This window comes from Nocardioides sp. Leaf307 (assembly GCF_001423135.1).
Taxonomy (GTDB): Bacteria; Actinomycetota; Actinomycetes; order Propionibacteriales; family Nocardioidaceae; genus Nocardioides; species Nocardioides kribbensis.
Genome location: NZ_LMNY01000001.1, coordinates 510,536 through 565,400, shown reverse-complemented (window position 1 = coordinate 565,400; position 54,865 = coordinate 510,536). Strand labels below are relative to the sequence as shown.

The following is a 54,865-nucleotide window of genomic DNA, read 5'->3' as shown; positions in this document are numbered from 1 at the left end:
GCACGAACCAGGTCAGCGACGAGCGCTCACCGATGCGGCACAGGGCGATGGTGTCCTTGGAGTCGTCGATGCCGGCCTCGGCGTAGAGGGCCTTGAGGTCCTCGTCGGACTTGAAGGTGCCGTCGTCGTTGCAGTTCTTGCTCCACGGCACGTTGATCGAGGTCGGCACGTGGCCGGCGCGCTGGGCCTGCTCCTGCGGGAGGTGGGCCGGGGCGAGGAGGCGCCCGGCGTACTCGTCGGGGCTGCGCACGTCGACGAGGTTCTGCGCGCCGATGGCGGCCACGGTGTCGTCGCGGAAGGCGCGGATGGAGCGGTCCTGCTCCGAGGCGGTGTAGCTGGCCTTGTCGCGGGTGGGCAGCTCGTCGGTGAGCTCACGGGAGTCGAGCTCCCACTTCTTGCGACCGCCGTCCATGAGCTTGACGTCGTCGTGGCCGTAGAGCGTGAAGTACCAGTAGGCGTAGGCCGCGAACCAGTTGTTGTTGCCGCCGTAGAGGATCACGGTGTCGTCGTTGGAGACGCCGCGCTCGGAGAGCAGCGCCGAGAACTGGTCCTTGGCGACGAAGTCGCGGCGCACCTGGTCCTGGAGGTCGGTGGTCCAGTCGAGCTTGATGGCGCCCTTGATGTGGCCCTTGTCGTAGGACGTGGTGTCCTCGTCGACCTCGATGACGACGACCTTCGGGTCGTCGAGGTGGTCCTCGACCCACTGGGTCGAGACGAGGGAGTTCTCGCGGCTCATGTCATTACCTTTCTGTTGCGCCCTGCGGCGCGGGGGTCTGGTGTGTGCTTCGTCGGAGGGACGGCGCTCAGGCGGTGGCGCGCTTGATCAGGAGGTACATCTCGCAGCCCAGGCAGAACCGGAAGACGGCGTTGAGCAGGGCGGCGACGAGGGCGAGGCCGATCGCGACCTGCGCGAGCAGCACGACGCCGGTCAGGTAGCCGACCAGGGCGACCAGGGTGAAGACGAGACCCACCGTCTGCGCGAAGCGCGGCGGGGCCGGGTCCTCGAGGTCGTCGGGCGGCGAGAGCCGCGGGCGCACGACGGTGCGGAACAGCCAGGCGTGGGGCGTGTGCTGCACGCCGCGCGCCGCTCCGAGGGCGAAGAACGCGGCCTGCACCGCCGTGAGCACGGCTGCCGGGGTCGGCGGCAGCACCAGCACGACCAGGAGGACGACCGCGGTGAGCGTGGCGGTGAACTGCGGCCCGCGGGGGTCGATGCCGGCGCCGGTCGGGGCGGACGGGCGAGTGCTGGTGGTGGACATGTCTCTCCTGCTCGGACGAGGGCGGCGGCGCTGGAGCGCCCCGCTGGCGGGTCGAGGGACGACCGCACCGAGATTACTGCACTGGACCAGTCGACTTACGAGTCGAGACGCGGCAGCTCGGTCAGGGCATGCGACACAGCGAGGAGCGCACGCGGCAGTGGTCCACTGCGCGCCGCTTCGTCAGCCAGGTCGAGGACATGCGTCCAGGGTACGGCGACCCGTCGCTCACCGACGACACGACATCTCGCCTCGTGAGACGACGGTCCGCATGGCGGACATCGGATCGGACGCTCACGCCCGGCCGAGCGCCTGCAGCACCTGCTCCTTGCGTGGGGCGCCCGCGGCACGGGCGATCTCCACGCCGGCGGCGTCGAGGACGAGGGTGGTCGGGGTGCGGAGGACGTCGAGGCGCCGGACCAGGTCGAGGTGGTGCTCGGCGTCGACCTCGAGGTGCACCACGCCGGGCACGACGTCGGCGACCTCGCTCAGGGTGCGCTTCGTGGCCCGGCAGGGCGCGCAGAAGGCGCTGGAGAACTGCAGCAGGGTCGCCTGCCGGCCGAGCCGGGCGGAGGGGACGGCCTCGAGGACCGCCTGCCAGGTCGCCGGAGCGCCGGCGACCGGCGCCGCCGCGCGCTGCCCGTCCGTCGGCGGGGCGTCGTCAGCGGACGGCTGCGCGGCCGCCGTCTCGGCGCGCGCCGAGGAGAAGCGACCGTCGGTGCGCAGACGGTGGAGACCGAAGGCGAGGGCGACGACGACCGCGGCCAGGGCGATGACGATTCCGGAGGACACGGGTGGTCAACCGCACGGTGCCGGCCGTTGTTCCGGTCACTGCCCCGGCCGCCGTCCCGGTCGCCGTCCCGGTCGCCGCGCCTAGCCGCCCGCGAACGGCGGCAGGAACTCCACCGAGCCGCCCGGCTCCACGAGGACGGTGTCGGGGTCGCGACTGCCGACCGGCTGCTCGCCGACCAGCGTGGAGCACACCGCCAGCACCGCGGGCAGGTTGGTGCCCGGATGGAGCGCGGTCGCCCGGCGTACGACCTCGGCGAGCGAGATCGGGCCGCTCACGTCGATCCGGTCGCCGCCGACGCCGGCCGCCGCCTTGGCGCCGGCCCAGTAACGAACGTGGATGATTTCGGTCTCATTCACTTTGGAACCTTCCAATGTGTCCCCGGAGTTTCCTAGTGTGTCCTGCGTAGCACCTCGCCGGAGCCCAGCGTTGCGTTTCGGTCGCCTGCCCCATCCTCTGGGAGGAGACCACCGTGAGCACTCTTCTACTGCTGACCAGTGCCCTGCAGCCGTCCGCCGAGGTGCTGCCCGGGCTCTCGCTGCTGGGACACCAGGTCAAGATCCTGCCCTCCGAGGGGAGCGCACTGCTCGAGGCCCCCGACTCCGACCTCCTCCTGGTCGACGGACGACAGGACCTCGCCCACGCCCGCGACCTGTGCCGGCTCATCCGCACCACCGGCACCGACGTGCCTGTGCTGCTCGTGGTGACCGAGGGCGGCCTGGCCGTGGTCAACCACGACTGGGGCATGGACGACGTCGTGCTGCACACCTGCGGGCCCGCCGAGCTGGAGGCGCGGATCAAGCTGGCCATCGGCCGGCTCAACGCCCGTCGCGAGGCCGCCGACCCCGACGCCCACGTCATCCGCTCCGGCGAGGTCGTCGTGGACGACGCCACCTACACCGCCAAGATCGGCGGCCGGTCGCTCGACCTCACGTTCAAGGAGTTCGAGCTGCTGAAGTTCCTCGCCCAGCACCCGGGCCGGGTCTTCAGCCGCCAGCAGCTGCTGCAGGAGGTCTGGGGCTACGACTACTTCGGCGGCACCCGCACCGTCGACGTGCACGTGCGACGGCTGCGCGCCAAGCTCGGCCCCGAGAACGAGACCCTCATCGGCACCGTGCGCAACGTCGGCTACCGCTTCGTGCTGCCGACCAAGGAGAAGGGCGCCGTCGACGCCGACGCGCGCACCGGGCGGTCGGTCGACGCCTGACCGGGGCCGCTCGCTCCGTCAGCCGCCCTCCGCCGTGCGGAGCCGGCGGCGCAGGGCGGCGACCTCGTGCTCGAGGGCGAGGACCCGGGCGATGCCGGCGAGGTTGAGCCCCTCGGCCAGCAGCTCTCGGATGCGGTGCAGGGTGGCGATGTCGCCCTCGGAGTAGAGGCGGTTGCCGCCGTCGGTGCGCTCGGGCGTCAGCAGTCCGCGGCGCTCGTAGACGCGCAGGTTCTGCACCTCCATGCGCACCATCCGGGCGGCCACCGAGATGGCGAAGACGCCCTCCTGGGTCGTGCTGTGCTGCGTGGTGCGCTGCTGTGTCGACACGGTCCACCTCCGCGCTTGAACGTACGTCATCTCTGCGGTACAACAAACCTATAACCGCCGATACACATGACGGGCTCACGCAGACCGTCACCACCGGATCAACCACCAGAGACGACCAGGAGGAAACGCCATGCTGCTGCGCACCACCGACCCGTTCCGCGACTTCGACCGCCTGACCCAGCAGCTGCTGGGCACCACCAACCGCCCGGCCGCCATGCCGATGGACGCCTGGCGCGAGGGTGACCGCTTCGTCATCGAGTTCGACCTGCCCGGCGTGGCGCGCGACAGCATCGACCTCGATGTCGAGCGCAACGTCCTGACCGTGCGCGCCGAGCGCGTGCGACGTAACGGCGACTGGGAGCGCCTCGCCTCGGAGCGCACGACCGGCAGCTTCAGCCGCCAGCTCGTGCTGGGCGACAACCTCGACCTCGAGCGCATCGAGGCGACCTACGACGACGGCGTGCTGCGCCTGGTCGTGCCGGTGGCCGAGAAGGCCAAGCCGCGCAAGATCGAGGTCGGCTCCGCTGCTCCGCAGGAGACCGCCGCGCTCGAGGCGTGAGCACCCCGCCGGGGTGAGTGGGAGGAGGGCCCGGGCGAGTCCGCCCGGGCCCTCGCTCGTGTCAGCCGTCCTCGCCCCGCGACGTGCGCAGCCGGCGGCCCCTCTCGACGTCCTCGCGGCGCTTCTCCTCGGCCTTCTCCAAGCCCTTGGTCATGCGCGGAGGCAGCTGGAGCTCCTCCTCGGCGGGCAGTCCCGCCTGCAGCTCGCGGCCCCGCTCGAGCTCGGAGTCGAGCTCGGCGCCGAAGAGGAGCGCGAGGTTGGTCAGCCACAGCCACAGCAGGAACACGATGACGCCGGCCAGCGAGCCGTAGGTCTTGTTGTAGCTGGAGAAGTGGGCGACGTAGAAGCCGAACGCCGCCGAGACGAGCACCCAGGTGAGGATGGCCAGGACGGCACCCATCGAGACCCAGCGGAACTTCGGCTGCTTGATGTTGGGCGTCACGTAGTAGAGCAGCGCCACGATCAGCACGACTACGGCGAGCATGACCGGCCACTTGGCGATGCTCCACACCAGCACCGCGGTGTCACCGAGACCGATCGCGTCGCCGACGGCCTGCGCGGCGGGACCCGTGACCACGAGCCCCACGGCCACCAGGGCCACGAGCACCACCAGCACGGCGGTCAGCGCCAGCATCACGGGGCGCAGGACGTAGAACGGGCGCCCCTCGCCGGTCTCGTGGATGCGGTTCATCGCACGGCCGAAGGAGCCGACGTAGCCACTCGCGGACCACAGGGCGGTGGCGAGACCGATGACCAGCGCGAGGCCGGCCCCGGGCGCCGCGGCCAGCTCCAGCAACGTGGGCTCGACCGTGTCGGCGGCCGACCCGGCGCCGACGTCGCGCAGGATCTGCAGCAGCGTGTCGACCGTCTCCGGGCCGCGCCCCACCAGGCTGACCAGCGACAGCAGCGCGATCATCGCCGGGAAGAGGGCGAGGACGGCGTAGTAGGTCAGCGACGCCGCGACGTCGGTGCACTGGTCCTTGGAGAACTCGCGCATCGTCTTGCGCGCGACGTAGAGCCAGGAGCGCCTGGTGAGGTCGGTCGGCGAGTCGGGCTTGCCGTCGTCGTCGGGGTCGCGGTGCTCGCGCGCACGCGTCGTGGCTGCGGGCTCGGCGCTCGTCTCGGGGTGGGGGCTCATCCCTCCACCGTCCTCGCCCGCGCCCCGGGCCCGCGCCACCCTGCGGGGTGGACGCCCGACGCCACCTAGGGTGGCCGGCGTGGACGTGATGGAGCAGATCGAGCGGATCGCTGCGGCGGCCGAGGCGCACGACGGGGCGGCACCGCTCGACGAGGCCACCTGGCGCACGCTGCGGCGCCACCCCGAGCGCGCCCGTCACCGGGTCGTCGACGGTGGCTTCGCGCTGGTGGTCGGGCGCGAGCTCACCGTCGTGGTGGACCCGCCCGCGCGGGGCGCCGGCGTCGCGTCGGGGCTGGTGTCGGCGGAGCTGGCCGAGGCCGGCGAGGGCGAGCTGCTGGCGTGGTCGCACGGCAACCACCCCGCGGCGGCGGCGCTGGCCGCGGCGCACGGGTTCGAGCGGGTGCGTGACCTGTGGGTGATGCGGCGGGCCATGGCCGAGCCGCTGCCCGGTCTCGTCGTGCCCGACGGCGTCACGGTGCGCTCCTACGTCGACACCGACGCCGACGAGGTCGTGCGCGTCAACGCCGCGGCCTTCGCCCACCACCCGGAGCAGGGGGCGATGGACCGGGCCGAGCTGGCCGAGCGGATGGCGGAGGCGTGGTTCGACCCCGCGGGCCTCGTCGTGGCGGAGCGCGACGGCTCGCTGGTCGGCTTCCACTGGACCAAGCAGCACTCCCCCGACCTCGGTGAGGTCTACGTCGTCGGCGTCGACCCGGTGGCCCAGGGCCAGGGCCTGGGCCGGGTGGTCACGCTGGCGGGGCTGCACCACCTGGCCGGGCTCGGGGTCGGCGAGGTGCTGCTCTACGTCGAGTCCGACAACGAGGCCGCGGTCGCGACGTACTCGCGGCTGGGGTTCGGGCACGCTGCGCCCGACACCCACGTGCAGTACCGCCGGGACTGACGAGCCCGGGAGCGCCTCGGCTCCGCCTCAGCGCAGCGGGCGCACGTGCAGGCCGACCTCGGGGTCGACGACGACCTCCTGGGCGGCGGGCATGCCCTCGACGTCGAGGGTCGCGTCGAGGGGCACGTTGCGCTTGACCATGGCCAGGGCGATGGGGCCGAGCTCGTGGTGGCGTGCGGAGGTGCCGACGAAGCCGATGACCTTCTCGCCGTGGCGCAGCTCGGCGCCGCGGGTGGGCAGCCGGTTCTCGGTGCCGTCGAGGTGGAGCAGGGTGAGACGCCGCGGCGGACGGCCCAGGGTGTGCACGCGCGCGACGGTCTCCTGGCCGCGGTAGCAGCCCTTGTCGAGGTGCACCGCGGGGCCGACCCAGCCGGCCTCGTTGGGGATGGTGCGCGCGTCGGTGTCGAGACCGTGTCGCGGCTCGCCGCGGGCGATGCGCAGCGCCTCGAAGGCCCACAGGCCCGCGGCCGGGCCGGCGGCGGCGGCGTACGCGTGGAGCTGGTCGCGGGGCACGAGGTCGTAGCCCTGGGTGCTGGCGCGCCAGGTCACCGCGAGGTCGGCGGTGACCTCGGTGAGCTCGACACGGGTCATGAACTTCATCCGCTCCAGGAAGCCCAGCAGCGCCCCGGCGGCGCCCGGCTCGGTGTGGGCCACGAAGGCCTCACCGTCGTCGACGCCGGTGAAGGCGTGCTCGACGTGGCCCTGCGGGCTGAGGATCAGGGCGGAGGTCCAGACACCGGGGGCGAGGCCGGTGAAGTACTGGCTGGTGAGGCTGTGCAGCCAGGTGAGCCGGTCGGGGCCCTCCAGGCGCACGACGTCGCGGTGGGAGAGGTCGACGAAGCCGTTGCCGGCCTCGAGCGCGCGCTGCTCGGTGTTGAAGGAGCCGTAGTGCGCCGCCACCGGGGCGTCCGCACCGTCACCGGCGACCGCGCCGGGCAGGGAGAGCAGCGGGCTGGGCGTCGGGCGGGGGTCGCTCACGGGATGTCCTCACGGTTGGCCGAGCAGTCCTGGCAGTGGCCGAAGACCGTCAGGTGCCCGATGTCGACCACGAACTGCTGCTCGGCGGCCAGGCGTCCGACCAGATCGGCGGCCACGTCAGCATCAACGGAGGTCACCCGCTCGCAATTCCGGCAGACCAGGTGGAAGTGCTCGTGGTCGGTCACGGAGTGGTACGTCGGGGCCCTGTCGGACAGGTGGGCGTGACGGACCAGGCCGAGCTCCTCGAGCACCTCCAGCGTGCGGTAGACGGTCGAGACGTTGACCGCGGTGGAGTGGCGCCGCACCTCGGCCAGCACCTCGTCGGGCGTGGCGTGGCCGAGCCGCTCGACCGCGGCGAGGATGAGCTCGCGCTGCGGGGTCAGCCGGTAGCCGCTGCCGCGCAGCCGGCTGCGCAGGTCGGCCGGGGGCCGGGCGCCCCCGGAGGCGGACGCGTGGTCGTGCTCGTGGTCGGCCATCGGCGGGTCAGGCCCTCTGCAGGCGCGCCCACAGGTGCGGCTGGAGCGCCTGGCCGACCGCGGCCATGTCGTAGGCGTAGAGCAGGTCGCCCTCGACGTTGCCGTAGAGACGGTGGCCGGCGGTGACCTCCTTGGCGGTCTCGGTGCGCGCGACCGCGTCGGTGGCGAGCTCGAGCTTGCCGTCGGCGGCCTCGCCATACCAGATCTCCACGAAGCCGGTGTTGTGCGTGAGCAGCAGCTCCACCTTGCCGGCCTCGGGGCAGCGCAGGAAGCCGGTCTCCTGGGCGGCGTCGCGGACCTTCTCGCCCTGCTCGTCGACGATCCACGAGCGCGCGAAGTAGTGGATGAAGGGGCGACCGTCCTGCTGGAAGATCAGCTCCTGCTGGTAGTCGTAGGGCTCGATCGTCGGGTAGTCGCCCTTGCCGCTGCCGCGCCACGTGCCGAGCATCCAGGCCAGCGGGCCGCAGTGGGGGTGAAGGTTGTCAGGGAGCTGGAAGACCACCGGGTCACTCTAGCGGCGCGCCCTCCCGCCCACCGACGGCCGAACACCTGCTCCGTGGTGGTGCCGCGCTGGCTGACGCCGGGCCCCCACGGCGACCGTGCGCCGCTCCCCCGGTGCCGGTGTGCACGGCGGAGTGACGCCCGAGCAGGGCCGGGCGTCCAGCCCGGGCCACCTCCCTGCGCGCCCTCTACCGTGGGGCCATGCCCCGCTCCCTCGTCGTCAAGGTCACCTGCGCACAGGGCGACCCCGAGCGCGCCAACCAGGCCTTCACCGTGGCCGCGGCCGCCGTGGCCATGGGCGCCGACGTCTCGCTCTGGCTCACCGGCGACGCCGCGTCCTACGCCGTGGCCGGTCGCGGGCCCGACCTCGGGCTCCCCCACGCCACCCCCGTCGCCGACCTGCTCGACACCGTGCGCGAGCTCGGCCGGGTGACCGTGTGCTCGCAGTGCGCCACGCGACGCGGCATCACCGAGGCCGACGTGCTCCCCGGGGTGCGCGTGGCCGGCGCCGCGGTGTTCACCGAGGAGGTCCTCGCCGAGGGCGTCCAGGCGCTCGTCTACTGACCCCGTGCGCTCAGGGCGGGGCGGCCCCGGGGCCGAGAGCGGGCCGGCGCGGCTCCGCCGTACGGGGTGAAGAGCGCGGGCCGCCGCGGCTGACATCGTGGACCGGAGGGCGTGCGCCGGTCCGGCTCCGCGTCCTCGGGCGAGAGGAGTCAACGGTGCCCCCGGACCACGACTCGGTAGTGGTGCAGCAAGCGGTCGGGGTGGTGTGCGGCCTGACGGGGGTCTCGCCCGGGGACGCGGCGCGGGCGATCGAACGGGACGCCGCGACCCTGGGCCAGTCACCGGAGAGATTCGCGGAGTCGCTGTTGAGCCGATGGTCGGCGGCCCTCGAGGGTGATGCCGCCCAGGCTCGTCTCGCGCTGGGTCCGCTCCTCGACGAAGCCATGGCCCGCACGGTGACGCAGCGCCCCGCTCACTCGGCCTCCGAGCACGGTCATGCAGCCGCCGAGGACCTGACACGTCTCGCCGACCAGCCCCGCGACCACCCCGTCGCCGCCACCTCGGCATCTGATGGGGATCCCGGTCTCGACGCCGAGGAGAGCGCCCACCTGGCCGAGGCGCTGGGTCTGCCGCCCTCCTCTGCTGCGCCCCCGCAGGACGACGTCCGACGGGCCCCGCCACCACCGACGGGTGGCGCATCCCCCACCGACCGCTCCGACGACGAGGACTGAGCCGGCTCCGGGCCCGCCGGTGCGGTCGAGGCCGCAGCGGCGTCTCCTGGAGGGCGCCGACTTCAGTAGGGTGCGAGTCCTCATGACTCCCACCGGTGACGCCCCCCTCCCGCCCGAGGAGACCTCGGGCCGGTTCTGGCGCCGCCGTGACCGGGCCGAGGGATCGCCGCTGCCGCCGCTGAGCCTCGAGGAGCTGCAGGCGCGCATCGTCGAGCTCACCGCCGCGGCCGAGCGCGCCGCGTCGCTGCGCAACTCCGCGGAGCTGGCCGCGGCCGAGCAGGCAGCGGAGCGCCTCGTCGCCGAGGAGCACGCCGGCGCCGCCTCCCGGGCCCTGACCGAGGCCGAGCGCAGCGCCGAGGACCACGCACGCGCCGCCGCCGACGCCTGGGCGGCCCGCGAGGCCGCCGACCGCGCCGCCGCCGACCACTCCCGCGCCCGGCGTGACGCCGAGGAGTCCGCCGAGCAGGCCGCCACCGCCCGCGCCCGGGCCGAGGAGTCCGCCCGAGCGGCGGCGGTCGCGGCCGAGGAGCTCGCCGTCGCCCTGCGGGAGGCCCAGGAGGTCGCCGCGACCGCTGCGCGCGAGCGGGCCGCCGCCGAGGAGTCGGCGCGCGACGCGCTCGCCGGCGCGGAGACGGCGTACGCCGGGCGCGCAGCGGCCGAGGCCGCCGCCACCGAGGCGGCCCGCGTGGCCCAGGAGGCGTCGACCGCCCGCCAGGCCGCCGACGACGCCGCCCGCGCCCACGCCGAGGCGGCCACCCACGCCCACTCCGACCGGGAGAACGCCGAGCACGCCGCCGTCGCCGCCCACACCTCGCGCCAGGCCGCCGAGACCGCTGCCCGGGACGCCGCCGAGGCCCGCGCCCGGGCCGAGGAGTCCGCCGCGACGGCGCTCGCGGGCCGCGAGGCCGCCGACCTCGCCGCGGCCGAGGCGGCCCGCGCCGCACAGGAGGCGCTGGCCGGCCGCGTCACCGCCGAGCAGGCCGCCGCGCAGAGCGTCGCGGAGGCCGGGGCGAGCGCGGCACGGTCGATCGCCGGAGCCCAGGAGGCGGCCGCACGGGCGACCGCCGACGCCGAGGCGGCCGCGCTCGCCCGCCGCGAGGCCGAGGAGGCCGCGACCGAGCAGTCCGCTCGCGCCGAGCAGGCCCACACCGAGCGCGCCGCGGCGGAGCAGGGCGCGGCCGCAGCCGCGGTGGCCGCAGCGAGCGCCGCCGCTGCGCAGGAGCACGCCGAGGCCCGGGCCGGGGAGTCGGCCACGGCCCGCGCGGCCGCGGAGGCCACCGCCGCCGAGGCCCTCGCCGGCCGTGAGGCCGCCGACGCCGCCGCCACCGAGGCGGCTCGACGGGCCGAGCAGGCCCTCGAGGCACGCGTGCGGGCCGAGCACGACGCCGCCCGTGCCGTCGAGGAGGCCACCGACGCTGCCGCGCGGTCGGTCGAGGAGGCCGAGGCCACCGCCGCCCGCGCGATCGCCGAGGCGCGGGAGGCCGCCACGCGGGAGGTCGCCGCCTCCAGTGCCGCCGCCGCACGGTCGATCACCGCAGCGCAGGAGGCCGCGACCGCCTCGGTCGCCGAGGCCCGGGAGGTCGCAGACCTCGCGCTGGCCGACGCCGAGGCGGCTGCCGCCGAGCGCGACCGCGCAGAGGTCGCCGCCGCCGAGCAGGCCCGCCTGGCCGAGCAGGCCCTCGCCGACCGCAGCGCCGCCGAGGTCGCCGCGACCGCGGCGGCGGTGGCCGCCGCCGCAGCAGCCGCCGGTCGGGAGGCGGCCGAGCAGGTCGCCGCCGAGGCGGTCACCGCCCGGCAGGCCGCCGAGCGCACCAGCACCGAGGCCCTCGCCGGGCGCGAGCAGGCCGACAGCGCCGCGGCCCGGGCGGCCGGGCAGGCCGCCTCGGCCCTGGAGGGCCGTCGCGAGGCCGAGGCCGCCGCCACCCGGACGGCCGAGCAGGCCCAGGAGGCCGAGCAGGCCCGTCTGGTCGCGGAGGAGGCGGCACAGCGCCAGGCCGAGGCCGCCGCCGCGGCCGCGCAGGCCGAGACCGCCGCCCACACCGCCGCGGCCGAGGCCTCCCAGGCCGCGACCGCAGCCGAGTCGGCCCGTCAGCAGGCCGACGAGCTCGCCGCCGAGCAGGCCGCAGCAGCCTCCGCCGCCGCAGCCGCCCGCGCCGAGGCGGAGGAGGCTGCCAGGCGGGCCGGCGACGCCCAGTCGGCCGCCGCCGCGTCCGCCGCCGCCGCCCTCGCCGAGGCCGAGTCGGCCCACGCCGGGCGTCGCTCCGCCGAGCAGGCTGCCCGGGAGTCGGGCGAGACCGCCGACCGCGCGCAGGCCGAGCGCGCCGCCGCGGAGGAGGCGGCGCGGGCACAGGCCGAGGCCGCTCTCGGCGCGCACGCCGACCGCACCGCCGCCGAGGACGCCGCCGCCGGACAGGCCGAGGCGGCCCGGGCGGCCCACGAGGCACGCGCTGCCGCCGACGCCCTCGCAGCCGAGCACGCTGCTGCTGCCCGTGCGGCGTACGACGCCCGGGAGGCCGCCGACCGCGCCGCCGAGGAGGCCCTGCGCGCCCGCACCGCCGCCGAGGAGGAGGCCGCCCACCAGGTGGCCCTCGCCTCCGCCGCGGTGGCCGACCGCGAGGCCGCGGAGCAGCGCACCATCGAGGCGCTCGAAGAGGTCGCCCTCGCGGCACGGCAGCACGCGGAGGAGCTGCGGGCGGCCCACGACGCCCGGGAGGCCGCCGAGCAGGCCGCCACCGAGCAGGCCCGCCTGCGCGCCGAGGCCGAGTCGCTCGCCGAGCAGCGGGCCATCGACCGCCAGGCCGTCGAGTCGTCGGTGCGTCACCAGGCCGAGCTCGTCGAGGCCGCACTCCAGGATCGTCTCGAGGCCGAGCAGCACGCCGCCGAGCTGGCCCGCGAGCTCGCCGAGGCGCGCGAGCAGCTGCTGCGACGACCGGTCGCCGCCCGCCCCGTCGCCGACTCGCGCCACCGCGGCGACGCCGGCGAGGAGGCGGGCTCCTCCGTGACCACCGGAGAGCCGGCGTCCGGTGCGGCCACCGACGTCACCCGCACCCGCGGCCGCGCGTCGTTGGTCGCCCTGGTCCTCGCCGTGGCCGCCCTCGTGGCCGCCGCCGGTGTGGCGATCGGCGGCAGCCCCACCGACGCCGTCGTGCTGGGCCTGGCGCTGCTCGCCGTGCTGCTGGTCTACGTCGGCGCCCGCGCCCGCACCCCCTCCACCCGGGTGAGCATCGACGCCGCCGGCGTGGTCGACATCCGCACCGCCGACAGCCACCACAGCTTCGACCTCCAGCAGCCCGCCACCGAGGTCGAGGTGGTCGGCGAGCCCGGCAGCCGCGGCTGGGAGGTCAGGTTCGTGCGCCGCAGCCTGCCGCCCGTCGTCATCACCGCCAAGACCGTCGACCCCGAGGCCTTCACCCGCGCCCTGCGCGCGTGGCGCCCCACCGCCTGACCCACGACGACGGGCACACGCTCGTCCTTGCTCGGCGGGTGCCGCAAGGCCTGGCTCGACGTCCGGTCGGGACCCGCCGGCCGTCCAGGCAGGAGCCCACCAGGTCGGCCTCCCAGAAGTGGCGGCAAACGACAGCCTCAGGGCCCATCGACGCGTCATTTCCCGCCACTTCTGCGGCCCACCGACAGGGCAGCCGAGCGTGGCGCTCCGCAGTGCCGGGTCACGGGCCGAGTGGAGTCGCGCGATCCCGACTGGCCCGTGGCCGTCCCGCCGACTTGTCCACAGGACGGCGGCACACCAGTGGTTTCGACGCGCCGATTCGGGTTAATTTCACCGTACGGTCCCCTCGGTCCTGGGGCCGGTCCCCTCGGGAAGGACCCCTTCGTGAAGCCCTCTGCTCTCGTCGCCGCAGCCATGACCGTGTCACTGCTGAGCATCGCCGGTTGCTCGGACGATCCGGAGCCACGAATCGCAGATCCCAGCCCGTCACTCGCGCCGTCTGCTAGTGAGGCACCGACGACAACCCCCGTGCCAGAACTCCCCCGTGCGGCGGAAGGAACGAACGCCGCGGCCGCTAAGTCGCTCGTTCGCTTCTACTTCGATCTCGTCAACTACGCACAGACCTCTGGTAAAGCGGAAGTGACAACGCAGATAGTGAATCCAAATTGCTCGGCGTGTGCGGGCGGAACCGAAGCCCTAGCCGCGATCTTTGATGCAGGGGGGCAGATCGAAGGCGGCGATGTGCGCGTCGTCGGCTTAGATGCTGCCTCGGTCCGAGGCGGTCTGATTCGAGGATTCACCGTTACCGCGACGACCGAGACGTCGCCGCAAGTAATCAGGATCCCGGGGGATGGCCCGACGCGCTACGAGGGTGGGCCTGGGAAGTACGAGTTCATCGTTGAACGATTCCAAGGATCTCTGCGAGTGCTGCGTTGGCAGCGGGCAGACGCATGAACCTGTCACAAGCATTGTTGTGGACCCTTATGACCGCCGGACTGCAGGGAGTTGTCCCGGCGGCGGCGGACGACCCCGGTGTGCTGCCGGGCGACGGCGCGTTCTGGGCCAACAATGCCGTTGAGACACCGCCGTCTCAGGCGGGCTCAGTTTCTCAAGCCGGAGAGTCAGATTCCGCAAGTCCCACCCCGGGGACATGGTCGTCGAGCCCCATCTGCGCAGTCGGCGGCGCCCAAACCTGCGCCGAACCTCAATTGTGCCCAGACGGGACACCGGTCACTCTCTGGACCTTCACGTCGCCCGATGGAGAGGTGTGGGAGACAGGCACCTCCTGTCCCATTAATTCACCAACCGCAATAGTTGCTCCCCCACAGGTCACCCCCGGCATGGTGCAGCGAGCACTCGAGCGCGTACCGCTGCCCGAGCCGGACCTCTCGGTCCAGCCGCCCGGGGGCAGGACCCTCATCAACTTCGAGACCAACTTCTTCACCGCCGCCGAGCCCTTCACCGAGACCGTCACCCTGCTGGGGCGACGCGTCGACCTCGACATCACCCCCAGCCAGTTCCGGTGGGCCTTCGGCGACGGCGAGGGGCTGAGCACCACCGAGCCGGGAGCGCCGTACCCCGACCTCGAGCTGACCCACACCTATCTCGAGCAGGGCCAGGTGCGGCCGCGGGTGACCACGGTCTACACCGCCGACTACCGCGTCGACGGCGGGCCGTGGCAGCCGGTGCCCGGCAGCGTCGACATCACCAGCGACCCCGTCGACCTCACCGTCACCGAGGTGACCAACCAGCTCGTCGACTACCGCTGACGCCGCCTCAGCCGCGCGGCGCGAGCCCTGCGCGGAGCCGGTCGGCGATCTCCGCCACGGCCGCGCGCGAGCTGCGGCCCACGCCGACGATGTTGAAGAAGCTGTGGATCTGGTCCTCGAAGCGCTTGAGCTCGACCGTGACGCCGGCGTCGGACAGCTTGCGGGCGTAGGCCTCGCCCTCGTCGCGCAGCGGGTCGAAGCCGGCGGTGCAGACGTAGGCGGGGGCCAGCCCCTCGGGGACGTCGGCGTACGCCGGCGACAGGCGCGGGTCGCGCGGGTCGAGGCCCTCGGTCATGTAGCTGTCGTTGGCCAGCTCCATGAACTCCGCCGACAGGTAGAAGCCCGCCCCGAACAAGCGCAGGCTCTCGGTGGCGCGGGTCGCGTCGGTGGCGGGGTAGACCAGCAGCTGGAAGGCGCACGGCAGGCCCGAGCGGGCCGCCTCCAGCGCGACGCCGGCGGCGAGGTTGCCCCCGGCGGAGTCGCCGCCCACGGCGATCCGGTCGCGGTCGACCCCGAGCTCCTCGACGTGCTCCACGGCCCAGCGGTAGGCGGCGACGGCGTCGTCGTAGGCCGCGGGGAAGCGGTGCTCCGGCGCTAGCCGGTAGTCGACGGCCAGCACGAGGGCCTCGCCGCGCTCGGCGAGGATGCGGCAGGTCGCGTCATGGGTGTCGAGGTCGCCGAAGAAGAAGCCGCCGCCGTGGAAGAACACCAGCAGCGGCGCAGGAGGCTGCCGTACGGCGACCGACACCCGGGCGCGCGGCGTGTAGAGCCGCGCCGGGAGCCCAGCGACCTCGAGGTCGCGCACGGCGCCGATCGGCTGCTTGCCGCCGGCCATCGCGGTCTGCACCCGCGCCTGCACCCGGCCGTCGGGGAAGGCCATCGTCTCGATCGGCGGGTCGCCCGAGAGCTTCTGCAGCTTCAGCATCAGCTGGGTGTCGACGGCGAGGGTCTGTCCGTCGAGCACCACCGGGGAGCCCGCCAGCCGCCGCTGGACGGACGGCGGCAGCGACATGGCGGCGCCGAGCGCTGCCTTCTGCGCAGCGTGGGCGAGGGCCTGGAGGGGCGATCCGTTACTCACGAGTAGGGAACCTAGCCGACGGACCGGCCCAGCGGCAGGAGGTCCAGCCACCGGAGGTCCCGCGCCGACGCACGCGGCACCGTCACTGGTAGACGCGCACGTGGTCGACGACGAGGTACTGCGGGAAGGGAGTTTCCGGCGGGACCGGGCCTCCCAGGTCACCGCCGATCGCGAGGTTGAGCAGCAGGTAGAACGGCTTGTCGAAGGCCCACAGCCCCAGCTGCTCGGCCTCGGCTCGCGACACCCCGCCCCACGGCCGGCCGTCGAGCTCCCACTCCAGCCCGTCGGGCCCCCAGTCGACGGCGTAGGTGTGGAAGCCGTCAGCGAGGGGCGCGCCGGCGTCGTGCTCGCGGGTGACCTGCCACCGGGTGCCGGCCTCGGTGGGCCCGTGGATGGAGCCGGTGACGAGGGTCGGGCTGCGCCCGACGTGCTCCATCACGTCGATCTCCCCCGAGCGGGGCCAGCCCACCTCCGCCCGGTCGGTGCCCATCGCCCAGAAGGCCGGCCACGTGCCGACCCCGGCGGGCACCTGCGCGCGCACCTCCAGGCGGCCGTACTGCCACGACAGGCTGCTCTCGGTGGTCAGCCTCGCCGAGGTGTAGTCGCGCACGGTGCCGTCGGCGCAGGTGTGGCCCGGCGCCGAGAGCGCCGAGACGACCAGGTGGCCCTGCCCGTCGAGCGAGGCGTTGGCCGGGTCGTCGGTGTAGCACTGCAGCTCGTTGTTGCCTCCGCCGTGGCCGAAGGCGTCGGGCTGCCATACAGCAGGGTCGGGCGGGGCGCCGGCCTCGCCGTCGAACTCGTCGGACCACACCAGCCCGGGCGCCCCGACGGCGCCCTCCTCCCCCGGTGACACCGGGGACGCCGGGGACGCCGGGGACGACGGGGCCGGACCCGACGGGTCGGCCGGGTCAGCGGCGTCCGGCGCGCCCGAGCAGGCGGCGCAGCCGGCGAGCACGGTCGCACCGAGGCCGAGCGCGGCCAGGCTGCGACGGGCACGGAGCCGGACTCGACGTGCCACGACCCCTCCTCCGTCTCCCACCCGCGACCGCGCCGCGCGGGGCGTCGTACGACGTCCAGTGAACCCCGCCCGCGTCGCGCGGCGAAACCGGCGCACACCGGCCCCGCGCACCGGTCCGGCGCACCGATCTCGCGAGCCGTCGCGCGAGACACCTCCCGTTCACGCGCGACTGCCACACTGGGCCCATGTCCGCCGAGATCGTCGAGAGCCACGACGCCGCGCCCGAGGAGCCCTTCGACGTCGAGCCGCCCTACGTGCCCGACGACGAGGCGCTGGCGGCGGTGGAGAAGTACGACGACCGGTTCCTCGACCGCGAGCTGAGCTGGCTGCGCTTCAACCAGCGCGTGCTGGAGCTGGCCGAGGACCGCGACCTGCCGCTGCTCGAGCGGGTCCGCTTCCTGGCCATCTTCACCAGCAACCTCGACGAGTTCTTCATGGTCCGCGTGGCCGGCCTCAAGCGGCGCATCGCCGCGGGCCTGGCCGTGCGCGCGGCCAGCGGCCTGATGCCGCGCGACGTGCTGCACCACATCTGGACCACCACGCGCGAGCTCAGCGAGCGCCAGGCCCACCTCTTCCGCGACGAGATCGTGCCCGCGCTGGGCGACCACGGCATCGAGCTGGTGCGCTGGGACGACCTCGACCGCGAGGAGCAGAAGCAGTGCAAGCGGATGTTCAAGGACCGGATCTTCCCGGTGCTGACCCCGCTGGCCGTCGACCCGGCCCACCCCTTCCCCTACATCTCGGGCCTCTCGCTCAACCTCGCCGTGCTGATCCGCAACCCCAAGACCGGCAAGGAGCACTTCGCCCGGGTCAAGGTGCCCCCGATCTTCAGCCGCTTCGTGCCGCTGGGCAACGAGCGCTTCGTGCCGCTCGAGGACGTCATCGGCGAGCACCTGCGCCGGCTCTTCCCCGGCATGGACATCCTCGAAGTCCACACCTTCCGCGTCACCCGCAACGAGGACCTCGAGGTCGAGGAGGACGACGCGGAGAACCTCCTGGCCGCGCTGGAGAAGGAGCTGCTGCGCCGCCGCTTCGGCCCGCCGGTGCGCCTCGAGGTCGAGGAGTCGATCTCCCCCGGCGTGCTGGAGCTGCTCAAGGAGGAGCTGGGGGTCAGGGAGGACGAGGTGTTCCACCTGCCCGGCCCGCTCGACCTGCGCGGCCTGCACGGCATCGCCGACATCGCACGCGAGGAGCTGAAGTACCCCGCGTTCGTGCCGACCACCCACTACCGCCTCGCCGAGGTCGAGTCGGCGGCCCCGGTCGACGTCTTCAAGGCCGCGCGGCGCCACGACGTGCTGCTGCACCACCCCTACGACTCCTTCGCCACCTCGGTGCAGCGCTTCATCGAGCAGGCCGCCGCCGACCCGCACGTGCTGGCGATCAAGCAGACCCTCTACCGCACCTCGGGCGACTCCCCGATCATCGACGCCCTCATCGACGCCGCCGAGGCCGGCAAGCAGGTGCTGGTCATCGTGGAGATCAAGGCGCGCTTCGACGAGCAGGCCAACATCCGCTGGGCCCGCAAGCTCGAGCAGGCCGGCTGCCACGTCGTCTACGGCCTCGTCGGGCTCAAGACCCACTGCAAGCTGGCGATGGTGGTGCGCGACGAGCCCGACGGCATCCGCCGCTACACCCACATCGGCACGGGCAACTACAACCCCAAGACCTCGCGGATGTACGAGGACCTGGGCCTCATCACCACCGACGAACGCATCGGCGAGGACGTCGCGCACCTGTTCAACAACCTCTCGGGCTGGTCGCGCAACGCCTCCTACGACGAGCTGCTCGTGGCCCCCGACTCGGTGCGTCTCGGCCTCGTGGAGCAGATCCACCAGGAGATCAGCCACCACCTGGCCGGTCGTCCCGCGCGGATCCGTCTCAAGGCCAACTCGGTCGTCGACGAGGCGGTCATCGACGCCCTCTACCTCGCCTCGCAGGCCGGTGTGCCGGTGCAGCTGCTGGTGCGCGGCATCTGCTCGCTGCGCCCCGGCGTGCCGGGCCTGTCGGAGAACATCGAGGTCCGCTCGGTGCTGGGCCGCTTCCTCGAGCACAGCCGGGTCTTCCGCTTCGAGAACGGCGGCGAGCCGGTGGCCTGGATCGGCTCGGCCGACATGATGCACCGCAACCTCGACCGCCGCGTCGAGGTGCTGGTGCGCCTGCCCGGCGAGGAGAGCCTGGCCGAGATCGACCGAGTGCTCGACATCGCCTTCGCCCCCGAGACCGACGCCTGGCTGCTCGACAGCGACGGCACGTGGACGCGCAACCACGGCCCGGTGCACCTGCAGGAGAAGCTGATCGAGGGCCAGCGCCGGCGGCGCCAGAGCACCTGACTTTCCCGCCTGGGGCCCCTTGCGCCTAGCATGGCCGACGGTTCTTTTCCTCCTCACCAGGAGTTCTCCGTGGGTTTGCGTTTCCGGCCGGTCGAGACGGCGTTCTACGACCAGTTCTCCGAGTCGGCCCAGCACCTGCTGGTCGGCACGGGCCTGCTCGCCGAGTCCCTCGACAGCACCGCCGACCTCGCCGACGTGGCCGCGCGCATGCGCGAGGCCGAGCACGCCGCCGACGAGACGACCCACGCGATCATCCGCCGGGTCAACCAGACCTTCGTGACCCCGTTCGACCGCGAGGACATCTACGCGCTGGCCTCGGGCCTCGACGACGTCATGGACTGCATGGACGAGGTCGTCGACATGCTCATGCTCTACGAGGTCAAGGCGATGCCCACCGAGCTGCTGACCGACCAGGTCGACGTGCTCCAGCGCTGCGCGGAGATCACCGCCGCCGCGATGCCCAACCTGCGCTCGATGCAGTCGCTCGACGAGTACTGGATCGAGATCAACCGGCTCGAGAACGTCGGCGACCGCAACCACCGACGGATCCTCGCCCACCTCTTCTCCGGGGAGTACAAGGCGATGGAGGTGCTCAAGCTCAAGGACATCGTCGAGGGCCTCGAGGCCGCCATCGACGCCTTCGAGCGGGTCGCCAACACCGTCGAGCAGATCGCCGTCAAGGAGTCCTGAGCCCCTCATGGACCTCGCGATCGTCATCGCGGTCGTCGTCGTCGCCCTGGTCTTCGACTACACCAACGGCTTCCACGACGCCGCCAACGCCATCGCCACCTCGGTGTCGACGCGGGCGCTGACCCCTCGGGTCGCGCTGGGCATGGCCGCGATCATGAACTTCATCGGCGCCTTCCTCGGACAGGAGGTCGCCAACACCGTCGGCTCGGTGATCACCCCGGAATCCGGGGGGTCCCACGGGCTGGTGATCGTGATGTCGGGCCTGCTCGGGGCCATCGCGTGGAACCTGCTGACCTGGTACTACGGCCTTCCCTCCTCCTCCTCCCACGCCCTCATCGGCGGCCTGGTCGGCGCGGCGCTGGCCTCGGGCTCGGTGGTGAAGTGGGACGTCGTGGTCGACAAGATCATCCTGCCGATGATCGCCTCGCCGCTCTTCGGCTTCGCCGCGGCCTTCCTGCTCATGCTCGGCATCATGTGGGGCTTCCGGCGGCGCAACCCCCACCGCACCATGCGCGGCTTCCGGATCGCCCAGACCCTCTCGGCGGCCGCGATGGCGCTGGGCCACGGCCTCCAGGACGCCCAGAAGACGATGGGCGTGATCTTCCTGGCCCTGGTCACGGGCGGGTACGCCGGCGCCGACGACGACCTGCCGATCTGGGTGATCCTGGCCGCCGCCGCGGCCATCTCCGCCGGCACGTGGGCCGGCGGCTGGCGGATCATGCGCACCCTGGGCCGACGCATCATCCACCTCGACCCCGCCCGCGGCTTCGCCTCCGAGACCGTGGCCGCCGGCGTGCTCTACACCACCGCCTTCGTCTTCGAGGCGCCGATCTCCACCACGCACACCATCACCTCCGCGGTGATGGGCGCCGGCGCCACCAAGCGCTTCTCGGCCGTGCGCTGGGGCGTGGCCCGCTCCATCGTCACCGCCTGGGTGCTGACCTTCCCCGCGGCCGGCGCCGTCGCCGCGGGTCTCTACTTCCTCTGCAAGTACGTCTTCCAGCTGCCATGAGCCGACCTCTCTCCGACGACCACCGGCCCCGCCGGACCTTCGCCATCATCAGCCACCCCGACGCGGGCAAGTCGACGCTGACCGAGGCGCTGGTGCTGCACGCCCAGGTGATCACCGAGGCCGGCGCCGTGCACGGCAAGGCCGGGCGCAGCGGCACCGTCTCGGACTGGATGCAGATGGAGCGCGACCGCGGCATCTCCATCACCTCCGCCGCGCTGCAGTTCGAGTACGCCGACCACGTCGTCAACATGGTCGACACCCCCGGGCACGCCGACTTCTCCGAGGACACCTACCGCGTGCTCTCGGCCGTCGACTCGGCCGTCATGCTGGTCGACGCCGCCAAGGGCCTCGAGCCGCAGACCCTCAAGCTCTTCCGGGTCTGCGCCCTGCGCGGCATCCCGGTCATCACCGTCATCAACAAGTGGGACCGCCCCGGCCTCGACCCGCTGGAGCTGATGGACGGCATCGAGAAGCAGATCGGTCTGCGGCCCACCCCGCTGACCTGGCCGGTCGGCATCGCCGGCGACTTCCGCGGGGTGCTCGACCGGCGCAGCGGGGAGTTCATCCGCTACCTGCGCACCGCCGGCGGCTCCACCCGCGCCCCCGAGCAGCACCTGCCGGCCGAGCAGGCCGCCGCCGAGGAGGGCGAGGCCTGGACCACCGCCCAGGAGGAGCACGAGCTGCTCTCGGCCGACGGCGCCGACCACGACCAGCAGCGCTTCCTCGACGGCGCCACCACCCCGGTGCTCTTCGCCTCGGCCCTGCTCAACTTCGGCGTCGCCCAGATCCTCGAGCGGCTGCTCGAGCTCGCCCCTCCCCCGCACGCCACGCCCACCGAGGCGGGCGGCGTGCGCGAGGTCGACGAGCCCTTCAGCGCCTTCGTCTTCAAGGTCCAGTCCGGCATGGACTCCGCCCACCGCGACCGGCTCGCCTACGCCCGGGTCTGCTCGGGCGTCTTCGAGCGCGGCATGGTGGTCAAGCACGCCTCCACCGGTCGACCCTTCGCCACCAAGTACGCCCAGGCCGTCTTCGGCCGTGAGCGCTCCTCGGTCGAGACCGCCCTGCCCGGCGACATCATCGGCCTGGTCAACGCCAACGCCCTGCGGGTGGGCGACACCATCCACGACGGCCCCGCCGTGCGGTTCCCGGCCATCCCGACCTTCGCCCCCGAGCACTTCATGAGCGTGCGCGCCAAGGAGTCGGGGCGCTACAAGCAGTTCCGCCGCGGCATCGAGCAGCTCGACCAGGAGGGCGTGGTCCAGGTGCTGCGCTCGACGGTGCGCGGCGACCAGAACCCCGTGCTCGCCGCGGTCGGCCCGATGCAGTTCGAGGTCGTGGCGGCGCGGATGGAGACGGAGTTCAACGCACCCGTCACCATGGACTCGTTGAGCTACACGATCGCGCGGCGCACCCGCGCCGAGGACGCCGACGTGCTGCGCGGTGTGCGGCAGATCGAGGTCCTCGAGCGCGCCGACGGCGCCCACATCGTGCTCTTCCCCGACAAGTGGCGGGCCCACACCGTGGCCCGCGACCACCCCGACATCCTGATCGAGGAGCTCCCGGCCAGCACCTGACCGACGCACCCGCGTCGGTGAGCACGCGCGCCGGACTCCCGCGATCGCCAGCACCACCCCGAAGGAGCACCCATGAGTCACCCCCATCCCGAGCTGAAGCGCCCGCCGCGCCTGCCCCGCAAGGGCCTGCGTGTCGTCGCCCTCGGCGGCCTCGGCGAGGTCGGTCGCAACATGACCGTCTTCGAGCACGACGGCAAGCTGCTCATCGTCGACTGCGGCGTCCTCTTCCCCGAGGAGCACCAGCCCGGCGTCGACGTGATCCTGCCCGACTTCGAGTGGATCCGCGACCGTCTCGACGACGTCGTCGCCGTCGTGCTGACCCACGGCCACGAGGACCACATCGGCGGCGTGCCGTACCTGCTGCGCGAGCGCGCCGACATCCCCCTGGTCGGCTCGCGGCTCACGCTCGCCCTCATCAAGGAGAAGCTGAAGGAGCACCGGATCCAGCCGGTGCTGGTGGAGGTCAAGGAGGGCGAGACCCGCTCCTACGCGCCCTTCGACCTCGAGTTCGTCGCGGTCAACCACTCCATCCCCGACGCCCTGGCCGTCGCCATCCGCACCTTCGCGGGCATGGTGCTGCACACCGGCGACTTCAAGATGGACCAGTTCCCCCTCGACCGGCGCATCACCGACCTGCGCGCCTTCGCCCGCCTCGGCGAGGAGGGCGTCGACCTCTTCCTCACCGACTCCACCAACGCCGAGGTGCCCGGCTTCACCACCTCCGAGCGCGAGCTGCTGCCGGCCATCGAGCAGGTCTTCCGCACGGCCCCGCGCCGCGTCATCGTCTCCAGCTTCGCCAGCCACGTGCACCGCATCCAGCAGGTGCTCGACGCCGCCCACGCCCACGGGCGCAAGGTCGCCTTCGTCGGGCGCTCGATGGTGCGCAACATGGGCGTGGCCCAGGACCTGGGCTACCTCACCGTGCCGCCCGGCCTGATCGTGCCGCTCGACCAGCTCGAGAAGCTCCCGCCCCACAAGGCCGCCCTGGTCTGCACCGGCTCGCAGGGCGAGCCGCTGGCCGCGCTGTCGCGCATGGCCAGCCGCGAGCACAAGATCCGCGTCGGCGAGGGCGACACCATCCTCATGGCCAGCTCGGTGATCCCGGGCAACGAGAACGCCATCTCCAACGTCATCAACGGCCTGACCCGCTGGGGCGCCAACGTCGTGCACAAGGGCAACGCCAAGGTGCACGTCTCGGGTCACGCCAGCGCCGGCGAGCTCGTCTACTGCTACAACGTCGTGCAGCCGCGCAACGTGATGCCCGTGCACGGCGAGTACCGCCACCTGCGGGCCAACGCCGACCTGGCCATCAGCACCGGCATGGACCCCGCCAACGTCGTGCTCGCCGAGGACGGCGTGGTCGTCGACCTCGTCGACGGCAAGGCCTCCGTGGTCGGCAAGGTGCGCTGCGGCAACGTCTACGTCGACGCCCAGACCGTCGGCGGCGTCACCGAGGCCACGCTCAAGGACCGGCGCACCCTCGCCGAGGAGGGCGTCGTCACGGTGCTCGCCATCGTCGACGCCGACACCGGCGAGCTGGCCGACCCGCCGGACTTCCTGGTGCGCGGCTTCGAGCACGCCCCCGACGCCTTCGACGGCGCGATCAAGGTCATCGAGCGCACCCTGGCCCGCGCCGCCGCCGAGGGCATCGGCGACTCCCAGCAGCTCGAGCAGATGCTGGGGCGCGACATCGGCCGCTGGTCGCACAAGACCTTCCGTCGCAGCCCGCTCATCATCCCGCTGGTCATCGACGCCTGAGCGACCGGCCAGGAGCACGACCACCGGCGCGGCGCCGTCCGAGGAGGACGGTGCCGCGCCGGTGGCGTGCTGGGGGCACGCGGCTACCGTGGGCGCCCTGATGGACATGCCGATGAACGACCGCGTCCCCGACTGGGTCACCCCCCTCGCCTGGGTCTTCCTGGCCCTCTCGCTGGCCACGGCGGCGGTGATCGCCGTCGACGTCCTGCTGCGCGGGCACCGCCGGCGTACCCCCACCCTCGACGTCGTGTGGATCTCCTCGGGCCTCTACCTCGGACCGTTCGCGCTGCTGCTGTGGCGCCGCCACCGCGACCAGGCCGACCGGACCGACCGGGCCGCCTCCCCCGCGGTGGAGGGGCTGCCCGGCGGGTCGGCCTCCGCGCTGGCCCACCTGGTCGGGGTGCCGCTGGTCGTCGCCTCCGGGCTCACCATCGCCGGGATCGACCTGTGGGTGATGATCCTGGTCATCGGCGCGCTGGCCGTCGCGCTGCTCTTCGTCCACGAGCGGGCCACCCTCCGCACCCCCGTCGGCACGGCGGCGGCGACGGCGGTGCTGACCGTGCTGGCCTTCGACGTGGGCATGGGCGGCTGGATGGTGCTGCTCCACCTCGCCGAGCTGATGCCGCCGGCGACCGAGGGCGCCTTCTGGTTCCTCATGCAGCTCGGGGTGGTCCTGGGTCTGGTCACCGGCTACCCCGTGGTGCGGTGGCTCGCCGAGCGGCGCGGCGTGGCGACCGCCTGACCTCGCGCCCGGGGGCTCAGGCGTCCCGGCCGGGGCCGGGTGCCTGCTCCTCCGGCCGGTCCAGCAGCTCGGTCAGGTGCCCGACGGCGTCGCGGGCAGAGCGGTTGGCGCCGATGAGCGTGGCGCTGGCGGCGCCGGTCCAGTCGCCGTAGCCCACGAAGAGCAGCCGGGGGTCGTCGGCGGAGACCGTCGGGTGGTCGGCCCGAGTCAGCGGGTGGCCGTCGACGCGTCGCAGCCCGACCCCGGTGACCGGCACGAGCGCGGGCCGGAAGCCGGTGCACCACACGACGTCGTCGACGGCCTCCTCCCGGGCTCCCCCGCCGACACCGTCGTCGGCCCAGCGGGCGCCGGTGGGCGTCAGCCGCTCCGGCAGCGGTACGGCGCGCAGGCCGCGCCGGTCGCGGGCGTGCTGGACGCTGGGGACGGCGACCACGTCGCCGAGGCCGCCGACACCGGGGCCCTCGCCCGCGACCGCGCGGGTGGCCGCCTCGAAGAGGGCCCGGCCGTCGACGTCGTCGGGCAGCAGGCGGGGCTGCTCGCGGGCGGCCCAGACGACCCGCGCAGGCGGAGGGTCGGCCAGCAGCAGGTCGGCGGCCACCTGGGCCGCGGAGTTGCCGCCGCCGACGACGAGCACGCGGTGCCCGGCGTACCCGGCGGGGCCGTGGTAGTCGACGGTGTGCAGCTGCCGGCCGCCGAAGTCCTCGGCGCCCGGGAAGGCAGGGCGGAAGGGGCGGCTCCAGGTGCCGGTGGCGCTGAGCACGGCCCGGGCGCGCACGTCGCCGGCGTCGGTGCGCACGAGCACCGCGCGGGGGTCGCTCGCGTCGATCTCCCGCACCCGCACGGGCCGCAGCACGGGCAGGGCGTAGCGGGCCTCGAAGGCGGCGAGGTAGTCGCGGACGTGGGCGGCCGGCGGCGTGCCCGGGCCGGTCCAGGGAGGCATCGGCCAGCCGGGCAGCGAGGAGTGGGCCGCCGGGGAGAAGAGCCGCAGGCTCGACCAGCCCTCGGTCCACGCGCCCCCGGGCACCGCACGGTCGTCGAGCACCACGAAGGTCAGCAGGCGCTCGCGGCGGCGGTTGGCGCGCACGAGGTGGTAGGCGGCGGCCAGCGCCGACTGCCCGCCGCCGACGACGACCACGTCGACGGCGGCGGGCAGCCCTCCGTGCGGCGGCGTGGTCAGGCCGTCAGCTCCGCGAGCAGCTGCTGCACGCGCTGGTCGATCTCGTCGCGCACCGCGCGCACCTCGTCGGGGCCCTTGCCGGCCGGGTCGGTGAGCGCCCAGTCCTCGTAGCGCTTGCCGGGGAAGATCGGGCAGGCGTCGCCGCAGCCCATGGTGATGACGACGTCGGAGGCCGCGACGTCCTCGGTGAGCAGCTTGGTGGGCACCTCGGCGGAGACGTCGATGCCGAGCTCGTCCATCACGGTCACGACCGCGGGGTTGATCGTGTCGGCCGGCGCCGAGCCGGCCGAGCGGACCTTCACCCGCCCCTGGGCGTGGTGCTGGAGCAGGGCGGCGGCCATCTGCGAGCGGCCCGCGTTGTGCACGCAGACGAAGAGGACCTCGGGCGTGGTGGTCATGTCAGGACTCCTGCGAGTGGGCGGGGCTGGGGTCGGGGTTGGGGTCGGGAGCGGGTGTGCGGTCGGGGGTGGGGTAGAGGCGACGGCGCGCCCAGAGGGCGACGTAGACGAGGGCGACGAGCACCGGCACCTCGATGAGCGGGCCGACGACGCCGGCCAGCGCCTGGCCGCTGGTGACGCCGAAGACGCCGATGGCCACGGCGATGGCCAGCTCGAAGTTGTTGCCGGCCGCGGTGAACGACAGCGTGGCCGTGCGCTCGTAGCCCAGGCCCAGGCGGTGGCCCAGGGCGAAGGAGACGCCGAACATGAGGAAGAAGTAGGCCAGCAGGGGCAGCGCGATCCGGGCGACGTCGCCCGGGCGGCTGCTGATCGTGTCGCCCTGGAGGGCGAAGAGCACCACGATGGTGAAGAGCAGGCCGTAGAGCGCCAGCGGGCCCACCCGGGGCAGGAAGGTCGACTCGTACCACTCCCGGCCGCGGGCGCGCTCCCCCAGCACCCGGCTGAGCCAGCCGGCCACCAGCGGCACGCCGAGGAAGATCGCGACGTACTTCGCGATCTCCCAGGCCGAGACCTCCAGGCCGCTCTGCTCCAGGCCGAGCCAGCCGGGCAGCAGGTCGAGGTAGAACCAGCCCAGCGCGGCGAAGGCCACGATCTGGAAGACCGAGTTGATCGCGACCAGGACGGCGGCGGCCTCGCGGTCACCGCAGGCCAGGTCGTTCCAGATGAGGACCATGGCGATGCAGCGGGCCAGGCCGACGATGATCAGGCCGGTGCGGTACTCCGGCAGGTCGGGCAGCATCAGCCACGCCAGCGCGAACATCAGCGCGGGGCCGACCACCCAGTTCAGCCCGATGGAGGCCGCGAGCAGCCGCCGGTCGGAGGTCACGGTGCCGAGCCGGTCGTAGCGGACCTTGGCCAGGACGGGGTACATCATCACCAGCAGCCCGACCGCGATCGGCAGCGAGACCGAGTCGACCTCGACCGCCGAGAGGGCGTCGTCGAGACCCTCGACGGAGCGGCCGAGCACGAGCCCGACCACCATCGCCACCCCGATCCAGACGGGCAGGAACCGGTCGAGCGTCGACAGCTTGGCCATGACCGCGCCGTCGCGGGGGTCGCCCTGCGACGCGGTGCCGGGCGGGGTGGACGGCGGGGTCGAGAAGGCGCTCACGCGGGCACCCCCGCCGTGTCGAAGAGCGAGCCGAGGGCGGCCATCGCCGCGGGCCGCGCCTGGTAGTAGACCCACACGCCGCGCTTCTCGCGGTCGAGGAGACCGGCGTCGTGCAGCACCTTCAGGTGGTGGCTGATGGTGGGCTGGGAGAGGTCGAAGGCGGGCAGCAGGTCGCACACGCACGCCTCGGCCCCCTCGTGGGACAGCACCAGCGACAGCAGCCGCAGCCGCACGGGGTCGGCGATCGCCTTCAGCAGCGGCGCCAGCTGCCCGGCCTGCTCGTCGGAGATCGGCTCGCGCGCCAGCGGGGTGCAGCAGGCCAGCGGGTCGTCAGGATCGGGCGCGGCGCCCTCAAGCATCGACATGCGTCAATATTGACACACGTCGATGCCTTCCGCCACCGGCCGGGAGGTCCCGCCCCGACTCAGCCGAAGCGACCGGAGATGTAGGCCTCCGTCGACTCCATGTCGGGGTTGGTGAACATCTTCTTGGTGGGGTTGAACTCCACCAGGTGGCCCGGCTCCCCGGTCGCCTTGAGGTTGAAGAAGCCGGTGTCGTCGGAGACGCGCGCCGCCTGCTGCATGTTGTGGGTGACGATGACGATCGTGTAGTCGGCCTTGAGCTCGTGGATGAGGTCCTCCACGGCCGAGGTCGAGATCGGGTCGAGCGCCGAGCACGGCTCGTCCATGAGCAGCACCTGCGGCTCGACGGCGATCGCGCGGGCGATGCACAGCCGCTGCTGCTGGCCGCCCGAGAGGCCCATGCCGGGCTTGCCGAGACGGTCCTTGACCTCGTTCCACAGGTTGGCGCCCTTGAGGGAGCGCTCGACGATGGTGTCGGCCTCGGCCTTCTTCATCCGCTTGGCGTTGAGCCGGTTGCCCGCCAGCACGTTGTCGTAGATCGACATCGTGGGGAACGGGTTGGGCCGCTGGAAGACCATGCCGATCTGGCGGCGCACGGCCACCGGGTCGACCGACGGGTCGTAGAGCGACTGGCCGTCGACGACGACCTTGCCCTCGGCGCGGGCGCCGGGGATGACCTCGTGCATGCGGTTCAGCGAGCGCAGGAAGGTCGACTTGCCGCAGCCCGAGGGGCCGATCAGCGCGGTCACCGCCCGCGCCTTGATGGACATGGTCACGCCTTGCACGGCGAGGAAGTCGCCGTAGTAGATGTCCAGGTCGGAGACGTCGATGCTCTTGGCCATGACGGGTGGGTCCTCTCAGGGTGCCGCGGTCAGCGGCCGGTCTTGGGGGCGAAGAAGCTGCCGAGCACGCGGGCGATGACGTTGAGCAGCATCACGATGGTGATCAGCACGAGCGCCGCGCCCCAGGCGCGCTCGACCTGGAAGGGGACGTACTCCGCGAGTCCGCCGCGGGTCGCCTCGGAGAAGATCAGCACGGGAAGGGTGGCCATGCTGCCCTCGAAGGGGTTGAAGTTGGTAGAGCGCAGCGTGCCGACGATGAGCAGCAGCGGCGCGGTCTCCCCCGCCACCCGGGCGACGGCGAGCGTGACGCCGGTGATGATGCCGCCGATGGCGGTGGGCAGCACGACCTTGGTGATCGTGCGCCACTTCGGCACGCCCAGCGCGTAGGAGGCCTCGCGCAGCTCGTCGGGCACGAGCTTGAGCATCTCCTCGGTGGCGCGCACCACGATGGGGATCATCAGCACCGACAGCGCGATCGAGCCGCCGATGGCCATGCGGGTGCCGGGGCCGAAGATCAGCGTGAAGAGGGCCAGCGCGAAGAGCCCCGCCACGATGGAGGGGATGCCGGTCATGACGTCGACCAGGAAGGTCAGCACGCGCGCCAGCCGGCTCCCCTTGCCGTACTCGATGAGGTAGATCGCGGCCAGCACGCCGATCGGCACCGAGATCACCGTGGCGATCGCGGTGATGATCAGCGTGCCCATGATGGCGTGGTAGATGCCGCCGCCCTCGCCGAGGACGCCGTCCTGGGAGAAGGTCAGGAACTCCACCGACAGCGCCGGGGCGCCGCGGCTGATCACCTCCCAGATCACGGCCACGAGCGGCATCATCGCCACGGCGAAGGTGGTCCACACGACGGTGGTGACCAGGCGGTCGGTGCCCTTGCGCGAGCCCTCGACGGCGGTCGACCAGGCCGGGAGGGCCACGACGAGCAGGATCCAGCCGACCACGACGACCGGCACGGGGCCCCAGCCCAGCAGCAGGCCGACGAGCGCGGCCAGGCCGAAGGCGACCAGGGCGGCGACGGCCGGGGCCCAGCCGGGCAGCTGCGGGCGGGTCAGGGTGATGCTCTCGCCGGGGGCCGGCGAGGGACGGGTCTGGAGATCGGTCACGGGGTCACCCCTTGGCCTGGCCGCGGGCGGCGAGCCAGCGGCCGAGGAAGTTGACGGCGAAGGTCACGACGAAGAGCACGAGCCCGCCGAAGATCAGCACGTTGGTCTTGATGCCGGAGGCGTTGGAGTAGTTCAGCGCGATGCTCGCGGCGATCGTGGAGGGGTTCTGCGAGGAGATCAGGTTGATCGTGATGACGCCCGAGGCCGCCAGCACCATCGCCACGGCCATGGTCTCGCCGAGCGCACGACCCAGGCCGAGCATGACCGCCGAGGTGACCCCCGAGCGCGAGTAGGGGAAGACCGTCATCCGGATCATCTCCCAGCGCGTGGCGCCGAGGGCCAGGGCGGCCTCCTCGTGCATGCGCGGGGTCTGGGCGAAGACCTCGCGGCACAGCGCGGTGATGATCGGCAGCGCCATCACCGCGAGCACGACGCCGGCGGTGAGGATCGTGCGGCCGGTGGTCACCGGGCCGGCGAAGAGCGGGATGAAGCCGAGGTTGTCGGCCAGCCACTGGTAGACGGGGAAGACCCACGACTGCAGCGTCTCGCGGCCCCACAGGCCGTAGACGACGCTGGGCACGGCGGCGAGCAGGTCGATGGCGTAGCCGATGTAGCGCGCCAGGCGCCGCGGCGCGTAGTGCGAGATGACCAGTGCGACGCCGATGGCCAGCGGGGTGGCGATGATCAGCGCGATGACCGCGGCGATCACGGTGCCGTAGAGCAGCGGCCAGACGTAGAGGACGATGTTGTCCTTGCCGTAGGCCTGGTCGCCGCTCGCCGAGAAGGCGGGGATGCTCTGCAGGAGCAGGAAGAGCGCCACGCCGGCGAGGGCCAGCATGATCAGCAGGCCCGCCCCGCGGGCGAGGCCGGCGAAGACGACGTCACCGCGTCGGCTCACCACCTGGTCCTCGAGGGGCTCGGTCGGCCCCCCACGTGGCTCGGTGCTGGTGCTGGTCACCTGGGTCCCCCTGGTTCGGTGGCCCCGTCGGGGCCGCTCGTGCTGCCGTGTGGTGCTGGTCTGCGGGTCGATTGGGGGGTCCGGGCCCGTGAGGGCCCGGACCCCCGAGGGTCACGTCGGTGTCAGCCGGCCGTGATCGTGTCGACGATCGCGAGGGCCTGCTCCTCGAGCTCCGGGGCGAGCGGGGCCACGCCGGCCTCGTCGGCACCGAACTGCTGGCCCTCCTCGCTGAGGACGTAGGACAGGTAGGCCTTCACGAAGTCGGCGTCGGCCTGCTCGGGGTAGGTCGGGCACGCGATCATGTAGGAGGTCAGCACGATCGGGTAGGTGTCGGCCTCGTCGGTGGTGTAGTCGAGGTCGAAGATCAGCTGGTTCTCACCGGCGTCCTCGGCGGCCGGCGAGACCGCGAGGATGTTGGCGGCCGCCTCGGCGGAGGGCTCGACGAAGTCGGAGCCGACCCCGATGTTGGCGGCGGGCAGGTCGCCGGCCTGGCTGGCGTCGGCGTAGCCGATCGCGTTCTGGCCGTCGGTCACGGCGCTCACCACGCCGGAGGTGCCCTGGGCGCCCTCGCCGCCGAAGGCCTGCGGCCAGGTCTCGACCGCACCCTCGGTCCAGGTGTCGCCGGCGGCGACGCTGAGGTAGTTGGTGAAGTTCTCCGTGGTGCCCGACTCGTCGGAGCGGTGCACGGGGTTGATCGTCGCCGAGGGCAGGTCGGCGTCGGGGTTGTCGGCCTCGATGGCCGGGTCGTTCCACTCGGTGATCTCGCCGGCGAAGATGCCGGCGAGGGTCTCCGGGGAGAGGTTGAGCTCGTCGACGCCGTCGACGTTGAAGATGATCGCGATCGGGCTGACGTAGTTCGGCACCTCGATGGGGGCCTCGCCCTCGCAGCGCTCGGTGGCGGCGGTCAGCTCGTTGTCGGGGGCCTCGTCGACGAGGTAGGCGTCGGAGCCCGCGGTGAGGTAGGCGCCGGAGATGAAGTTCTCCCGGCCGCCGCCCGAGCCGACCGGCTCGTAGGTCACGGTCGCGCCGGGCTGCACGTCGCTGAAGCCGGTGGTCCACGCGAGCTGGGCGGCCTCCTGGGAGGACGCACCACCGATCGTGTACTGGCCCTCGACGCTCACGTCGCTCGACGCGCTGTCGCCGTCGGAGCCGGTGGAGCCGGAGTCGGTCTCGTTGCCGGCGGCGCAGCCGGCCAGAGCGAGGGTCATCGCTGCGATGCCGGGCACGATCACGCGGCGGATGGAAGTGCGCTTCACTTCGTTGCTCCTGAAGTCTCAGATGTGGGGACGCCAGGAAGGTAGGCAGCGCAGGTGGACGGATCCGTGGCCGTCGGTGAACGCGGCGTGAACGCGTCCCGCCCGTTCCGTGACACCTGGCGGGCACTGCGGCGTACATCACGTGAACCCGGCCGTCCGCCCTTGATCCCGACCGTCGCGGTGAACTAGGGGGGTCTGTCAACTCAGCGGTCTAGCGCACCCGGTGGCGCTCGCCGGCCAGCACCCGGCCCTTGCGCAGGTGCACCACGACCAGCTCGCCGGGGTCGAGCGCCGGGTCGGGCAGACCCAGGGCCGCGAAGACCTTCGGCAGCACCGGCCGGTGGGTGCACAGCAGGGCCCCGCGCCGGGTCCGGCCCCCGTCAGCGACGAGCTGCTCCACGAGCGCGCGCACCCCGGCGCCGCGCGCGTCCTCCTCGGAGAGCCGGTCGTCGCGCTCGGGCCCGACCCCGACGGTCTCGGCGAAGGGCGCCACCGTCTCCAGGCAGCGCAGCGCCGGCGAGCTCACCACCCGGTCCACGTCGTACGCCGCCAGCGCCGGCACCAGCCGCAGGGCGTGGGCGCGACCGGCCTGGAGGAGCGGACGGTCGCGGTCGTCGCCGCGCCAGGCCTTGCGCGAGCGGGCCGAGGCGTGGCGCAGCACGACCAGCGCCTGCGTGCGGCGACGCACGCCGAGGGCCTCCCGCAGCGTCGCGCGGTCGCGGTCGTAGGTCAGCCGGATGACGGCCTCGTCGCGGTCGACCCACTCGACGGCGTCGATCTCGTCGTTGACGGCGTAGCCGCTGACGTCGTCGTCGCCCACGACGCGCCCGGCCCAGTAGTGGACGGTCTTGGTGCCGCGCGCGACGGTGTAGCGCTGGTCGCGCAGGGGCGGGCCCAGCCGCACGTGCAGCCCGGTCTCCTCGGCCACCTCGCGCACCGCGGCGGTCGTCTCGTGCTCGCCGCGGTCGAGCTTGCCCTTGGGGAAGGACCAGTCGTCGTAGCGCCCGCGGTGCACCAGCAGGACCTGCCGCCCCGGGCGGAAGACCACCGCCCCGGCGGCCCTGACGTCGCCGGCCGGCACCTCCGCGCGCCGCGCGAGCGAGCGCGCCAGGGAGCTCGCGGAGGAGCCGGACGGAGCCCGGACGCCCTGGGGCGGGGAGGAGGCCATGCCCGTAGTCTCACACCACCGCCCGCCCCCGAGGAGGACCACCGTGCCCCGTGCCACCCGTCGTGTGCCGGTGCGGCTCCTCGTGGCGGTGGCGGTCGTGCTCGTGCTGGTCGGCGGCGGCGTCGCGGTGGCGCTGCGCGTGTGGGGCGGCGGCGACAGCGACCTGCGGCGTGCCGTCGCGCTGGCGCCCGACGACGTGCAGCGCTACTCCTGGACCGACTGGGCCGGGGTGCGCGCCGAGGTCGGCTCCGACGTCGACGCCTCCTCCAGCCCCGAGCAGGTCGAGGACTTCCTCTCCGAGGCCTACGACCTCGACCTGGCCTCGACCACGGCACAGGCCGAGTCGGCCTCGCTGCTGCAGCAGGAGCTCGGCTGGTCGCCGGCCAGCGTGGAGTGGGAGCTCTTCACCCAGTCCACCACCGGGGGCGCCGACCTCGTCGGGCTGGCCGAGGGCACCGACGTCGAGGCGCTCGGCGAGCGGCTCGAGGGCCTCGGCTACACCCGCCCGGAGTCCGGCGACGGGGTGTGGGAGGGCGCCGACGCCCTCGCCCGGGCCTCGCTCGAGACCGGCTACAACGCCTCGCCCACCCTGCAGTACGTCGCCCTCGTCGCCGAGCGCGACCTCGTCGTGACCGGCGACGACGCCGCCTACCTCGCCTCGGTCGTCGACGGCCTCGACGACGACGGCACCGACGACGACGTGTCCCGCGCCGTCGACGCGCTCGTCGACGGCTCCTCCGGGGGCGACCCCCTGGCCGCCGCCGTCTACCCCGGGGAGTTCGCGTGCGCGTCGCTGGCGATGGGTCAGGCCGACCCCGCCGAGCAGGCCGAGGGTGAGCGTCTGGTCGGGGCCGCCGGGGAGGTCGACCCGCTGGAGGTCTTCGCGCTCGCCCTCGAGCCCGGCCTCGGCGCCCGCCTCGTGCTGGGCTTCTCCGACGACGACCGCGCCCGCCGCAACGCCGACGCGCGCGCCACCCTCCTGGAGGGGCCGGCGCCGGGCCAGGGCGGCGACTTCACCGACCGCTTCGCCGTCGACTCCGTCACCGCCGACGGCCCGCTGGTCGTCGCCGACCTCACGCCCGCCGAGGGCTCCTTCGTGCTGTCGGACCTCTCGACCGGCCCGGTCCTCTTCGCCACCTGCTGACCCGCCCGCCGGGTCCGCGCCCGCCAGGTCCGGGCCGGTCGGGTCCGGTCGCTCAGCGGAAGGCGCGCAGCCGCAGGCTGTTGGAGACCACCACGACCGACGACAGCGCCATCGCGGCCCCCGCGATCATCGGGGTCAGCAGGCCCAGGGCGGCCAGCGGGAGCGCCGCGACGTTGTAGGCGAAGGCCCAGAAGAGGTTGACCCGGATGGTGCCCAGGGTCCGCCGCGCCAGCCGTACGGCGGTCGCCGCGGTCCGCAGGTCGCCGCTGACCAGCGTCAGGTCGGCGGCCTGCATGGCCACGTCGGTGCCGGTGCCGAGAGCGATGCCGAGGTCGGCCCGGGCCAGCGCGGCGGCGTCGTTGACGCCGTCGCCGACCATGGCGACGGCCACCCCCTGCTCCTGCAGCCGCCGCACCTCCTCCACCTTGCCCGCAGGCAGCACCCCTGCCACCACGCGCTCGATGCCGACCTCGGCGGCCACGGCGCGCGCCGCCCGCTCGTGGTCGCCGGTGAGCAGCACGGGATCCAGGCCCAGCGCCCGCAGCTCGGCCACGGCCTGGGCCGCCCCCGGCTTGACGGTGTCGGAGACGACCAGGACGCCGCGCGCCTCGCCGTCCCACCCGACGACCACCGGGGTGCGCCCGGAGGCCTCCGCCGTCTCGACCGCGGCGCGGACGGCCCCGGGCACGCCGAGACCCTCCTGCTCCAGCAGCGTGAGGCGCCCGATGACCGCGCGGGCCGCGGGGGCGCCGGCCTCGACGACCGTGCCGACGACTCCGAGACCCTCGCGGTTGGCGAAGCCCTCGACCCGCGGGAGCGGCCCCTCCGCGGCGTGACCCTGCTGCGCACCGGCCACGACCGCGCGGGCGATCGGGTGCTCGGAGCCGGCCTCGAGGGCCGCAGCGGTCCGTCGTACGAGGTGCTCGGGGGTGCCGGGGGCGGCGACGACGTCGACGAGGATCATGCGGCCGGTCGTCACCGTGCCGGTCTTGTCGAGCAGCACCGTCTGCACCCGGCGCGTCGACTCGAGCATCTCGGGGCCGCGGATGACGATGCCCAGCTGGGCGCCGCGGCCGGTGCCGACCAGCAGCGCGGTCGGCGTGGCCAGGCCCAGCGCGCACGGGCAGGCGATGATCAGCACCGCGACCGCCGCCGTGAACGCCGACGCGGCCGGGAAGCCGAGCAGCAGCCAGGCGGCGAGCGTGGCGAGGCTGAGCGCGATCACCAGTGGCACGAAGACCGCCGAGACCCGGTCGGCCAGGCGCTGTACCTCGGCCTTGCCGCTCTGCGCCTCCTCCACCAGACGCGCCATCTGGGCCAGCTGGGTGTCGGCGCCGACCCGCGTGGCCCGCACGACCAGGCGGCCGCCGGCGTTGACCGTGGCCCCGGTGACCTCGTCGCCCGGACCGACCTCCACCGGCACCGGCTCGCCGGTGAGCAGCGAGGCGTCGACGGCGGAGGTGCCGCGCTCGACGACGCCGTCGGTGGCGACCTTCTCACCCGGGCGGACGACGAAGACGTCCCCAGCCGCGAGGCTCGCCGCCGGCACGGTGGTCTCGACGGCGCCGCGCAGCACGGTGACGTCCTTGGCCCCGAGCTCGAGCAGGGCCCGCAGGGCGTCGCCGGCGCGCCGCTTGGAGCGCTTCTCGAACCAGCGCCCGGCCAGCAGGAAGGTCGTGACCCCGGTGGCGGCCTCGAGGTAGATGTTGCCCAGACCGTCGCTGCGCCCGACCCCGAGCTCGAAGCCGTGGGTCATGCCCCTCTCCCCGGCACTGCCGAAGACCAGCGCCACCACCGACCAGGCGTAGGCCGCGGTGACCCCGACCGAGACCAGGGTGTCCATGGTCGTGGCGCCGTGGCGCAGGTTGACGAGCGCGGCACGGTGGAAGGGCCACGCACCCCACAGCACGACCGGCGTGGCCAGGACCAGCGAGACCCACTGCCAGCCGTCGACCTGCAGCGGCGGCACCATCGCCATCGCCACCACCGGCAGGCTCAGCACCACGGAGACCAGCAGCCGCAGGCGCAGCGCCCCGAGCTCGGCGTCGGCACGCTCCTCGTGGCTGCCGGGGCCGTCGGCACCCTCGCCCCCGTCGGTCCTGCGGTCAGCAGGTGACGGTGGAGGGGTGGCGGCGTAGCCCGCGGCGGCGACGGTGGCCAGCAGGTCCTCGACGCTGACCTCGGGGGGCGCGACGACGTGGGCCTTCTCGGTGGCGTAGTTGACGCTCGCACTCACGCCCTCGAGCTTGTTGAGCTTGCGCTCGATCCGGTTCGCGCACGACGCGCAGGTCATCCCGGAGATCTCCAGGTCGACCTCGTGGTCGGCCGGGCGGCTGGCCGGGTGCTCCAGGTCGGGCGTGCTCATCGCGGGCTCCTCCCTGCGTGGGGCGACGTGGTGGGTGGGGTGAGGTGGGTCGGAGGTGGGGCCGGGGTGGGTGCTGCAGTGGGTGGGGGTGCGGCTCAGGCCAGGGCGTAGCCCGCCTCGGCGACGGCGGCCTCGACCTCGTCACGGGTCAGCTCGCGCCCACTGGTGACCTCCACGCGGCCGCCCTCGAGGGTCACCTCGACCTGCTCGACCCCGTCGATCTCCTCGAGCTCCTCGGTGACCGAGGCGACGCAGTGGCCGCAGGTCATGCCGGTCACGGTCCAGGTGCTGGTGGTGCTCATCTCGTGCTCCTCGCTGTCGTGGTGCTGCTGCCGGTGGTGGGCGGTCACGAGCGGACCAGTCGGGCGATCGCCTCGACGGCCTCGGCGACCTTCTCGCGGGCCTCGTCGTCGCCGGCGCGCGCGGCGTCGACGACGCAGTGGTTCATGTGCTCCTCCAGCAGCCCGATCGAGACGGCGTGCAGCGCCTTGGTCATCGCGGAGACCTGCGTGAGGATATCGATGCAGTACTTCTCCTCCTCGACCATCCGCTGCAGGCCGCGGGCCTGGCCCTCGATGCGGCGCAGCCGCTTGAGGTAGTCGTCCTTGCGCTGGATGTAGCCGTGCTGGTGGCCGGTCGCCTCGTCCATACCCTCGACGATACCCCCCTAGGGTATCGACCTCAAGGCGTCGGCGTCTCGGGGCGCGCGGGCGCACCGGAGCACCCGCACGAGCGCGGGTGCGGGTGCGGGAGACGCAGGGGGACGGGTCAGCCGGCCTGGGTGCCGGGCTGGGCGTCGGCGGCGTCGATCCCGAGGATCTCGTCGATCGTCGTCTGCGACAGGTGCTCGTCGGACTCGCTCGCAGCGATGATGAGGTTGGTGGTTAGCTCGACCTCGCCGAGCAGGTCGGCGTCCTCGAGCGACACATCGAACTGATCGTGCACCGCTCCCCCGCTCACCTCGTACCTGTTCATCAGGACCAAGCGTGCCCGACGACCCCCAGGATCAAACCCGGCGGGGGCCGATCTGGTCATATCGGGTGGTGCGACATGGCCCACACGTGCGCCGCAGGGCCCCGCGGACGGGACCCGACGCACGCACGAGGCCCCACCCCCGGGAACGGGGGTGGGGCCTCGTGTGGTGCTTCACCGGTCAGCGGGCCGACCGGTGCACGTCTGGATCAGACGGGGCGAACGTTCTCCGCCTGGGGGCCCTTGGGGCCCTGGGTGACGTCGAACTCGACCTTCTGGTTCTCGTCGAGGGACTTGTAGCCCTGGGTCTGGATCGCCGAGTAGTGCACGAAGACGTCGTCGCCGCCGTCCTCCTGCGCAATGAAGCCGAAGCCCTTCTCAGCGTTGAACCACTTCACGGTGCCTTGAGCCATGTGCTCGTTACTCCTGTTATCGGAACGAGAGGCCGTCACTTCGACGACCCCACAACTGATGCGGTGACACGTCGCTCCGACCTAGTGGAACACCACAAAGCAGAAACGCCGTTGGATCACAAACTCCGCAGGCGTCAGACCAGCTGGAACTTGCATCTGTTGCTAGCACCGACCCTACCCCGCCGGAGCCGGAACCGAACGATCCGGACGAGACTTTGTGGATCGACCCCGTGAAGGTTCGGCGTCAGGAGCGTGACGGACGGGTGCACCGCACCGCACCAGCGGGGTCCGGGAGCGCATGGGTGATACTGGCCGCTCCGTCGCTCGGCGACGGCGGGCCCCTAGCTCAATGGGCAGAGCAGGAGACTTTTAATCTCTTGGTTGTGGGTTCGAGTCCCACGGGGCCTACCGCGACCGTGCCGCCTCAGTCGTCGGCGGACGGAGAAGGTGGGCGCGCGCGACGCGCGAGGCCCAGCGCGAGCGCCGCCCCCGCCGCGAGCAGCAGACCGGCCACGACGTAGGCGCTGCCGACCACCTGCTGGGCCGGGCCCCAGGCGTACTCCGCGTCGTCGCGGTGGGGCAGCAGCCAGAAGGGGGCGAGCACGAACACCGCCGCCCAGCCCGCGGCGGCCCACCGCGGCCCGCGCTCCAGCAGCACCAGCGCCACCGGCAGCGCCCACACCCAGTGGTGCGACCACGAGATCGGTGAGGCGAGCAGCATGGCCACGGCGGCCAGGCCGACCCCGAGCGCGGGGTCGCCACGACGCCACCAGACGCAGCCGAGCGCGAGCACGCCGAGGGAGACCGCGCCGGCGACGACCAGCCACAGCAGGGTCGGCGCCGGCCCGCCGAGCGCGCGGGCCAGCACACCGCTCACCGACTGGTTGGTGGCGAAGGCCGGGCTGCCCGGCCGCTCGGGATCGGCGAGCACCGAGGTCCAGTAGTCCCACGAGGACCGCGGGGCCACGAGCGCCCCGACCACCCCCGCTCCCACCACCGCCGCCACGGCGCGGGCGGCGTCTCCCCGCCTCCCGGTGCCGAGCAGCAGGACCACGAAGACGAGCGGGGTCAGCTTGACCGCGGCGGCCAGCCCGACGAGTGCGCCGCTCCACCGGTGGCGCGGACCGAGCAGGTCGACGACGACCAGCGCCATGAGGAGGAGGTTGACCTGCCCGAAGGTCAGCGTCTCGCGCACCGGCTCGAGGGCCAGCGCCGCGACGCACACGCCGAGGACGGCCCACGGCTCGAGAGCGGGTCGCACGACGTGCACCACCAGGGCCAGCGCGAGCACGCCGGTCGCCGCCCACAGCGCGGCCGAGACCGGCAGGGGCAGGAGCGCGAGCCCGGCCATCAGCAACGCCGCGAAGGGCGGGTAGGTGAACGGCAGACCGGTGGCCGGGTCGTCCCCGTCGTAGAGGTGGCCCCCGTCGAGCAGGGTCCGCGCACCGAAGGCGTAGACCTCGAGGTCGAGGAAGCCCCGGTGCACCTGCAGGAGCGCCGCCGACACGACCACCAGCACCAGGCCGCCGGTGGCGGCGAGCACGACACCGGGCGTGAGCAGGTGGTCCCGGGTGGCGGGGGTGGGCTCCAGGCGGGTCATCCCGCGACGCTAGGAGCGCCCGAGGACGCGACGCCGACCCCGCCACGACCCCGTCGTGAACGGGGCGCGACGAGACCGGGCGGGTCAGTCGGCGATCAGCGGGAGGAGAGACGGTCGACGTAGCCGAGGAGCCGGGCCACCAGGGTGCTGACCGAGGCCAGGTCGGTGGGGTCGGCCAGCGCCGTCGAGTCGAGCTCGCGGAGCACAGGGGCGGCCGACCCGACACCGGCCTCGCCGGCGGCGTCGAGGAAGCAGCGCGACGCCGCGCGCACCGCGGAGGGCTCGAAGGACAGCACGCACTCGAACATCCGCTGCCGGTCGGGCACACGGTCCTGGCCGGGCAGCTCCCAGGCGCTGAGCAGCGCGGGCAGCTCCTGGGAGTCGCACACCAGCGCCCACTCCCGCAGCAGCGGCGAGCGCTGGTCGAGCGTGACCCGCGTCGGCCCGTCGAGCAGGCGTACGTCGGGACCGTCCGGCTCCTCGCCGTGGTCGGGGAAGTCGGCGTAGACCCACGCCGAGCGCGAGAGCCGGGCCAGCTCGCCCCAGCGACGCTCGGCGGCGCGGTAGTGCTGGGCCTGCTGGAAGGCGGCGAAGAGGTGCGGGCGGTCGGCCACGGCGCAGAACTCGTCCTCGATGGCCCAGGACAGGGCGAGCAGCGTGGACTTGCCCAGCCGCTGCACCGGGATGTGGGGGTGTCCCGCACGCACGGTCGCGAAGACCGACTGCGGCCGCGCCGACGTGCCGCGCGGCTCCTCCTCGGCCTCCCGCTCGCGGCGGACCTCCTCGATCGCTGCCGACAGGGTCAGCCCCGACTCGCGCCGGGCCAGGACCCCCTCGACCGCGCGCACGTCGGCCTCGGCGTAGCGACGGTGGCCGCTGGGGCGCCGCTCGGGCACCGGGAAGCCGTACCGGCTCTCCCAGGCGCGCAGGGTGGCGGCGGCCACGCCCGTGCGCTCGGCCAGGTCACTGACGCTCAGTCCGGCGCCGTGAGCGCTCCCCGGGGGCAGCGACGACGCAGGGGCGCCACCGGCCTGGCCGCTCACGACGCGTCCCGCAGCCGCGCACCGGCGGTGGAGCCCGAGGCCAGGTCGGCCTCTACCCGCGCCGCGACCAGGTCGAAGAGCCAGCGCCAGGGGTCGGGACGCGCCGAGGTCACCGGCCGCTCGGCGCTGCGCAGTCCGCCGTGGCCGCCGTGGCCGCCGGCGGCGTACTGACCGGCGCGGGCCCACACGTCGAGGTAGACCGAGACGACGAGGTCCTCGGCCAGCGCGCGACCGGCGCAGTCGTCGATGGTGACGCCGCGGGCCGAGCAGCGTCGGACGGTCTCGCCGAGCACGAGTCGCACGCTGCGGTCGTAGAGCCGGCCGAAGGCGGCCTCGTCGCCACGGGCCGTGGCGCGCAGCAGGGAGTCGATGGAGGTGGAGCACGCACCGTGGTCGTGTCGCTGCTCGGTCATCTGGGGCCTCTCGTCGAGCGGGGGCTTCGACTCGCTGTCGAACTTTCGTGTCGAACTGTGGATGATCTTGACACAGTCTGTCTAAGTTTGGAATATAAGTCCCAACACCTTGTCTAAGTTTCAGCCCGGGTGTCGGCCCGAGAACCCAGGAGCGGCAGAACCATGAACCTCACCACCACCTCGCATACGCCCCGCACGAGCGGCATCCACGCCGTCCCGCAGAAGCGGCCGCTCGTCGTGGCGTTGGTCGACGACCACCCCTTCGTCGCCGCTGGCGTGGCCGCCCTGCTCGCCCCCCACACCGACCGGGTCCAGCTCGTCGACACCGAGACCGCCCTCGACGACCCGGCCGCGGTCGACGTGGTGCTCTACGAGCCCGTCAAGCTCTCGCAGACCGGGCAGAACCTCGTGCGTCGCCTCGCCACCTCCGGCCAGGCCCGCCCCGTGGTCTACACCTGGCGCGACCCGCAGGCGCCCGGCAGCAGCCGCGCCCAGGTGCGCCTGTCGAAGACGCTCGGTGCCGACGAGCTCGTCGACGCCATCGAGCGTGCGCTGCGCACGACCCCGACGGCGGCCCGCCCCAGCCGCCCGCTCGACCGCACCCCGCACGCCGTGGTCGGCGCCACCGCCAACGGCGCCCGCGCGGGGCTCACCCCCCGCGAGGCCGAGATCCTCTCGCTGGTGACCCAGGGTCACACCAACGTCGAGATCGGCAAGCAGCTCTACCTCTCGATCAACTCGGTGAAGACCTACATCCGTGGCGCCTACCGCAAGATCGGCGTCGAGCGCCGCACCCAGGCCGTGGCCTGGGGCCTGCGCCACGGCCTGGGCATGGAGCCGGCCCGCGGCGGTCTGGTGGACGTCTCCGCCTCCTGACCGGACCGCCGGGCCCGCCGGGCCCGGTCACCCGCTTGGGTCTCCTGCACCCCCCCGGCCCCGGGGCACCGTGGACGTCATGACACCTGACATCCACCCGCAGGAGGCCGCCGCATGACCACGATCGCCATCATCGGGGCCGGGCGCGGTCTCGGCGCCGCCGTCGCCCGGCGCTTCGGGCGCGAGGGCTTCAGCGTCGGTCTGATCTCGCGCAGCCAGGCCCGTCTCGACCTGCTGGCCGAGGACCTCGCCGGTGACGGCGTGCAGGCCCAGGGCTTCGCCGCCGACGTGCGCGACCCCGCCTCGATCGCCGCCGCCCTCGAGCAGGTGACCGAGACCCTCGGACCCATCGAGGTGCTCCAGTACAGCCCGCTGCCGCAGAAGGACTTCATGCGACCGGTGCTGGAGACCACTCCCGCCGACCTCGTCGGACCGGTCGAGTTCTCCATCTACGGCCCCGTCGCCGCCGTGCACCAGGTCGTGCCCGGCATGCGCTTCCTGCCCAAGGAGGACGGTGAGGGCCGCGGCACGATCCTCTTCGTCAACGGCGGCTCCGCCGTCAAGCCCGGACGCAACGTCACCGGCACCTCGATCGCCTTCGCCGGTCAGGCCGCCTACGCCGAGCTGCTGCACGAGGTGCTCGCCGAGGAGGGCATCCACGTGGCCCAGCTCATCATCGGCGGCGCGATCGTCGAGGGCGACCCCGAGAAGGATCCCGACGTACTGGCCGAGAAGCTGTGGACGATGCACGCCGAGCGCTCGGGCTTCCGCACCCAGGTCAGCGAGGACTGAGCAGCAGCGTCCGAAGCAAGCAGCAGCGGGCGTCCCGGCCACGACCGGGACGCCCGCTGTCCTGCGTGCAGGGAGGCCCGCCCGGGCCGGACGTGGGGGGGACGACCGGACCCGGGCGGGCCTCGCTGCGCAGCCTACCCGCACAGCACCGCCCCGACACCTGGAGATCCGGGTGTCGGGGCGGTGTCGTCGTCAGGGGGCCCGGGCGAGACCCCCGGGCGTCAGCCGATCCGGCCCACGAGCGCCTCGGCGTCGGTGGGGCGAGCGTGCTCGGCGAGGAGGGCGCGGGCCTGGTCGAGTCCGCCGTCGACCTCGACGTCCCACAGCAGGACGCCGCGCACCTCCTCGTCGTCGAGGTAGTAGACGACCGCTCCCCCGTCGCGCTCGTCGACGACGGTCTCCAGCGAGGCGTCGAGGGTGCCGACCGCCTCGTAGCCCACACCGAGCACGTCGGAGTAGAACATCGGCGTGTGGTCGTAGGTCTCGGTGGAGCCGGCCATGATCCGCCCCACCGCGGAGCCCATCTCACCGGCGTTGTCGACGTGCTCGACGCGACGGCGCCCCAGGATCCGGTCGGGGTACTCGGCGACGTCGCCGGCGGCGAGCACGCCCGGCACGGAGGTGGTGAGCCGCTCGTCGACGCGTACGCCGCCGTCGTCGGCACGGACCACGTCAGCGGGCAGGAAGTCGGTGTCGGGGCTGATGCCCAGGCCGACCACCACGACGTCGGCCTCCAGCGAGGACCCGTCGGAGAGCTCGACCACGACCGTGTCGCCGTCCTCGCGCCCGCCGACGGCCTTCAGACCGCCGTGGACGCGCACCCCGGCGTCGGTGAAGAGCGACTCGAAGCGCCGCGCCAGCGCGTCGGGGAAGACGTGGTCGCCCAGCACCTCGCCGGGGTGCACGACGGTGACCTCGCAGTCGTGCTGCGACAGCGCGGCCGCGATCTCGCTGCCGATGTAGCCGCCGCCGACGACCACGACCCGCGGGCGGCCCTGGGCCAGCTCGCGCAGGCGGTTGTAGTCGGCGAGGTCGCGGAAGTAGAGCACCCGGTCGCCGGGCTCCAGCCCCTCGATGCGGCGGGGGCGCCCGCCCGTGGCCACCAGCAGGGTGCCGTAGCCGAAGGTGTCGCCGGCCGCGGTGGTCGCCGTACGGGCCTCGGTGTCGACGCCGGTCACCGGGCTGCCCAGGTGGAAGGTCGCGCCGGTCTCCTCCGAGGTGTGCATGGCGGCGTCGTCGAAGGTGAAGTCGGGATCGGTCCAGAGCTTCTTCGACAGCGCCGGGCGCGGGAAGGGGGGTGTGGGCTCCTCGCCGAGGATGCCGATGGTGCCCTCGCTCCCCTGCTCGCGGATGCCCTTGGCCGCAGCGTCGGCGACCATGCCGCCGCCGACGATGAGGAAGTCGTAGTCGTGGTGCACGTCGGTGCCCTCCTGGGGTGGGTCGGTCGGTGGGTCGTCAGATGGTGGCGACCGAGCCGGAGTCGACCCGGTAGTTGGAGCCGTTGACGAAGCTGGCGCGGTCGGAGCACAGGAACGCCACCACGGAGGCGACCTCCTCGGGCAGGCCGCGCCGGCCCAGCTCCATGTAGGGCCGCTCCTCGTCGAGGAAGCTCTCGATGGCCTCGTCGACGCTGGAGCCGATCTCCTTCGAGCGCTTCTCCATCATGGCGTCGGTCATCGGCGTCTTGATGAAGGCGGGCGAGACGCAGTTGACCAGCAGCCCCTCCTCGGCGTAGCTGCGCGAGAGACCCTTGGCGAAGGCCAGCACGCCGGCCTTGGCGGCGCAGTAGGGCAGCTCGTCGTCGTAGGGCTGCACGGCGTCCTCGGAGGCGAGGTAGACGATGCGGCCCCAGCCGCCGCGGCGCAGGCCGGGCAGGAAGGCGCGGGTGAGACGGATCGGCGCGAGCAGGTCGACGGTGAGCGTGGTGGTCCAGCCCTCGTCGTCGATCTCGTGGAAGAGGCCCTGGGCCCCGGTGATGCCGGCCGACTGCACGAGGATGTCGAGGTCGCCGACCAGGTCGGTGACCGACGCGGCGAGCTCCTTGACGGCCTCGTCGGTGGACAGGTCGGCGGCCACGTGGTGCAGGCGCCCCTCGGGGGCGTCGAGCCGGGCCGCGGCCTCGGCGAGGGAGTCGGCGTCCTGGTCGGTGAGCACGACCGTGGCGCCCTCGTCGAGCAGGATGCGCGCGGTCTCCCAGCCGATGCCGGAGTCGCCCCCGGTGACGAGGGCGGTGCGTCCGGTGATTCCGAGATCCATGATCCTCCGATGCGAGCAGGCGGGTCGGCGCGGTCGCGCGGGCCCGTCCTTCGACCGTACGGCGGCGGCCGGGCCCCCCGATCACCCTCAGAGGTGGGCGGCAGGCGGGCGGGCGGGCTGGCGGGCGGGCGGTGGACCCGAGGGGGCCGGCCGCCGCGGTCACCCCCGCGGGTGGACGTCACCGGTGGCGCGCCGACCTAGCGTGGCAGGGCCCGACCACGACGACGCCCTCGGCAGAGCCGACGGGCCAGGAGGACACGTGTCCCGCATCGGCTACACCCTCATGACCGAGCAGAGCGGCCCGCGCCAGCTGGTCGAGTACGCCGCCGCCGCGGAGCGGGCCGGCTTCGACTTCGAGGTCTCCAGCGACCACTTCTCCCCGTGGCTGACCGAGCAGGGCCACGCCCCCTATGCGTGGAGCGTGCTCGGCGCGATCAGCCAGGTCACCTCGCGCGTGGAGCTGATGACCTACGTGACGTGCCCGACCATGCGCTACCACCCCGCCGTCGTGGCCCAGAAGGCCGCGACCATGGCGCTGCTGTCGCAGGGCCGCTTCACCCTCGGCCTGGGCAGCGGGGAGAACCTCAACGAGCACACCGTCGGACGCGGCTGGCCGCCCGTGGCGCGACGCCAGGAGATGCTGGTGGAGGCGGTGGAGATCATCCGCCGCCTGCTGGCCGGGGAGTTGCTCACCTTCCACGGCGAGCACTTCTCCGTCGACGGCTCGCGCCTGTGGGACCTGCCCGGCGACGACGAGCGGGTGCGCCTGGCGCTGGCGGTGGCCGGCGACAAGGGCATCGAGCACTTCGCTCCGATCGCCGACGACCTGGTCGCCACCGAGCCGCTCGGCGACCTCGTCCAGACCTGGAACGGTGTCGAGGGCGCCACCCGGATCGGTGACGGCGCCCGCGCCATCGGCCAGATCCCGATCTGCTGGGACCCCGACGAGAAGCGGGCGGTGGCCCGGGCCCACGAGCAGTTCCGCTGGTTCGCCGGCGGCTGGAAGGTCAACAGCGACCTGCCGACCACGGCCGGCTTCGCCGGGGCCACGCAGTTCGTCACGCCCGACGACGTCGCCGACTCGATCCCCTGCGGGCCCGACCTCGACAAGATCGTCGAGGCCGTGGGCGCCTTCTGGGAGGCCGGCTTCACCGACGTCGCCCTCGTGCAGGTCGGCGACGAGCACCAGGACCGCTTCCTGGCCGAGGCGGCCGAGCCCCTGCTGGAGAAGCTGCGCGCCGCGGCCCCCTGAGCCGCCCGGGACGACCCCGGCGCCCCGCCGAGCCGGGCCGGGCGTCCCGGTCGGTCAGTTGCCGCCCAGACCCCGCTGGAGCCGCAGCTCGGCGTGGAGGCGGTAGGGCATCGGCAGGTGGGCGGCCGCCAGCGCCGCGGCGTACGCCTCGAGCGCCGAGACGAGGGCGTGGCGGGCCTGCTCGGCCTCGCGGGACCCGGCCGCGCGCTGCTCCAGCTCGACCTGGAGCCGCTCGCGAGCCGTGTCGATCGCGGTGAGCAGGGCGGGGATGCGCCGGCGCGGGTCGCCGCCGGGGCCGGAGGCCGGACCGTGGCCCGTGGATCTGGTCGTGCTCATGGGCGCGGGAGCCCTCCCGGCCCTCCGCCGAGCGCGACCTGGCGTCACGCCGTCGAGGGGGCCTGGACCCAGGTTAGACCTGCCCGGCGACGGCGCCGTCCCGCGCGGGCCCGCACGACGCGGCCGTGGGGGCCCTCCGCCGGCCGGTCAGTGCTCGCGCAGCGCCTCGACCAGCTCGTCCTTCCTCATCGACGAGCGGCCCTCGACGTCGAGCTCGGCCGCGCGCTCGCGCAGCTCCTCGACCGTCCACTCCTCGTAGGCCGGCGAGGAGCCACCCTCGCGCCCGACGGCGGAGCGGCCCTCCGCGGCGGCGGCGTTGGCGATGCGCGCCGACTTCTCCTTGCTGTTGCCCTCCTCGCGCAGCTTCTCGTAGAGCTCGTCGTCCTTGACGCTGGGGCCGGGCTTCTTCTCGGCGGGCATGGTCGTCTCCTCCTGGTCGGCCACCGGGTCCTCCCGGCTCCCCTCCGACGGTAGGAGCGGCACCGACCACGACCCACGCCCCTCGGGGTGAACGGCGACCCCGCGCACCCGTGCCACGGTGGGTGGGATGACCCCCACGACACCCGCCCGGCCCGACGCCCCCGCCACCACCGTCGACACGGTGGTGCTCGACCTCGACGGCACCCTCGTCGACTCCGTCTACGTGCATGTGCTCGCCTGGCGTGCCGCCTTCGCCGCCGTCGGGCTCGACGTCGCCTCACACCGCCTCCACCGCGCGATCGGACTGGGCGGCGACCGGCTGGTCGCCCACGTCGCCGGCGACGCCGCCGAGCGGGCCGTCGGCGACCGGGTGCGCGCGCTGCACGACGAGGACGTCGAGCGCCGCACGGGCGAGATCGGCGCCACCGACGGCGCCGCCGCCCTGCTCGAGGCGCTGCGCGGGCGCGGCCTGCAGGTCGTGCTCGCCAGCTCGGGGGCCAAGGAGCAGACCGAGCAGCTGCTCGACCTGGTCGAGGGCTCACACCACCTGCTGCACGAGAAGGTCGCCGGCGCCGACGCCGAGGCCAGCAAGCCCGCCCCCGACCTGCTCGAGATCGCCCTGGAGAGCGTCGGGGCCACCCGCGCGGTCACCGTCGGCGACGCCGTCTGGGACGTCGAGGCCTCTCGCGCAGCCGGGGTGCCCTGCCTGGGGCTGCGCTGCGGCGGGATCGGCACCGCCGAGCTGCTCGAGGCGGGGGCCGTCGCGGTCTACGACGACCCGCGCGACCTGGTCGACCACCTCGACGAGGCGCTCGCCCTGGCCGCGGAGGGCCACCGGGGCTGACCCGGCCGCGGGCCGGGCTCAGGCCCCGAAGGTGGGGGTGCGCTTGGCCACGAAGGCCGCGACGCCCTCGCGGCCGTCGGCGCCGCCGGCCAGCTCCCGGATGGCCAGCGCCTCCGCGCGCAGCCGGGCCTCGGGGTGCTCCTCGACCGCGCCGCGCAGGAGCCGCTTGCTCGCGGCGTACGCCGGGGCCGAGCCCGCCACCAGCGTGGCCACGACCCCCTCGGCGCACGCGTCGAGCTCCGCCGCCGGCACGACGCGGGCCACGAGACCGGCGTCGAGCAGCTCGGCCGCGGTGAGCCGGTCGTTGAGCAGCGCCAGGCGCAGCACCCGGTGCAGGCCGAGGGTGTGGGTGAGCATGCTCGTGCCGCCGTCGACCGACAGTCCGAGGCGGGTGTAGCCGAGGCTGAAGGTCGCGGTGTCGGCCGCCAGCACGAGGTCGGCGGCGGCCGCGAGCGGGAAGCCGGCCCCGGCCGCCGCGCCCTGCACCACCGAGACCACGACGGCCTCGCTGCGCACCAGCTCGGAGACCACGCGGTGCAGGCGGTCGGCGAGCTCGTCGACGTAGCCCGGCAGGTCCTCGGCCCCCGCGAAGGCCGCGACGTCGCCGCCGACGCAGAAGAAGCGCCCCGTGCTGGCGAGCACGACCACCCGGGCGTCGTCGGCCGCGGCGCGGCGTACGGCGGTGAAGAGCTGGTCGACGGAGTCGAGGTGCACCGGGTTGCCGCGGTCGGCGTCGACCAGGGTGATCCGGGCGACGCCGTCGGCGAACGCGTAGCGGACGTGCGACGAGCCGGGGTCTGTGTGGTGGGAGGGGTCGACGGCGGCTGAGGTTTCGTGGGGCGCCATGGCCGTCACTCTGCCACCGGCCCCGGTCCCGGCCGCCCTCGCCCGGCGTCCGGGTGTCGAGGTCCGGGTGCCGGTGTCGGGGGCCGGGGTCGCGGGCCGGGGTCGGGGGCCGGTGTCGGTGTCGGGGCCCGACGTCCACGGCCGACGTCGGATGGCCGCGTGGATCACGCCATCGCGTGATCCACGCACGCCCCGGGCCGGGCATTGCGCGATCCAGGCGGCTCTTGACGCTGACCGGCTGCCGCAGCCGCGCACAGTCCGGCCACGACGTCACTGCCGGCCTCCGCGGAGCGTCGGCCGGGCTCCTCGGCAGAGCATCGGCCGGGCTCCTCCGCCGGTTCGGCGCCGCGCAACGTAATCATCACGCACCGGGGCCCGGGGCCCGGGGCCCGGGGCCTGGGGCCTCGCGGATCGCGCAATTGCGTGATCCACGCACGCCCCGGGCCGGGCATTGCGCGATCCAGGCGGCTCCGGATGCTGACCGGCTGCCGCAGCCGCGCAAAGGTCCATACACGACGTCACCGCCCGACCTCCGCAGAGCATCGGCCGGGCTCCGGGGCCGGGTCGGGCCGGTCGGCCGGGTCAGGCCGGGTCGGGGTCGAGGGCCAGTCCGGCGTCCAGCAGGGGGCCGACGGACTCGCCGGCCGAGGAGAGCCCCTCGCCCCCGGCGGCACGGTGGCGGTGGTCGATGCCGGCGGCGATGACGGCGAGCTTGTAGTAGCCGAGGGCGAGGTGGCGCTCGAGGTCGACCAGCGGCACGCCCCCGGCGCGCTCGTAGGCCGCGGCCAGCCCGGCCACGTCGGGCACGCGCGGCTCGGTCCAAGCCGACGGGAAGCCGAGCACCTGGTCGAAGGCCGGGTGGCGGTAGACGCACATCATCGCCACGTCGGCGACCGGGTCGCCGATCGTCGACAGCTCCCAGTCGACGATCGCCGCGACCTCGACCGGGCCGGTGGCGGGCACGCGCAGCAGCGTGTTGTCGATGCGGTAGTCGCCGTGCACGATGCCGGTGGAGCGCTGCTCGGGCAGGCGCTCCCTTAGGCGGGCGGCGAGCGCCGCGGCCGCGCGGCGCACGGGCTCGGGCTGGGCCTCGCCCACGATCTCCCACTGGCCCGACCACCGCTTAAGCTGGCGGGCGGCGTAGCCGTCGGGGCGTCCGAAGCGCTCGAGGCCGACGGCGACGTGGTCGACCTCGTGCAGCCGGGCGAGGGCGTCGGCCAGGGCCGCCACAGCCGCCTCGACCCGGTCGTCGGGCAGACCGGCGAGGTCGTCGGCCGACTGCAGTGAGCGGCCCTCGACGAAGCGGGCCACGGCGAAGGGACCGCCGATGAGCGACTCGTCCTCGCTCAGCGCCACCGCCGGCGGCACGGGGACCCCCGCGCGGCCCAGGGCCCTGGTCACCCGGAACTCGCGGGCCACGTCGTGCGCCGACGGCGTCCGGCCCGCCCGCGGCGGCGTGCGGAGCACCCACGCGGCCTCGCCGTCGTCGAGGCGGACGGTGAGGTTGGAGCGGCCGCCGGAGACGAGGCGCGCCCGCAGGGGCGCCGCCGGCGGCTCGCCGGCCTCGGTCATGACCGCGGCCACGGCCACGAGCTCGTCGGCGCTGAGCCCGGCGTCGCCGGGGGTGTCCTGGTCGGTCGCGGTCACCGGGGCCTCTCCTGCCGGGCGGCCCCGGCGTCGGCTCGCACTCTACGGAGGTGCGCCGCACCGTGGCGGCACGTGCCCGTCGGCGGGTGCGCCGTGGCGGCGCGGTCTGCTGCGTTCAGCCTCGCCGCGGCCCGGATCCGCGTATTTTGCCGTCCATGGCAGACGCGACACCCGACGAGGCCGGCGCCGACCTCGTCGACCGGTGGCTCACGCACCGCGACGGCGGCGCCGACGCGCGCGCTGCCGAGCTGCGCCGCCAAGGTGCGGCGCTGCGGGAGCGCACGGGTCGGCCGGCACCGCCCGAGAGCGCCGACGCCCCGCCCTCCGAGCGGCGCGACAGCACCACCTTGCCCCCGGCCACGGTCCCGGCCGCCAGCCGCGAGCTCGACGCGTACGACGTCGCCCCCGCCCGCCCGCTGCCCCCCTCGGGTGGCATCCGCCCCGGTCTCGGACTCGCCGACTTCGAGCCGGTCATCATCCCCTCGGCGCGCCGACCGAAGCCCGAGCCCCGCCGCGGCCTCCTCGCCCGCCGCCGCGCCACCGAGGCCAGCGACGCCGTCGCGGGCGACACGGGCAACACGGGCAACACGGGCGACACGGCCCCCGACACGGTCCCCGACACCGTGGCCGACTCGACGACGGGCGCCCCCGCTGACGCTCTCCCCGAGCCCGCCCCCGTCGTCGACGCTGCACCGGAGCCGGAGCCGAGCCCCTCCCCCGCGGAGCCCGGTGACGCCGTGGCCGCGGGTCGCGCCATCGTCGACCTCCTCGACCGCCCCGCCCCGCTCCCGGCGGCCGAGGAGCGAGCACCGGCCCCCACCCCGAGGCCCGAGGAACGGGCACCAGCCCCCACCCCGAGGCCCGAGGAACGAGCACCAGCCCCCACCGCGGTGGTTGAGGAGCGAGCGCAGCGAGCGTCTCGAAACCACCCCACTCCCGCCGCCGTCACCACCGCCGTCCCGACCGCCGTCCCGACCGACCCCCCGCCCACGACGACGCGCGCCGACGCGGTGAGCGCCGGCCGCGCCGTCTTCGACCTCCTCGCCGCGACGGCCGCTCCGCCCACCACCCCGCCACGCGCCGCCACGCCGACCCCGCCCGTCTCGCCGGTCTCGCCGGTCTCGCCGGTCTCGCCGGTCTCGCCGGTCTCGCCGGTCTCGCCGGTCTCGCCGGTCTCGCCGAGTTCGCCGAGTTCGCCGACCGAGCGCGAGACCGACCCGGCCTCCGACCGCCGTCGGACGGCGCCTGCCACCAGTGCCTCGGCGGCCCCCCGCCCCGCCAAGCCGGCCAAGCCCGACAAGCCCGCCAAACCCGCCAGACCCGCCAAGCAGGAGAAGCCTCCGAGGCTCGCCCGGCTCCGGCAGCCGGCCGCGCCGGCACCGGCGGCGGCGCCCACCGGGCCCGCACCCGTCCCCTCGGGTCCCGCCCCCACGCACGCACCCGCCGCCACCCCGGAGGCAGGCGCGGCACCCCGGCGTACGCCTGCGGCGGCCCGGTCGGTGTTCAGCGACTTCGCCCACCAGACCCGCGGCGAGACGCCGCCGCGGCCGGCCCCGAGCGGCCCCCCACCCCAGGTCGACTTCGCGCCGCGCGCAGCGCTGCGGCGACTGGTGGGCCTGCTGGTGCTGGCCGGGGTCGTGACGAGCGGCTACCTCGCCTGGCAGGCCTGGCAGGTCCGCACCGAGGAGCGCCTGGGCCTCGCCGGGATCGCCCTGCTGTCCACCGCGGTGGTGTGGGCGGTGTGGGCCGGCTCCAGCCCGCCCCGGCTCTCGGTGCGCGGCGGCCAGCTCGAGATCCGGCGCAGCGGCGGTCGTCAGGTCTTCGACCTGGCCAACCGCTACACCGACATCGAGCTGCTCGGCACCCCCGGACGCCGCGGCTGGCGGGTGCTGATCCACCGGCGCGGGATGTCCCCCGTGGAGATCGACTCCTCCATGGTCGACCCCCGTGGCTTCACCGAGGTGCTGCGCTACTACCGACCCGACCTCTGACCCGGCCCCCGGTCCGACGTCCGACGTCCGACGTCCGACCCGACCGTCGGGCGCTCGCCCGCCGAGCGCTCAGGGCACGGCGACCCAGTAGCGGCGCTTGTCGCCCCGCACGTCCTCGCACACCCCACCGCAGCGCTCGATCGTGCGCGCCGAGGCCACGTTGTCGACGTCGCAGGTCACCAGCACGCGGTCGAGCCCCAGCTCCCCCGCCTCACCCACCGCGAGCGCGAGCGCACGCGAGGCGTGACCCTCACGACGCCGGGCGGGCCGCACCGAGTAGCCGACGTGCCCCCCGGTCTCGAGCAGGTACGGCGTCAGCTCGTGGCGCAGGTCGAGGAAGCCCACGACCTCCTCGCCCCCGCCCGCCGTGTCGACGATCCACCAGAAGGTGGAGTGCACCAGCGGCCCGTGCGGGCCCTCGCCCAGCGCCACCGACCGGTCGGCGTACGGCGTGAGCGCCTCGACCCACGCGTGGCAGCCGGGCGGGGTCAGGTCGCGCCGCAGGGCCGGCGGCAGGAGCCAGACACCGCTGCCGGCGGGGTGCTCGTCGCCGAAGTCGGCGAGGGCCCGCGCCCAGCTCGTCGCGAGGCGGGCGTCGGGGCGGCGCAGCTCGGTCACGGGGCCAGTGGACCGCAGACGCCGACGGGGGCGCCACCGGATTGCTCCGGTGACGCCCCCGTGGTGGCGGTCTGTCTCAGACCCGCTCGCCGGTCTTGACGCCGCGCTGACCGGCGTCGGTGAGGCGGGCCTCCTCGACGGCCTGGGCCTCGAGCTCGGCGCGCCGCGTGGTCTCGAGCAGCTCGCGCGAGGCCTCGTAGGAGCCCGGCGCGGACACCAGGTCGGTCGCGCCCCCTCGCAGTCGCGAGAGCGCGTTGCGCCCGAAGATCTGCTGCTCGGTGGAGGTGCGCTCGGAGCGACCGCGGCCGAGGAACGACACGAACCAGTGCAGCACCGCGGTGACGCGGTTCTTGAAGCCGGTGATGTAGACGAGGTGGACGGCCAGCCACATCAGCCAGGCGATGAAGCCGGTGAGGCGGATCTTGCCGATCATCGCCACGGCGCGGAAGCGGCTGATGGTGGCCATCGAGCCCTTGTCGAAGTACTTGAACGGCTCCTGGGCGGGCTTGCCCTTGACCCGGCCGTCGATCTCCTTGGCGGCGTACTTGGCGCCCTGGATCGCGACCTGGGCGACGCCCGGGAGGTTGTCGAGGGCGATCATGTCGCCGACCACGAACACCTCGGGGTGGCCGGGCAGGGTGAGGTCGGGGTTGACCCCGATGCGCCCGGCGCGGTCGAGCGGGGCGCCGGTCTGCTCCGAGAGCGTCTTGCCCAGCGGGCTGGCCTGCACGCCGGCGGCCCAGATCTTGGTGACGGACTGGATCCGCTCGGTGCGACCGTCCTTGTACTTCACCTCGAGGCCGCGCTCGTCGACGTCGGTGACCATCGCGCCGAGCATGACCTCGACGCCGAGCTTCTCCAGCTCGGTCTTGGTCTTCTCGCCCAGCTTGGCGCCGAAGGGCGGCAGCACCTGGGGCGCGGCGTCGGCGAGGATCACGCGGGCCGAGCGGGTCTCGATGGCCCGGAAGTCGCGGCGCAGGGTGCGGTGGGCCAGCTCGGCGATCTGGCCGGCCATCTCGACACCGGTCGGTCCGGCGCCGACGACCACGAAGGTGAGCAGGTGGTCGACGTTCTCGCCGCGCTGGGCGCCCAGCTCGGCCATCTCGAAGGCGCCGAAGATGCGACCGCGCAGCTCGAGGGCGTCGTCGATGCTCTTCATGCCGGGGGCGAACTCGCTGAAGTGGTCGTTGCCGAAGTACGACTGCCCCGCGCCCGCCGCGATCAGCAGCGAGTCGTAGGCGGTCACCGTCGGGCGGCCCAGGACGTGGGAGGTGACCGTGCGGGCCTCGAGGTCGATGTCAGTGACCTCCCCGAGGAGCACCTGCGCGTTGGACTGGCTGCGCAGGATCTCGCGGGTCGGCGGGGCGATCTCGCCCTCGGAGAGGATGCCGGTCGCCACCTGGTAGAGCAGCGGCTGGAAGAGGTGGTGGGTCGTCTTGGCGATCATCGTCACCTCGACGTCCGAGCGGCGGAGCGCCTTGGTGCCGAAGAGTCCGCCGAAGCCGGAGCCGATCACGACCACGCGGTGCTTGCCCGTCGAGGGGTTGGTCGCGGTCGGTGCGGGGACTGGGCTGGCTGCCATGTCGGGACCTCTCTGGTGGCTGCCGGGACGGAGGCGACGTCTCTCGGTCGGGGCGTCTGCCCCATTCTCCCGCGCAGGGCGTCGCATCTCTAATCTGGGCCACCGTCTGGTCGCTCACAGCACCCTCCCGGGTGGTCGTCGCGGCCGCTCCCGTGGCCCTCGCCACACGCCCCCGACGACGCGGCACTCGGGTGGGAAAACTTTCAACGACGCAGGTTTGCCCGCGC

Annotated in this window: 56 protein-coding genes and 1 tRNA gene (1 of these 57 only partly in view); 21 read left to right on the top strand and 36 right to left on the bottom strand. The window is 73.8% G+C overall.

Translation table 11 applies throughout. The annotated features are described in order from the left end of the window. From ASF50_RS02600 to ASF50_RS02585, 4 genes are all read right to left on the bottom strand, one after another. Positions 1 to 736: the 5' portion of a sulfurtransferase gene (locus ASF50_RS02600; RefSeq protein ID WP_056903384.1), read on the bottom strand. Its footprint begins 128 nt before the window's first position; only the first 736 of its 864 coding nucleotides appear in the window; its start codon is at positions 734 to 736; its stop codon lies off the left edge, out of view. 67 nt (positions 737 to 803) lie between these two features. Beyond that, a complete protein-coding gene (locus ASF50_RS02595; protein WP_056863427.1) occupies positions 804 to 1,259 on the bottom strand; it encodes a DUF4395 domain-containing protein in 456 nt (151 codons plus the stop codon). A gap of 291 nt (positions 1,260 to 1,550) precedes the next feature. Beyond that, the gene (locus ASF50_RS02590) at positions 1,551 to 2,048 is read right to left on the bottom strand and encodes a thioredoxin family protein (protein ID WP_056863426.1); all 498 of its coding nucleotides are present in this window, start codon (positions 2,046 to 2,048) and stop codon (positions 1,551 to 1,553) included. 81 nt (positions 2,049 to 2,129) lie between these two features. Then, a complete protein-coding gene (locus ASF50_RS02585) occupies positions 2,130 to 2,405 on the bottom strand; it encodes a MoaD/ThiS family protein (protein WP_193666281.1) in 276 nt (91 codons plus the stop codon). A gap of 113 nt (positions 2,406 to 2,518) precedes the next feature. On the opposite strand from ASF50_RS02585, the gene ASF50_RS02580 reads away from it, so the two are divergent. Further along, positions 2,519 to 3,253 carry a response regulator transcription factor gene (locus ASF50_RS02580; RefSeq protein WP_056863425.1) on the top strand — a complete coding sequence of 245 codons (735 nt, stop codon included), beginning with the start codon at positions 2,519 to 2,521 and terminating at the stop codon, positions 3,251 to 3,253. An 18-nt stretch (positions 3,254 to 3,271) separates the two neighbouring features. Here the strand turns inward: ASF50_RS02580 and ASF50_RS02575 are convergent, their stop codons facing one another. Beyond that, positions 3,272 to 3,580: a MerR family transcriptional regulator gene (locus tag ASF50_RS02575; RefSeq protein WP_235557533.1), complete on the bottom strand. Its 309-nt coding sequence runs from the start codon at positions 3,578 to 3,580 to the stop codon at positions 3,272 to 3,274. A gap of 130 nt (positions 3,581 to 3,710) precedes the next feature. Here ASF50_RS02575 and ASF50_RS02570 point away from each other — a divergent pair, with 130 nt between their 5' ends. After that, complete coding sequence (locus ASF50_RS02570) at positions 3,711 to 4,139, top strand: Hsp20/alpha crystallin family protein (protein WP_056863424.1); 429 nt, start codon at positions 3,711 to 3,713, stop codon at positions 4,137 to 4,139. A 61-nt stretch (positions 4,140 to 4,200) separates the two neighbouring features. Here ASF50_RS02570 and ASF50_RS02565 read toward each other — a convergent pair whose 3' ends face one another. Next, positions 4,201 to 5,277 (bottom strand): YihY/virulence factor BrkB family protein, encoded by a 1,077-nt coding sequence (locus ASF50_RS02565; protein WP_056863423.1) that lies wholly within the window; start codon positions 5,275 to 5,277, stop codon positions 4,201 to 4,203. 88 nt (positions 5,278 to 5,365) lie between these two features. Here ASF50_RS02565 and mshD point away from each other — a divergent pair, with 88 nt between their 5' ends. Next, a complete protein-coding gene (mshD, locus tag ASF50_RS02560) occupies positions 5,366 to 6,178 on the top strand; it encodes a mycothiol synthase (RefSeq protein WP_056863587.1) in 813 nt (270 codons plus the stop codon). A gap of 27 nt (positions 6,179 to 6,205) precedes the next feature. Here mshD and ASF50_RS02555 read toward each other — a convergent pair whose 3' ends face one another. From ASF50_RS02555 to ASF50_RS02545, 3 genes are read right to left on the bottom strand one after another with little or no spacing between them, the layout of a single operon-like run. Beyond that, a complete protein-coding gene (locus ASF50_RS02555) occupies positions 6,206 to 7,156 on the bottom strand; it encodes a YgfZ/GcvT domain-containing protein (RefSeq protein WP_056863422.1) in 951 nt (316 codons plus the stop codon). Further along, entirely contained in the window at positions 7,153 to 7,632 is a 480-nt protein-coding gene (locus ASF50_RS02550; protein ID WP_056863421.1) for a Fur family transcriptional regulator, read from the bottom strand. Before ASF50_RS02550 ends, ASF50_RS02555 begins: the two co-directional genes overlap by 4 nt. Before the next feature lie 7 nt (positions 7,633 to 7,639). After that, positions 7,640 to 8,134, bottom strand: a complete 495-nt coding sequence (locus ASF50_RS02545; protein ID WP_056863420.1) for an FABP family protein — start codon at positions 8,132 to 8,134, stop codon at positions 7,640 to 7,642. Positions 8,135 to 8,334: 200 nt separating this feature from the next. Between ASF50_RS02545 and ASF50_RS02540 the strand changes: the two genes are divergently transcribed. The 5 genes from ASF50_RS02540 (at position 8,335) to ASF50_RS02525 (ending at position 14,582) form a co-directional block, all read left to right on the top strand. After that, positions 8,335 to 8,697, top strand: a complete 363-nt coding sequence (locus tag ASF50_RS02540) for a DsrE family protein (RefSeq protein WP_056863419.1) — start codon at positions 8,335 to 8,337, stop codon at positions 8,695 to 8,697. 305 nt (positions 8,698 to 9,002) lie between these two features. Next, positions 9,003 to 9,368: a hypothetical protein gene (locus ASF50_RS02535; RefSeq protein WP_156697799.1), complete on the top strand. Its 366-nt coding sequence runs from the start codon at positions 9,003 to 9,005 to the stop codon at positions 9,366 to 9,368. An 82-nt stretch (positions 9,369 to 9,450) separates the two neighbouring features. Beyond that, a complete protein-coding gene (locus ASF50_RS19875) occupies positions 9,451 to 12,813 on the top strand; it encodes a hypothetical protein (RefSeq protein WP_056903383.1) in 3,363 nt (1,120 codons plus the stop codon). A gap of 384 nt (positions 12,814 to 13,197) precedes the next feature. Next, complete coding sequence (locus tag ASF50_RS18750) at positions 13,198 to 13,767, top strand: DUF6318 family protein (RefSeq protein ID WP_156718043.1); 570 nt, start codon at positions 13,198 to 13,200, stop codon at positions 13,765 to 13,767. Positions 13,768 to 14,153: 386 nt separating this feature from the next. Continuing rightward, complete coding sequence (locus ASF50_RS02525; RefSeq protein WP_056903382.1) at positions 14,154 to 14,582, top strand: hypothetical protein; 429 nt, start codon at positions 14,154 to 14,156, stop codon at positions 14,580 to 14,582. A gap of 7 nt (positions 14,583 to 14,589) precedes the next feature. Here ASF50_RS02525 and ASF50_RS02520 read toward each other — a convergent pair whose 3' ends face one another. Both ASF50_RS02520 and ASF50_RS02515 read right to left on the bottom strand, forming a co-directional pair. Continuing rightward, the gene (locus ASF50_RS02520) at positions 14,590 to 15,660 is read right to left on the bottom strand and encodes an alpha/beta hydrolase (RefSeq protein ID WP_228942513.1); all 1,071 of its coding nucleotides are present in this window, start codon (positions 15,658 to 15,660) and stop codon (positions 14,590 to 14,592) included. An 82-nt stretch (positions 15,661 to 15,742) separates the two neighbouring features. Then, positions 15,743 to 16,678, bottom strand: coding sequence for a family 16 glycosylhydrolase (locus tag ASF50_RS02515; protein ID WP_056903381.1), 936 nt, complete (start codon positions 16,676 to 16,678; stop codon positions 15,743 to 15,745). Positions 16,679 to 16,863: 185 nt separating this feature from the next. Between ASF50_RS02515 and ASF50_RS02510 the strand changes: the two genes are divergently transcribed. The 6 genes from ASF50_RS02510 (at position 16,864) to ASF50_RS02485 (ending at position 24,784) form a co-directional block, all read left to right on the top strand. Beyond that, entirely contained in the window at positions 16,864 to 19,008 is a 2,145-nt protein-coding gene (locus tag ASF50_RS02510) for an RNA degradosome polyphosphate kinase (protein ID WP_056903380.1), read from the top strand. A gap of 69 nt (positions 19,009 to 19,077) precedes the next feature. Then, a complete protein-coding gene (locus tag ASF50_RS02505) occupies positions 19,078 to 19,698 on the top strand; it encodes a DUF47 domain-containing protein (RefSeq protein WP_235557532.1) in 621 nt (206 codons plus the stop codon). Positions 19,699 to 19,705: 7 nt separating this feature from the next. Then, positions 19,706 to 20,710 (top strand): inorganic phosphate transporter, encoded by a 1,005-nt coding sequence (locus tag ASF50_RS02500; protein WP_056863412.1) that lies wholly within the window; start codon positions 19,706 to 19,708, stop codon positions 20,708 to 20,710. Then, positions 20,707 to 22,284, top strand: coding sequence for a peptide chain release factor 3 (locus tag ASF50_RS02495; RefSeq protein ID WP_056863411.1), 1,578 nt, complete (start codon positions 20,707 to 20,709; stop codon positions 22,282 to 22,284). The genes ASF50_RS02500 and ASF50_RS02495 overlap by 4 nt, the downstream gene beginning before the upstream one ends. Before the next feature lie 72 nt (positions 22,285 to 22,356). Continuing rightward, positions 22,357 to 24,042 (top strand): ribonuclease J, encoded by a 1,686-nt coding sequence (locus ASF50_RS02490; protein WP_056863410.1) that lies wholly within the window; start codon positions 22,357 to 22,359, stop codon positions 24,040 to 24,042. A 100-nt stretch (positions 24,043 to 24,142) separates the two neighbouring features. Next, complete coding sequence (locus ASF50_RS02485; protein ID WP_156697796.1) at positions 24,143 to 24,784, top strand: DUF4396 domain-containing protein; 642 nt, start codon at positions 24,143 to 24,145, stop codon at positions 24,782 to 24,784. Between the two features lie 16 nt (positions 24,785 to 24,800). Here the strand turns inward: ASF50_RS02485 and ASF50_RS02480 are convergent, their stop codons facing one another. The 9 genes from ASF50_RS02480 to ASF50_RS02440 form a co-directional block, all read right to left on the bottom strand. After that, the gene (locus ASF50_RS02480) at positions 24,801 to 25,919 is read right to left on the bottom strand and encodes an NAD(P)-binding domain-containing protein (RefSeq protein WP_200920025.1); all 1,119 of its coding nucleotides are present in this window, start codon (positions 25,917 to 25,919) and stop codon (positions 24,801 to 24,803) included. Between the two features lie 38 nt (positions 25,920 to 25,957). Beyond that, positions 25,958 to 26,359, bottom strand: coding sequence for an arsenate reductase ArsC (locus ASF50_RS02475; RefSeq protein ID WP_056863407.1), 402 nt, complete (start codon positions 26,357 to 26,359; stop codon positions 25,958 to 25,960). Position 26,360: 1 nt separating this feature from the next. After that, complete coding sequence (arsB, locus tag ASF50_RS02470; RefSeq protein WP_056904197.1) at positions 26,361 to 27,455, bottom strand: ACR3 family arsenite efflux transporter; 1,095 nt, start codon at positions 27,453 to 27,455, stop codon at positions 26,361 to 26,363. Between the two features lie 71 nt (positions 27,456 to 27,526). Beyond that, positions 27,527 to 27,895 carry an ArsR/SmtB family transcription factor gene (locus ASF50_RS02465; RefSeq protein WP_056863406.1) on the bottom strand — a complete coding sequence of 123 codons (369 nt, stop codon included), beginning with the start codon at positions 27,893 to 27,895 and terminating at the stop codon, positions 27,527 to 27,529. A gap of 59 nt (positions 27,896 to 27,954) precedes the next feature. Then, complete coding sequence (gene pstB / locus ASF50_RS02460; RefSeq protein ID WP_056863405.1) at positions 27,955 to 28,734, bottom strand: phosphate ABC transporter ATP-binding protein PstB; 780 nt, start codon at positions 28,732 to 28,734, stop codon at positions 27,955 to 27,957. Positions 28,735 to 28,763: 29 nt separating this feature from the next. Beyond that, complete coding sequence (gene pstA / locus ASF50_RS02455) at positions 28,764 to 29,846, bottom strand: phosphate ABC transporter permease PstA (RefSeq protein ID WP_056863404.1); 1,083 nt, start codon at positions 29,844 to 29,846, stop codon at positions 28,764 to 28,766. 4 nt (positions 29,847 to 29,850) lie between these two features. Next, positions 29,851 to 30,744 (bottom strand): phosphate ABC transporter permease subunit PstC, encoded by an 894-nt coding sequence (pstC, locus tag ASF50_RS02450; protein ID WP_228942507.1) that lies wholly within the window; start codon positions 30,742 to 30,744, stop codon positions 29,851 to 29,853. A 182-nt stretch (positions 30,745 to 30,926) separates the two neighbouring features. Next, positions 30,927 to 32,060, bottom strand: coding sequence for a phosphate ABC transporter substrate-binding protein PstS (gene pstS / locus ASF50_RS02445; protein WP_056863403.1), 1,134 nt, complete (start codon positions 32,058 to 32,060; stop codon positions 30,927 to 30,929). Positions 32,061 to 32,271: 211 nt separating this feature from the next. Beyond that, a complete protein-coding gene (locus ASF50_RS02440) occupies positions 32,272 to 33,228 on the bottom strand; it encodes an NUDIX hydrolase (RefSeq protein WP_082502672.1) in 957 nt (318 codons plus the stop codon). Between the two features lie 43 nt (positions 33,229 to 33,271). Between ASF50_RS02440 and ASF50_RS02435 the strand changes: the two genes are divergently transcribed. Next, the gene (locus tag ASF50_RS02435; RefSeq protein WP_156718041.1) at positions 33,272 to 34,372 is read left to right on the top strand and encodes a hypothetical protein; all 1,101 of its coding nucleotides are present in this window, start codon (positions 33,272 to 33,274) and stop codon (positions 34,370 to 34,372) included. Positions 34,373 to 34,424: 52 nt separating this feature from the next. Here ASF50_RS02435 and ASF50_RS02430 read toward each other — a convergent pair whose 3' ends face one another. From ASF50_RS02430 to ASF50_RS02415, 5 genes are all read right to left on the bottom strand, one after another. Beyond that, on the bottom strand, positions 34,425 to 36,737 hold the full coding sequence (locus ASF50_RS02430) for a heavy metal translocating P-type ATPase (RefSeq protein ID WP_056903376.1): 2,313 nt from the start codon (positions 36,735 to 36,737) through the stop codon (positions 34,425 to 34,427). A 95-nt stretch (positions 36,738 to 36,832) separates the two neighbouring features. After that, positions 36,833 to 37,039, bottom strand: coding sequence for a heavy-metal-associated domain-containing protein (locus tag ASF50_RS02425; protein ID WP_056863582.1), 207 nt, complete (start codon positions 37,037 to 37,039; stop codon positions 36,833 to 36,835). 44 nt (positions 37,040 to 37,083) lie between these two features. Next, positions 37,084 to 37,386, bottom strand: a complete 303-nt coding sequence (locus ASF50_RS02420; RefSeq protein WP_056863400.1) for a metal-sensitive transcriptional regulator — start codon at positions 37,384 to 37,386, stop codon at positions 37,084 to 37,086. 119 nt (positions 37,387 to 37,505) lie between these two features. Continuing rightward, entirely contained in the window at positions 37,506 to 37,712 is a 207-nt protein-coding gene (locus ASF50_RS18745) for a hypothetical protein (RefSeq protein ID WP_156697795.1), read from the bottom strand. A 206-nt stretch (positions 37,713 to 37,918) separates the two neighbouring features. Beyond that, positions 37,919 to 38,122, bottom strand: a complete 204-nt coding sequence (locus ASF50_RS02415; protein ID WP_056863399.1) for a cold-shock protein — start codon at positions 38,120 to 38,122, stop codon at positions 37,919 to 37,921. A 335-nt stretch (positions 38,123 to 38,457) separates the two neighbouring features. Between ASF50_RS02415 and ASF50_RS02410 the strand changes: the two genes are divergently transcribed. Further along, a tRNA-Lys gene (locus ASF50_RS02410) sits at positions 38,458 to 38,530 on the top strand. Between the two features lie 16 nt (positions 38,531 to 38,546). Here ASF50_RS02410 and ASF50_RS02405 read toward each other — a convergent pair. From ASF50_RS02405 to ASF50_RS18740, 3 genes are all read right to left on the bottom strand, one after another. Then, the gene (locus tag ASF50_RS02405; protein ID WP_056903375.1) at positions 38,547 to 39,722 is read right to left on the bottom strand and encodes a glycosyltransferase 87 family protein; all 1,176 of its coding nucleotides are present in this window, start codon (positions 39,720 to 39,722) and stop codon (positions 38,547 to 38,549) included. A 95-nt stretch (positions 39,723 to 39,817) separates the two neighbouring features. Then, entirely contained in the window at positions 39,818 to 40,765 is a 948-nt protein-coding gene (locus tag ASF50_RS02400) for a DICT sensory domain-containing protein (RefSeq protein WP_056903374.1), read from the bottom strand. Further along, positions 40,762 to 41,178, bottom strand: coding sequence for a hypothetical protein (locus ASF50_RS18740; RefSeq protein ID WP_056863396.1), 417 nt, complete (start codon positions 41,176 to 41,178; stop codon positions 40,762 to 40,764). Before ASF50_RS18740 ends, ASF50_RS02400 begins: the two co-directional genes overlap by 4 nt. A gap of 162 nt (positions 41,179 to 41,340) precedes the next feature. On the opposite strand from ASF50_RS18740, the gene ASF50_RS02390 reads away from it, so the two are divergent. Next, entirely contained in the window at positions 41,341 to 42,054 is a 714-nt protein-coding gene (locus ASF50_RS02390; RefSeq protein WP_056903373.1) for a helix-turn-helix transcriptional regulator, read from the top strand. Between the two features lie 114 nt (positions 42,055 to 42,168). Continuing rightward, the gene (locus tag ASF50_RS02385) at positions 42,169 to 42,846 is read left to right on the top strand and encodes an SDR family NAD(P)-dependent oxidoreductase (RefSeq protein WP_056903372.1); all 678 of its coding nucleotides are present in this window, start codon (positions 42,169 to 42,171) and stop codon (positions 42,844 to 42,846) included. A gap of 221 nt (positions 42,847 to 43,067) precedes the next feature. Here the strand turns inward: ASF50_RS02385 and ASF50_RS02380 are convergent, their stop codons facing one another. Further along, positions 43,068 to 44,264 (bottom strand): NAD(P)/FAD-dependent oxidoreductase, encoded by a 1,197-nt coding sequence (locus ASF50_RS02380; protein ID WP_156718040.1) that lies wholly within the window; start codon positions 44,262 to 44,264, stop codon positions 43,068 to 43,070. A gap of 37 nt (positions 44,265 to 44,301) precedes the next feature. Further along, positions 44,302 to 45,102 carry an SDR family NAD(P)-dependent oxidoreductase gene (locus ASF50_RS02375; RefSeq protein WP_056863393.1) on the bottom strand — a complete coding sequence of 267 codons (801 nt, stop codon included), beginning with the start codon at positions 45,100 to 45,102 and terminating at the stop codon, positions 44,302 to 44,304. A 259-nt stretch (positions 45,103 to 45,361) separates the two neighbouring features. On the opposite strand from ASF50_RS02375, the gene ASF50_RS02370 reads away from it, so the two are divergent. Beyond that, positions 45,362 to 46,354: a TIGR03557 family F420-dependent LLM class oxidoreductase gene (locus tag ASF50_RS02370; protein WP_056863392.1), complete on the top strand. Its 993-nt coding sequence runs from the start codon at positions 45,362 to 45,364 to the stop codon at positions 46,352 to 46,354. Positions 46,355 to 46,408: 54 nt separating this feature from the next. Here the strand turns inward: ASF50_RS02370 and ASF50_RS02365 are convergent, their stop codons facing one another. Both ASF50_RS02365 and ASF50_RS02360 read right to left on the bottom strand, forming a co-directional pair. Further along, the gene (locus ASF50_RS02365) at positions 46,409 to 46,690 is read right to left on the bottom strand and encodes a hypothetical protein (RefSeq protein ID WP_056863391.1); all 282 of its coding nucleotides are present in this window, start codon (positions 46,688 to 46,690) and stop codon (positions 46,409 to 46,411) included. A 147-nt stretch (positions 46,691 to 46,837) separates the two neighbouring features. Beyond that, positions 46,838 to 47,110, bottom strand: coding sequence for a Rho termination factor N-terminal domain-containing protein (locus ASF50_RS02360; RefSeq protein ID WP_056904194.1), 273 nt, complete (start codon positions 47,108 to 47,110; stop codon positions 46,838 to 46,840). A 127-nt stretch (positions 47,111 to 47,237) separates the two neighbouring features. Between ASF50_RS02360 and ASF50_RS02355 the strand changes: the two genes are divergently transcribed. Continuing rightward, positions 47,238 to 47,954 (top strand): HAD family hydrolase, encoded by a 717-nt coding sequence (locus ASF50_RS02355; RefSeq protein WP_056903371.1) that lies wholly within the window; start codon positions 47,238 to 47,240, stop codon positions 47,952 to 47,954. An 18-nt stretch (positions 47,955 to 47,972) separates the two neighbouring features. Here ASF50_RS02355 and ASF50_RS02350 read toward each other — a convergent pair whose 3' ends face one another. Next, positions 47,973 to 48,800, bottom strand: a complete 828-nt coding sequence (locus ASF50_RS02350; RefSeq protein ID WP_082502668.1) for an enoyl-CoA hydratase/isomerase family protein — start codon at positions 48,798 to 48,800, stop codon at positions 47,973 to 47,975. Positions 48,801 to 49,382: 582 nt separating this feature from the next. Continuing rightward, the gene (locus ASF50_RS02345; protein WP_235557531.1) at positions 49,383 to 50,447 is read right to left on the bottom strand and encodes a phosphotransferase family protein; all 1,065 of its coding nucleotides are present in this window, start codon (positions 50,445 to 50,447) and stop codon (positions 49,383 to 49,385) included. A gap of 155 nt (positions 50,448 to 50,602) precedes the next feature. Here ASF50_RS02345 and ASF50_RS02340 point away from each other — a divergent pair, with 155 nt between their 5' ends. Then, positions 50,603 to 52,438, top strand: coding sequence for a hypothetical protein (locus ASF50_RS02340; RefSeq protein WP_056903370.1), 1,836 nt, complete (start codon positions 50,603 to 50,605; stop codon positions 52,436 to 52,438). Between the two features lie 69 nt (positions 52,439 to 52,507). Here ASF50_RS02340 and ASF50_RS02335 read toward each other — a convergent pair whose 3' ends face one another. Both ASF50_RS02335 and ASF50_RS02330 read right to left on the bottom strand, forming a co-directional pair. Further along, positions 52,508 to 53,056, bottom strand: a complete 549-nt coding sequence (locus tag ASF50_RS02335) for a GNAT family N-acetyltransferase (RefSeq protein ID WP_056903369.1) — start codon at positions 53,054 to 53,056, stop codon at positions 52,508 to 52,510. Between the two features lie 76 nt (positions 53,057 to 53,132). After that, positions 53,133 to 54,638 (bottom strand): NAD(P)/FAD-dependent oxidoreductase, encoded by a 1,506-nt coding sequence (locus ASF50_RS02330; protein ID WP_056863386.1) that lies wholly within the window; start codon positions 54,636 to 54,638, stop codon positions 53,133 to 53,135. Between the last annotated feature and the right edge of the window lie 227 nt (positions 54,639 to 54,865).

Excerpts from the sequence above, each read along its gene's own strand:
- ASF50_RS02595 (WP_056863427.1), bottom strand. The coding sequence starts at position 1,259 with ATGTCCACCACCAGCACTCGCCCGTCCGCCCCGACCGGCGCCGGCATC.
- ASF50_RS02570 (WP_056863424.1), top strand. The coding sequence starts at position 3,711 with ATGCTGCTGCGCACCACCGACCCGTTCCGCGACTTCGACCGCCTGACC.
- ASF50_RS02565 (WP_056863423.1), bottom strand. The coding sequence starts at position 5,277 with ATGAGCCCCCACCCCGAGACGAGCGCCGAGCCCGCAGCCACGACGCGT.
- mshD (WP_056863587.1), top strand. The coding sequence starts at position 5,366 with ATGGAGCAGATCGAGCGGATCGCTGCGGCGGCCGAGGCGCACGACGGG.
- ASF50_RS02550 (WP_056863421.1), bottom strand. The coding sequence starts at position 7,632 with ATGGCCGACCACGAGCACGACCACGCGTCCGCCTCCGGGGGCGCCCGG.
- ASF50_RS02540 (WP_056863419.1), top strand. The coding sequence starts at position 8,335 with ATGCCCCGCTCCCTCGTCGTCAAGGTCACCTGCGCACAGGGCGACCCC.
- ASF50_RS19875 (WP_056903383.1), top strand. The coding sequence starts at position 9,451 with ATGACTCCCACCGGTGACGCCCCCCTCCCGCCCGAGGAGACCTCGGGC.
- ASF50_RS02525 (WP_056903382.1), top strand. The coding sequence starts at position 14,154 with ATGGTGCAGCGAGCACTCGAGCGCGTACCGCTGCCCGAGCCGGACCTC.
- ASF50_RS02510 (WP_056903380.1), top strand. The coding sequence starts at position 16,864 with ATGTCCGCCGAGATCGTCGAGAGCCACGACGCCGCGCCCGAGGAGCCC.
- ASF50_RS02500 (WP_056863412.1), top strand. The coding sequence starts at position 19,706 with ATGGACCTCGCGATCGTCATCGCGGTCGTCGTCGTCGCCCTGGTCTTC.
- ASF50_RS02495 (WP_056863411.1), top strand. The coding sequence starts at position 20,707 with ATGAGCCGACCTCTCTCCGACGACCACCGGCCCCGCCGGACCTTCGCC.
- ASF50_RS02490 (WP_056863410.1), top strand. The coding sequence starts at position 22,357 with ATGAGTCACCCCCATCCCGAGCTGAAGCGCCCGCCGCGCCTGCCCCGC.
- ASF50_RS02485 (WP_156697796.1), top strand. The coding sequence starts at position 24,143 with ATGGACATGCCGATGAACGACCGCGTCCCCGACTGGGTCACCCCCCTC.
- ASF50_RS02475 (WP_056863407.1), bottom strand. The coding sequence starts at position 26,359 with ATGACCACCACGCCCGAGGTCCTCTTCGTCTGCGTGCACAACGCGGGC.
- arsB (WP_056904197.1), bottom strand. The coding sequence starts at position 27,455 with ATGGCCAAGCTGTCGACGCTCGACCGGTTCCTGCCCGTCTGGATCGGG.
- ASF50_RS02465 (WP_056863406.1), bottom strand. The coding sequence starts at position 27,895 with ATGTCGATGCTTGAGGGCGCCGCGCCCGATCCTGACGACCCGCTGGCC.
- pstB (WP_056863405.1), bottom strand. The coding sequence starts at position 28,734 with ATGGCCAAGAGCATCGACGTCTCCGACCTGGACATCTACTACGGCGAC.
- ASF50_RS02440 (WP_082502672.1), bottom strand. The coding sequence starts at position 33,228 with ATGGCCTCCTCCCCGCCCCAGGGCGTCCGGGCTCCGTCCGGCTCCTCC.
- ASF50_RS02430 (WP_056903376.1), bottom strand. The coding sequence starts at position 36,737 with ATGAGCACGCCCGACCTGGAGCACCCGGCCAGCCGCCCGGCCGACCAC.
- ASF50_RS02425 (WP_056863582.1), bottom strand. The coding sequence starts at position 37,039 with ATGAGCACCACCAGCACCTGGACCGTGACCGGCATGACCTGCGGCCAC.
- ASF50_RS02420 (WP_056863400.1), bottom strand. The coding sequence starts at position 37,386 with ATGGACGAGGCGACCGGCCACCAGCACGGCTACATCCAGCGCAAGGAC.
- ASF50_RS18745 (WP_156697795.1), bottom strand. The coding sequence starts at position 37,712 with ATGAACAGGTACGAGGTGAGCGGGGGAGCGGTGCACGATCAGTTCGAT.
- ASF50_RS02415 (WP_056863399.1), bottom strand. The coding sequence starts at position 38,122 with ATGGCTCAAGGCACCGTGAAGTGGTTCAACGCTGAGAAGGGCTTCGGC.
- ASF50_RS02405 (WP_056903375.1), bottom strand. The coding sequence starts at position 39,722 with ATGACCCGCCTGGAGCCCACCCCCGCCACCCGGGACCACCTGCTCACG.
- ASF50_RS18740 (WP_056863396.1), bottom strand. The coding sequence starts at position 41,178 with ATGACCGAGCAGCGACACGACCACGGTGCGTGCTCCACCTCCATCGAC.
- ASF50_RS02390 (WP_056903373.1), top strand. The coding sequence starts at position 41,341 with ATGAACCTCACCACCACCTCGCATACGCCCCGCACGAGCGGCATCCAC.
- ASF50_RS02385 (WP_056903372.1), top strand. The coding sequence starts at position 42,169 with ATGACCACGATCGCCATCATCGGGGCCGGGCGCGGTCTCGGCGCCGCC.
- ASF50_RS02375 (WP_056863393.1), bottom strand. The coding sequence starts at position 45,102 with ATGGATCTCGGAATCACCGGACGCACCGCCCTCGTCACCGGGGGCGAC.
- ASF50_RS02365 (WP_056863391.1), bottom strand. The coding sequence starts at position 46,690 with ATGAGCACGACCAGATCCACGGGCCACGGTCCGGCCTCCGGCCCCGGC.
- ASF50_RS02360 (WP_056904194.1), bottom strand. The coding sequence starts at position 47,110 with ATGCCCGCCGAGAAGAAGCCCGGCCCCAGCGTCAAGGACGACGAGCTC.
- ASF50_RS02355 (WP_056903371.1), top strand. The coding sequence starts at position 47,238 with ATGACCCCCACGACACCCGCCCGGCCCGACGCCCCCGCCACCACCGTC.
- ASF50_RS02350 (WP_082502668.1), bottom strand. The coding sequence starts at position 48,800 with ATGGCGCCCCACGAAACCTCAGCCGCCGTCGACCCCTCCCACCACACA.
- ASF50_RS02340 (WP_056903370.1), top strand. The coding sequence starts at position 50,603 with ATGGCAGACGCGACACCCGACGAGGCCGGCGCCGACCTCGTCGACCGG.
- ASF50_RS02330 (WP_056863386.1), bottom strand. The coding sequence starts at position 54,638 with ATGGCAGCCAGCCCAGTCCCCGCACCGACCGCGACCAACCCCTCGACG.